Annotated in this window: 52 protein-coding genes and 1 tRNA gene (1 of these 53 running past the window's edge); 15 read left to right on the top strand and 38 right to left on the bottom strand. The window is 34.2% G+C overall.

Features of this window, described 5'->3' with window-relative positions; translation table 11 throughout:
• Nucleotides 1-201 precede the first annotated feature (201 nt).
• Complete coding sequence (locus AC000W_RS13515) at nucleotides 202-1,503, top strand: tyrosine-type recombinase/integrase (RefSeq protein ID WP_474749040.1); 1,302 nt, start codon at nucleotides 202-204, stop codon at nucleotides 1,501-1,503.
• Nucleotides 1,504-1,577: 74 nt separating this feature from the next.
• The gene (locus AC000W_RS13520; RefSeq protein WP_474749041.1) at nucleotides 1,578-2,909 is read left to right on the top strand and encodes a hypothetical protein; all 1,332 of its coding nucleotides are present in this window, start codon (nucleotides 1,578-1,580) and stop codon (nucleotides 2,907-2,909) included.
• A 1-nt stretch (nucleotide 2,910) separates the two neighbouring features.
• On the opposite strand, the gene AC000W_RS13525 is transcribed toward AC000W_RS13520, so the two are convergent.
• The 15 genes from AC000W_RS13525 to AC000W_RS13595 form a co-directional block, all read right to left on the bottom strand.
• Nucleotides 2,911-4,350, bottom strand: a complete 1,440-nt coding sequence (locus AC000W_RS13525; protein ID WP_474749042.1) for a hypothetical protein — start codon at nucleotides 4,348-4,350, stop codon at nucleotides 2,911-2,913.
• Nucleotides 4,347-4,640, bottom strand: coding sequence for a helix-turn-helix transcriptional regulator (locus tag AC000W_RS13530; protein WP_474749044.1), 294 nt, complete (start codon nucleotides 4,638-4,640; stop codon nucleotides 4,347-4,349). Before AC000W_RS13530 ends, AC000W_RS13525 begins: the two co-directional genes overlap by 4 nt.
• An 85-nt stretch (nucleotides 4,641-4,725) precedes the next feature.
• A complete protein-coding gene (locus AC000W_RS13535; RefSeq protein ID WP_474749045.1) occupies nucleotides 4,726-5,658 on the bottom strand; it encodes a hypothetical protein in 933 nt (310 codons plus the stop codon).
• 25 nt (nucleotides 5,659-5,683) lie between these two features.
• Nucleotides 5,684-6,388 (bottom strand): M48 family metallopeptidase, encoded by a 705-nt coding sequence (locus AC000W_RS13540; protein WP_474749047.1) that lies wholly within the window; start codon nucleotides 6,386-6,388, stop codon nucleotides 5,684-5,686.
• A 2-nt stretch (nucleotides 6,389-6,390) separates the two neighbouring features.
• The gene (locus AC000W_RS13545) at nucleotides 6,391-9,642 is read right to left on the bottom strand and encodes a type I restriction endonuclease subunit R (RefSeq protein WP_474749048.1); all 3,252 of its coding nucleotides are present in this window, start codon (nucleotides 9,640-9,642) and stop codon (nucleotides 6,391-6,393) included.
• The gene (locus AC000W_RS13550; RefSeq protein ID WP_474749049.1) at nucleotides 9,639-10,484 is read right to left on the bottom strand and encodes a DUF2971 domain-containing protein; all 846 of its coding nucleotides are present in this window, start codon (nucleotides 10,482-10,484) and stop codon (nucleotides 9,639-9,641) included. The genes AC000W_RS13545 and AC000W_RS13550 overlap by 4 nt, the downstream gene beginning before the upstream one ends.
• 6 nt (nucleotides 10,485-10,490) lie before the next feature.
• The gene (locus AC000W_RS13555; RefSeq protein WP_474749051.1) at nucleotides 10,491-10,784 is read right to left on the bottom strand and encodes a hypothetical protein; all 294 of its coding nucleotides are present in this window, start codon (nucleotides 10,782-10,784) and stop codon (nucleotides 10,491-10,493) included.
• Between the two features lie 4 nt (nucleotides 10,785-10,788).
• On the bottom strand, nucleotides 10,789-12,036 hold the full coding sequence (locus AC000W_RS13560) for a restriction endonuclease subunit S (RefSeq protein ID WP_474749052.1): 1,248 nt from the start codon (nucleotides 12,034-12,036) through the stop codon (nucleotides 10,789-10,791).
• A 1-nt stretch (nucleotide 12,037) separates the two neighbouring features.
• Nucleotides 12,038-13,522, bottom strand: coding sequence for a type I restriction-modification system subunit M (locus AC000W_RS13565; RefSeq protein WP_474749053.1), 1,485 nt, complete (start codon nucleotides 13,520-13,522; stop codon nucleotides 12,038-12,040).
• 62 nt (nucleotides 13,523-13,584) lie between these two features.
• Complete coding sequence (locus AC000W_RS13570; RefSeq protein WP_474749055.1) at nucleotides 13,585-13,893, bottom strand: HNH endonuclease signature motif containing protein; 309 nt, start codon at nucleotides 13,891-13,893, stop codon at nucleotides 13,585-13,587.
• Between the two features lie 211 nt (nucleotides 13,894-14,104).
• Entirely contained in the window at nucleotides 14,105-14,683 is a 579-nt protein-coding gene (locus AC000W_RS13575) for a restriction endonuclease subunit S (protein ID WP_474749056.1), read from the bottom strand.
• A gap of 112 nt (nucleotides 14,684-14,795) precedes the next feature.
• Nucleotides 14,796-15,134, bottom strand: coding sequence for a hypothetical protein (locus AC000W_RS13580; RefSeq protein ID WP_474749057.1), 339 nt, complete (start codon nucleotides 15,132-15,134; stop codon nucleotides 14,796-14,798).
• Complete coding sequence (locus AC000W_RS13585) at nucleotides 15,131-16,222, bottom strand: hypothetical protein (RefSeq protein ID WP_474749058.1); 1,092 nt, start codon at nucleotides 16,220-16,222, stop codon at nucleotides 15,131-15,133. The genes AC000W_RS13580 and AC000W_RS13585 overlap by 4 nt, the downstream gene beginning before the upstream one ends.
• Nucleotides 16,209-17,036, bottom strand: coding sequence for a hypothetical protein (locus AC000W_RS13590; RefSeq protein ID WP_474749060.1), 828 nt, complete (start codon nucleotides 17,034-17,036; stop codon nucleotides 16,209-16,211). Before AC000W_RS13590 ends, AC000W_RS13585 begins: the two co-directional genes overlap by 14 nt.
• Nucleotides 17,037-17,879: 843 nt before the next feature.
• Nucleotides 17,880-17,952: transfer RNA gene (locus tag AC000W_RS13595), tRNA-Met, on the bottom strand.
• Nucleotides 17,953-18,069: 117 nt separating this feature from the next.
• On the opposite strand from AC000W_RS13595, the gene AC000W_RS13600 reads away from it, so the two are divergent.
• Nucleotides 18,070-19,434, top strand: a complete 1,365-nt coding sequence (locus tag AC000W_RS13600; protein ID WP_474749061.1) for an alanine/glycine:cation symporter family protein — start codon at nucleotides 18,070-18,072, stop codon at nucleotides 19,432-19,434.
• A complete protein-coding gene (era, locus tag AC000W_RS13605) occupies nucleotides 19,421-20,305 on the top strand; it encodes a GTPase Era (RefSeq protein ID WP_474749062.1) in 885 nt (294 codons plus the stop codon). Before AC000W_RS13600 ends, era begins: the two co-directional genes overlap by 14 nt.
• 4 nt (nucleotides 20,306-20,309) lie before the next feature.
• On the opposite strand, the gene AC000W_RS13610 is transcribed toward era, so the two are convergent.
• Complete coding sequence (locus tag AC000W_RS13610; protein WP_474749064.1) at nucleotides 20,310-20,801, bottom strand: GTP-binding protein; 492 nt, start codon at nucleotides 20,799-20,801, stop codon at nucleotides 20,310-20,312.
• A 78-nt stretch (nucleotides 20,802-20,879) separates the two neighbouring features.
• Here AC000W_RS13610 and der point away from each other — a divergent pair, with 78 nt between their 5' ends.
• Nucleotides 20,880-22,187 (top strand): ribosome biogenesis GTPase Der, encoded by a 1,308-nt coding sequence (der, locus tag AC000W_RS13615; RefSeq protein WP_474749065.1) that lies wholly within the window; start codon nucleotides 20,880-20,882, stop codon nucleotides 22,185-22,187.
• Between the two features lie 15 nt (nucleotides 22,188-22,202).
• Here der and AC000W_RS13620 read toward each other — a convergent pair whose 3' ends face one another.
• From AC000W_RS13620 to AC000W_RS13645, 6 genes are read right to left on the bottom strand one after another with little or no spacing between them, the layout of a single operon-like run.
• Nucleotides 22,203-22,661 carry a hypothetical protein gene (locus AC000W_RS13620; RefSeq protein WP_474749067.1) on the bottom strand — a complete coding sequence of 153 codons (459 nt, stop codon included), beginning with the start codon at nucleotides 22,659-22,661 and terminating at the stop codon, nucleotides 22,203-22,205.
• Nucleotides 22,662-22,715: 54 nt separating this feature from the next.
• Nucleotides 22,716-23,501, bottom strand: coding sequence for a TPM domain-containing protein (locus AC000W_RS13625; protein ID WP_474749068.1), 786 nt, complete (start codon nucleotides 23,499-23,501; stop codon nucleotides 22,716-22,718).
• On the bottom strand, nucleotides 23,482-23,922 hold the full coding sequence (locus tag AC000W_RS13630) for a TPM domain-containing protein (RefSeq protein WP_474749070.1): 441 nt from the start codon (nucleotides 23,920-23,922) through the stop codon (nucleotides 23,482-23,484). The genes AC000W_RS13625 and AC000W_RS13630 overlap by 20 nt, the downstream gene beginning before the upstream one ends.
• Nucleotides 23,923-23,925: 3 nt before the next feature.
• Nucleotides 23,926-24,525, bottom strand: a complete 600-nt coding sequence (locus tag AC000W_RS13635) for a LemA family protein (protein WP_474749072.1) — start codon at nucleotides 24,523-24,525, stop codon at nucleotides 23,926-23,928.
• A 24-nt stretch (nucleotides 24,526-24,549) separates the two neighbouring features.
• A complete protein-coding gene (locus tag AC000W_RS13640) occupies nucleotides 24,550-24,879 on the bottom strand; it encodes a MerR family transcriptional regulator (protein WP_474749073.1) in 330 nt (109 codons plus the stop codon).
• Complete coding sequence (locus AC000W_RS13645) at nucleotides 24,880-25,857, bottom strand: M23 family metallopeptidase (protein WP_474749074.1); 978 nt, start codon at nucleotides 25,855-25,857, stop codon at nucleotides 24,880-24,882.
• A gap of 167 nt (nucleotides 25,858-26,024) precedes the next feature.
• On the opposite strand from AC000W_RS13645, the gene alaS reads away from it, so the two are divergent.
• The 3 genes from alaS to AC000W_RS13660 are packed head-to-tail and all read left to right on the top strand — an operon-like array spanning nucleotide 26,025 to nucleotide 30,235.
• The gene (gene alaS, locus AC000W_RS13650; RefSeq protein ID WP_474749076.1) at nucleotides 26,025-28,640 is read left to right on the top strand and encodes an alanine--tRNA ligase; all 2,616 of its coding nucleotides are present in this window, start codon (nucleotides 26,025-26,027) and stop codon (nucleotides 28,638-28,640) included.
• Entirely contained in the window at nucleotides 28,640-29,599 is a 960-nt protein-coding gene (locus tag AC000W_RS13655; RefSeq protein WP_474749077.1) for a GSCFA domain-containing protein, read from the top strand. The genes alaS and AC000W_RS13655 overlap by 1 nt, the downstream gene beginning before the upstream one ends.
• A 21-nt stretch (nucleotides 29,600-29,620) precedes the next feature.
• Nucleotides 29,621-30,235: a DUF4230 domain-containing protein gene (locus tag AC000W_RS13660; RefSeq protein ID WP_474749079.1), complete on the top strand. Its 615-nt coding sequence runs from the start codon at nucleotides 29,621-29,623 to the stop codon at nucleotides 30,233-30,235.
• A 36-nt stretch (nucleotides 30,236-30,271) separates the two neighbouring features.
• Here the strand turns inward: AC000W_RS13660 and AC000W_RS13665 are convergent, their stop codons facing one another.
• Together AC000W_RS13665 and AC000W_RS13670 are read right to left on the bottom strand one after the other, a co-directional pair.
• Nucleotides 30,272-30,826, bottom strand: a complete 555-nt coding sequence (locus AC000W_RS13665) for a DUF4136 domain-containing protein (RefSeq protein ID WP_474749080.1) — start codon at nucleotides 30,824-30,826, stop codon at nucleotides 30,272-30,274.
• Between the two features lie 88 nt (nucleotides 30,827-30,914).
• On the bottom strand, nucleotides 30,915-31,067 hold the full coding sequence (locus tag AC000W_RS13670; protein WP_474749082.1) for a DUF5522 domain-containing protein: 153 nt from the start codon (nucleotides 31,065-31,067) through the stop codon (nucleotides 30,915-30,917).
• 524 nt (nucleotides 31,068-31,591) lie between these two features.
• On the opposite strand from AC000W_RS13670, the gene AC000W_RS13675 reads away from it, so the two are divergent.
• The 3 genes from AC000W_RS13675 to hemL are packed head-to-tail and all read left to right on the top strand — an operon-like array spanning nucleotide 31,592 to nucleotide 34,604.
• Nucleotides 31,592-32,497: a 1-aminocyclopropane-1-carboxylate deaminase/D-cysteine desulfhydrase gene (locus AC000W_RS13675; RefSeq protein WP_474749083.1), complete on the top strand. Its 906-nt coding sequence runs from the start codon at nucleotides 31,592-31,594 to the stop codon at nucleotides 32,495-32,497.
• On the top strand, nucleotides 32,494-33,330 hold the full coding sequence (locus AC000W_RS13680; protein ID WP_474749084.1) for a glucosaminidase domain-containing protein: 837 nt from the start codon (nucleotides 32,494-32,496) through the stop codon (nucleotides 33,328-33,330). Before AC000W_RS13675 ends, AC000W_RS13680 begins: the two co-directional genes overlap by 4 nt.
• The gene (hemL, locus tag AC000W_RS13685; protein WP_474749086.1) at nucleotides 33,327-34,604 is read left to right on the top strand and encodes a glutamate-1-semialdehyde 2,1-aminomutase; all 1,278 of its coding nucleotides are present in this window, start codon (nucleotides 33,327-33,329) and stop codon (nucleotides 34,602-34,604) included. The genes AC000W_RS13680 and hemL overlap by 4 nt, the downstream gene beginning before the upstream one ends.
• Nucleotides 34,605-34,689: 85 nt before the next feature.
• Here hemL and AC000W_RS13690 read toward each other — a convergent pair whose 3' ends face one another.
• The 8 genes from AC000W_RS13690 to AC000W_RS13725 all read right to left on the bottom strand — a co-directional run bounded on the left by AC000W_RS13690 (nucleotide 34,690) and on the right by AC000W_RS13725 (nucleotide 43,413).
• Nucleotides 34,690-35,502, bottom strand: coding sequence for an SH3 domain-containing protein (locus AC000W_RS13690; protein WP_474749087.1), 813 nt, complete (start codon nucleotides 35,500-35,502; stop codon nucleotides 34,690-34,692).
• 173 nt (nucleotides 35,503-35,675) lie between these two features.
• Nucleotides 35,676-36,122, bottom strand: a complete 447-nt coding sequence (locus tag AC000W_RS13695; protein WP_474749089.1) for a hypothetical protein — start codon at nucleotides 36,120-36,122, stop codon at nucleotides 35,676-35,678.
• A gap of 151 nt (nucleotides 36,123-36,273) precedes the next feature.
• Nucleotides 36,274-36,453 carry a hypothetical protein gene (locus tag AC000W_RS13700; protein WP_474749090.1) on the bottom strand — a complete coding sequence of 60 codons (180 nt, stop codon included), beginning with the start codon at nucleotides 36,451-36,453 and terminating at the stop codon, nucleotides 36,274-36,276.
• A gap of 409 nt (nucleotides 36,454-36,862) precedes the next feature.
• Nucleotides 36,863-38,293: an SLC13 family permease gene (locus AC000W_RS13705; RefSeq protein ID WP_474749092.1), complete on the bottom strand. Its 1,431-nt coding sequence runs from the start codon at nucleotides 38,291-38,293 to the stop codon at nucleotides 36,863-36,865.
• A 96-nt stretch (nucleotides 38,294-38,389) separates the two neighbouring features.
• Entirely contained in the window at nucleotides 38,390-39,817 is a 1,428-nt protein-coding gene (locus tag AC000W_RS13710; protein ID WP_474749094.1) for a PKD domain-containing protein, read from the bottom strand.
• Nucleotides 39,818-39,942: 125 nt separating this feature from the next.
• A complete protein-coding gene (lysS, locus tag AC000W_RS13715) occupies nucleotides 39,943-41,634 on the bottom strand; it encodes a lysine--tRNA ligase (RefSeq protein ID WP_474749095.1) in 1,692 nt (563 codons plus the stop codon).
• Nucleotides 41,635-41,697: 63 nt separating this feature from the next.
• Nucleotides 41,698-42,258 carry a thioredoxin family protein gene (locus AC000W_RS13720; RefSeq protein WP_474749096.1) on the bottom strand — a complete coding sequence of 187 codons (561 nt, stop codon included), beginning with the start codon at nucleotides 42,256-42,258 and terminating at the stop codon, nucleotides 41,698-41,700.
• Between the two features lie 105 nt (nucleotides 42,259-42,363).
• Complete coding sequence (locus tag AC000W_RS13725) at nucleotides 42,364-43,413, bottom strand: helix-turn-helix domain-containing protein (RefSeq protein ID WP_474749098.1); 1,050 nt, start codon at nucleotides 43,411-43,413, stop codon at nucleotides 42,364-42,366.
• 115 nt (nucleotides 43,414-43,528) lie between these two features.
• Between AC000W_RS13725 and AC000W_RS13730 the strand changes: the two genes are divergently transcribed.
• The 3 genes from AC000W_RS13730 to lipB all read left to right on the top strand — a co-directional run bounded on the left by AC000W_RS13730 (nucleotide 43,529) and on the right by lipB (nucleotide 45,221).
• The gene (locus AC000W_RS13730; protein ID WP_167966462.1) at nucleotides 43,529-43,684 is read left to right on the top strand and encodes a YqaE/Pmp3 family membrane protein; all 156 of its coding nucleotides are present in this window, start codon (nucleotides 43,529-43,531) and stop codon (nucleotides 43,682-43,684) included.
• A gap of 7 nt (nucleotides 43,685-43,691) precedes the next feature.
• Complete coding sequence (locus AC000W_RS13735; protein ID WP_474749099.1) at nucleotides 43,692-44,435, top strand: hypothetical protein; 744 nt, start codon at nucleotides 43,692-43,694, stop codon at nucleotides 44,433-44,435.
• 69 nt (nucleotides 44,436-44,504) lie between these two features.
• A complete protein-coding gene (gene lipB / locus AC000W_RS13740; RefSeq protein ID WP_474749100.1) occupies nucleotides 44,505-45,221 on the top strand; it encodes a lipoyl(octanoyl) transferase LipB in 717 nt (238 codons plus the stop codon).
• Nucleotides 45,222-45,255: 34 nt separating this feature from the next.
• Here lipB and AC000W_RS13745 read toward each other — a convergent pair whose 3' ends face one another.
• The 6 genes from AC000W_RS13745 to AC000W_RS13770 form a co-directional block, all read right to left on the bottom strand.
• Nucleotides 45,256-45,948 (bottom strand): TapB family protein, encoded by a 693-nt coding sequence (locus AC000W_RS13745; protein WP_474749102.1) that lies wholly within the window; start codon nucleotides 45,946-45,948, stop codon nucleotides 45,256-45,258.
• Nucleotides 45,949-45,958: 10 nt separating this feature from the next.
• On the bottom strand, nucleotides 45,959-47,299 hold the full coding sequence (locus tag AC000W_RS13750; protein WP_474749103.1) for an OmpA family protein: 1,341 nt from the start codon (nucleotides 47,297-47,299) through the stop codon (nucleotides 45,959-45,961).
• Nucleotides 47,300-47,439: 140 nt separating this feature from the next.
• The gene (locus AC000W_RS13755; RefSeq protein ID WP_474749104.1) at nucleotides 47,440-49,902 is read right to left on the bottom strand and encodes a ribonuclease HII; all 2,463 of its coding nucleotides are present in this window, start codon (nucleotides 49,900-49,902) and stop codon (nucleotides 47,440-47,442) included.
• A 29-nt stretch (nucleotides 49,903-49,931) separates the two neighbouring features.
• On the bottom strand, nucleotides 49,932-50,531 hold the full coding sequence (locus AC000W_RS13760) for a ribonuclease HII (RefSeq protein WP_474749106.1): 600 nt from the start codon (nucleotides 50,529-50,531) through the stop codon (nucleotides 49,932-49,934).
• Between the two features lie 45 nt (nucleotides 50,532-50,576).
• Nucleotides 50,577-51,287 (bottom strand): hypothetical protein, encoded by a 711-nt coding sequence (locus AC000W_RS13765; RefSeq protein ID WP_474749107.1) that lies wholly within the window; start codon nucleotides 51,285-51,287, stop codon nucleotides 50,577-50,579.
• Nucleotides 51,284-55,549, bottom strand: a complete 4,266-nt coding sequence (locus AC000W_RS13770; RefSeq protein ID WP_474749108.1) for a T9SS type A sorting domain-containing protein — start codon at nucleotides 55,547-55,549, stop codon at nucleotides 51,284-51,286. The genes AC000W_RS13765 and AC000W_RS13770 overlap by 4 nt, the downstream gene beginning before the upstream one ends.
• 194 nt (nucleotides 55,550-55,743) lie before the next feature.
• Here AC000W_RS13770 and AC000W_RS13775 point away from each other — a divergent pair, with 194 nt between their 5' ends.
• A protein-coding gene (locus tag AC000W_RS13775; protein ID WP_474749110.1) for a putative porin crosses the window boundary here: on the top strand, nucleotides 55,744-57,671 show its 5' portion. The gene runs 79 nt beyond the window's last position; only the first 1,928 of its 2,007 coding nucleotides appear in the window; it begins with the start codon at nucleotides 55,744-55,746; the stop codon falls past the right edge of the window.

The raw sequence follows: 57,671 nt of genomic DNA on the forward strand, positions 1-57,671 counted from the left end.
TATAAAAAAGACTTCACATTTCCATGAAGCCTTTTTATTCTAGTAGCGGGAACTGTACCAACGCCTTGAACCTAAAGAAACTTTAAGTAACCAGTAGATATTTGTAATAATATGATATACAGCAATTAATAAATTTATTGTTTCTAATTTATTTTTTAAATTTCTAAGTATTTCATATTTTTCGGGAAAATATCGGGAAGAATGGCAAATGTAAAATGTATTGTTAAAAGCTCAAAGAATCCTGCTGAAATCTATATCCGTTTTTATAGGGGAAAACTTTTTGATATGACTTCAAAATCTGGTTTTTTAATTAACCCTAAGCATTGGGATTCAAAAAGGGAATACATAAAAAATATGATAGATAGCCAGTCTTCACGTTTTTTAAACAAAAAACTACCTGAATTAAAAGAACATGTTATAAGCTCTTTTAACATTAGTTATAATCAAGGGAAATTAATTAATAAGAAGTGGCTGGATTTAGTGATTTCAGAATTCCATTCTCAGCCTACTAAGGAAGAGGACAATGAGAAGTACTACGTAATGCCTCACTTTGAAGAATTCATAAAACATAAAGAAAGTGAAGTAAGTCTTAGGACAGGTAAACGTTTATCTAAGAAGACAATTGATAAGTATAGAGGGACTTTGAATGTGTTCAAAGGCTTTCAAACCAGTAGAGATGTTCTGGTTAGATGGCAGGAGCTAGACGAAGATTTTCATAAAGCCTTTTTAGATTATTTGACGAATAGCTTATTATATAATAAGACCAATGCAGGTAAACATTTGTCCATATTAAATCAAGTATGTTCTTCTGCTAAGTCTAAGGGTATTAATATTAATCCATATGCTGAGCATACCAAGTTCTCTCTTCCAAGAGATAAAACCTATGACCCATATTTGAACATTAAAGAGATTCGTGCGATTAGTGAACTAGATTTATCCAAAAACCCACGATTAGATAATGCTAGGGATTGGCTTCTGATTGGTGTTTGGACAGGGTTAAGAATTTCAGATATTTTGGAGTTAAATTCTCTAAAAGTACAAAGTGGGAGGTTCCAGATTTTAACCGAGAAAGTTACGGATAGGGTGGTAATACCGATTCATCCAGACGTTCAAAAAATTCTTGATAGGAGGGATGGTGAATTTCCTAAGAAAATAAGTGACCAAAAGTTTAATGAATACATTAAGGAGATTGCTGAAAAAGCAGGTTTAGGGGAATTCATTCTTGGAGGTAAAAAAGTAAAAGTCACTTTACTTGATGGCAAGAAAACTTTCAGGAAGAAGATAGGGTATTACCCAAAGCATGAACTTGTGTCTAGTCACATTTGTAGACGGTCATTCGCCACTAATCACTATGGGAAGATTCCAAATAAAACAATCCGAGCAATTACAGGTCATAGCTCTGATAGTATGCTTGAACGATATTTAAAGCAAAGCCATATAGAACATGTTATTGAACTTGAAGATTTTTGGAAGAATGAGATTTCTGGTGTTATAAACGATTAAATTTATTGCTCTTTTATTAAATAACCATTTTTAATGGTAAGGATTTTCTATTTTAGTAGCACCAACCAAATACTATGAATAGCTTTTCAGATAAGGAATATTTAAACCTCAAAAATGATACTGCTGAAATAAGAAATTGTATAACCCGCTATGTAGGTTATATAATTACTGCAACTGGTTTTTCTGGGGTCATCAAATATATAATAGAAGCGGAATCTACAATAGGTAATCTTTTTCTTTTAGTAATTACAATAGTGGTTATCACTTTTCTATTTGAAGTTATTTGGTACAAGTTTAAATCTCATAATCGTCTTGTTGGGTATATGCAATTATTGATGCAAGAAACTGATGCTATTCTTTTAAAGCAAGAAGACGATAGTGTCATAAATGAACGAAAGTATATATCACACTACAAGGATTATATAGCTACAATGGAGGAGAAAAATCTTAAGGACTTTTTTAGTTGGGAGTTTGTTATGTCTAGACTACATGGTTCTTTTTTTGGAAATAAAGACTTTAAAGAAGAGGAAGATGCATTGTTGTCATCATTAAGTAAAAGCAGATTTGTTTTTAGTGTTTCTGATAGATTATACGATAAGATTGAGCTTGACAACCATGACCAAAAGTTCTTTAAGAATATCATTTTAAAACTATACCCGATTAAGAAAAGTAGCTATGGTTTTAAGAATTTTTTACTATCGTTTAAATATTTGATTTTTGAAAACTCTAGGATAATTCTTAATCAAGTAGATATTGATGAAAAATATTACGTTAATGGATGGCGATACCCTAAAAAAATCACTCAAATTGGCTTTACATCCATTTTGATAGTATACTTATATTTTATTTATTCCTTGACTTCAAAATTTGAGATTAGTTCATGCCTTTGTCATTCTGATGTTACTTCTAAAGGTGTTTTGGCTTTTTTTTTATTTCTAACAGCGACTGGGTTTTTACTGTTTTGGATTTTTAAATATTTAAGAAGGTTGCCAGAATTGGTTTATGGAAAATTTTCAATTGACTATTTCTGCTGGATGTTTTTTCTTTATAGGGTTCAATTACTAAATTCTAAAGGGTTAATACCCATTTATTTTTCCCGTTCTTTCCTGAGATATTTTAAAGCTAAGATGTACACCAAGTTTGCAAAAAAGTTTAAACCTAACTTTATTGAGTCGTTTAAAGGAATATTTACTGAAGATGAGATTAAAAAATACATTAAAAAACTATCCTCTTTTTGTGAGTTTGAAAAGTCTTCTAAAGAAAAATTAATTCATCAACATGTTATAGATTCTTTTAAGGAATTCGAGAGCGTAAAAGATACATTAAAAACTAAGGAAGAAACAAATCAGAAAATTAACGAAATTTTAAAGGCAGTTGCTTATAGTCCAAAAAATATACGTTTATAATTTACGGACAAACTTGTTTCCAGTATTCTTCGTGAATGGTAGGGCAAATACCGAACATTCCAATTAAAGTATCTTTCATAGCCTTTTTAACCATCTGAGCATTAGATTCAGTAACAACTATGTTATCATGAATGGTTAACATAAATAATTCAGGATTCTCTTCAGCTATTGTTTTAGTAATACAGTCCAATACGCAATATGCCTCTATGTTTTGAAGTATTAAAGCAAAATCGTTTTTTGAGTATTTGTCCTTTTTACTTTCAGCTTTGAACAGGTCTATAGTCTCATTAACAATTGAAGGCATTATTCTTCTCACTTCTTTAATTCTCCTTTCGTTAGATTTTGGAGAGCAGTATAGATATTCTAATACAGTTTTTTTACAGTAGTCACGCAAACATTTGAAACGTTTTCTCTCTTTGAAACCCTTACTAATATTGAAATATTTATCGCTTATGTTACCAAAAGGTTTTTGTATTTCCAATAGAAAATCCGAACTAAACATACTGCCGATATAGTCATAAATATCCTTATCTTGAATCAATTCGATAAACTCTCTTAAGCCTTTAGAAGAGGACTCTAAGAGAGTTTTTGGAATCGTAACAGAAAGAACATCATTAAACTTATTGACTAACCTTCTATTCAACGCTGACTTAATCCATCCCTCTACAGAATTCTCCAATATAAGATTTAGCAACCCTGCTAGAAAAAATGGTTGAGAAGATTTTATATCTAATGATACAAGTACTTGTCCATTGTGAGATAGAAAAGGCCTAAGGTCTTTTGGCAAATTGGTAAGTGAGCTGTGTAATCTGCCATCCTTTCCTTCTCTCTTATAATTTATTAAACCATGTTTAAGCTGTTCACATGTGAATAGTCTTTGGCTTAATTTATTTGGATTTAATGCGTATGTTGTTTTAACAAATTCAATTGCACCATCATAATTAAAATCGATGTTTGAAGAGTCTAACCACTTAGTAAGATGACCAGTAGTTTTGTCAGCTTTATTCCTGCTAATTCTGGCCTCTTCTACTAACTTTTTTGTAAAAGTAAAATTTTTAGTTTTGTAGCAATGAATAGTATTCGCTTTTGAATTTTTTGGATGAATTATTTTATAACCTATACATAGTTTCTTTCCAATAGAATATGGTTTTGTGCTTATGAACTTATTCTTTTTGAGGAAATCAATATGCACCTTGTAATTTCCACAATACTTCTTAAAGTATTCTGCTTTTAAACGCACATGGTCATCAACCAAATAGTCTTTAAGTTCGATTGATTTTTTCTCCACTAAATCAACAATGTATACCAAAAAGTCTAGCTTTAATTTGTTCTTTCCCTTAAAGTGAATCTTGTTATGTTCTGAGACTAATTTTTCAAGTTTATCGAAAAGGTTCTGGTTTATGAGTAATGATACTCCTTTGTCTTTTAATTTCACTCTCATAGCTCCTGATTTTTAAGATAGTTCAACACATCATTTCTCAGGAATACGGTTTTTGTATTTAAGCGTTTGGGAATAAGAAGGCCCCTTTTATTGAGTCTCCATAAAGTAGTTTTGGAAATCTTCAAAAGTTTACAGACCTCTTTAGTGGTCAACACTTCGTCTTTTTCTAATTCTTGTATACTATCTGTTTTAGAGGATAGTTTTTGTAGTTCTTTGGAAACTACTTGTTCGATAATTGACTTAAATTCTTCTAAGTCTATACCAAGTGTGTAAATTGAATTTGTAATCATATTATATGGTTTTAATATTAATATGACCGCAATGTCCAACTATGTTTTCTCCGATTTAGGGCTGGTTTTTTTCCTAAAATCGGAACTATTTATAAAATGCTTGATTGTATACTTTTTCCCTTCTTGTCGATTTGCTTTTTTGTAGACTATCAAATTGATTTTTTTCTATAATCTCATTATAGACGTCAATGTTGATATAATTTTCATTTTTTAGAAAATCCGCAAAATCAATATGTTTTATTCTATGTATCATATTGTCATCCAGCATCCTTTGAAAAACATATCCATAGGATTTATAGAGGTTATCAAAGTGATGAGCAGCATATTTTTTGAATGTCAAATATGCACTTTCTGATTTAAAAAAATCAGGAAATGAAGTTGATGCCTGTAGTTCATGTTGTTTTTCCTGAGTTGAAGATAGAAAGCTACTAAAATCGGTTTTAAGTTTTTTTCTAACTCTATTTAATGCCACACCAAAACAGTATGATAATAAACGAAAGGGATATGCATCTATCTTAACAGGATTATCTAATTCATAGTCTGGATATATCATCTGACGAATTGAGAACCCTTCTGAAAGTTTAAAGAACAATTCAGGGTAATTTGGATATCCATCTTCTACAAAAGGAATTACCTCTCCAGTTGTTTTAGATATCTCTAAGATGATTTTATCAATGTTTGTTATGAATCTATTTAGTAATGCTGTCTTTACAGAATCTCCCGTCTCGTTGTTCTGGTAAAAAAAGTCTTGAAAAATAAAGTTTTCTTCATTATCGATAAAGAGTTCTTCAAAACAACCTGCATAGTGAATTGCCAAATAACTGTTCTCTTCATTTTCAAAAGCTTCTTGGATGTCCTTTGAATATTTATAGAGCGATGTACTTTCATATTTGGCATGGTGTAATGACAATTGCAAAAACCTATTCAAGTCCCCTGTCGCATAAATCAAATATTTAAGAGACTCTATAGGAATGGTTAAATCATATTCTTTATCGCTATTAAGTATTTTTATTATCATAGATAGAATTCTTAATTTAACGAGTCTACACCATCAGCCTTTCCAGTCTATCCTTGGTTACCCTCCAATCAGGATATACCTTTTCAAGTAGATTCCAAAAAGCAGTACTATGGTTAAGATACTTCAAATGACATAGCTCATGAATTATAACATATTCGATGCACTTTTTGGGAGTTTTAATCAATTCCAGATTCAAATGGATTTTACCATTCTTATCACAGCTGCCCCATCGTTTTGCCATCCATCTAAAAGTTAATTTAGGTTCTTGGTCATATATGGTTTTGGTAAATGGCAATTGTTCTTCAAATAGCTCGTGAAAATGAATTTCTGCTTTTGACCTGTACCAAGTACGAATCAATTTCTTTACTCTTTTTTTGTCTTCAATATCCTTACAGGTAACATGAATATAACCTCCAGCCAGCTTAACGGATTCAATGGTTGATTCGTGTAACTTTAATCTGTATTGTTTGCCCAAATACAAATGAGTTTCTCCGTTAATAAATCTTCTAGGAGGAGTAATAGGCTGAAAAGAGAGAAAGAAATCTTGTTGTTTTACTATCCAAGAGGCTTTGTTCTTAATTTTTTTCCGAACCTTTTCAATTGTACTATTGTTAGGGGCAGATACTCTAACTGATTTATCAGGATGTACTTTAATACCCAAAGTTTTTCGTTGGGTAAATTCTAAATCATAGTCAATTAAAGTTGACCCATACTGAATTTGGTCTCTCATTATCATTTATATTTAAGTACAGCTACTTTTAAACAATCTTCTATTAAACTATCTATTTTGGTCCAATCTGTATCCAAATCATACTTTTTAAGAAGTTCATATAATACATCTCCAATAGCTATGTTTATTTTGCCTGTAATATCATGGTTTTTATGCCACTCTATTATCTTATTACCATTAAGATAGATATGGTCCTTAACGGTGTTATCAATTCCCAAACTAGCTTCAATATGAAACTTCGTTTTTAAAAGCTCTGGGCTTTCATAGACAGATTTACTAAAATTGTAGAAGGCTAACCCTGCATCATTATTCACAAGTTCTTCAGGTGCATCGTCTGACCTTCCATGTAAAAATCGTTCTTCATGTTCTTTTGCCCTTTTTAAGAACTCTGCCTCAGATATTCTCTTTAAATAATATTCTTCAATGGTTTCCTTGATAAGGTCAGCCAGCTTTTTATAATAAACTGGGTCCTCTTTCATTTTTACATTAATGGCCTTAATAGTTCGGCTAGCAATATGGTCAGCTTGTGCAGCTGTCCCTTTAATTTTTTCAATCTCCGCTTCTCGTTCTTCTTTGTCGAAAATATTGACAAGCTCAGTAACTTTCATAATATCTCCCTGAGTGGAAATATGCTGGTTTATCAGCTTTTGGATTTTGGGTTCAAATTCTTTATAAGAAAGGTCATCATTGTATCTCCTTTTAACATCAACACGTAACTTCAGGAAGAATTTAGCGTCTTTTTTATACTGGTCTATTTTCTTTTCCTCAGTAGTGTTTACAAAATCCACAGATGATAAAGCCATATTCAACATTCTAGCGAATTGACTTAATTTATCGTAAAACCTATTTCTAACATCTTCTGGAGCAAGTAGTTCTTCATATGCAGTTGGTTCTAGATTCTTATCTTTTAATTCTTTAAAGACATCCCACAATTCAGAATGTGCTTGTGGTAATTTTTTAACCTCATCATTTAGTTTAGTCAATGTTCCCTCTAGTTCAGATTCATCAAATTCGGCCAATCCAGAATAGGTAGATAAGGCATTGTCTAAATTTTCCAAATTCCCATAATAATCAATGATATAACCATAATCTTTGCCTGGGTATACTCTATTAACTCTAGCAATTGCCTGAAGAAGAGTATGTTCCTGCAATGATTTGCATAAGTAGAGAACTGTATTGTTAGGAGCGTCAAACCCCGTAAGTAATTTTGCAACAACAATTAATATTTCAGGATGTTCACGCTTTTTAAACTGAGTAATTATGCTTTTTTCAAAACGCTTCAAATCACCGTATTTGTCAATCATAGCATTGAAATAGGTATCTTCTCTAGTTTTATCTTCATTATTGTTGTAGAAACCATCCTCCGTCCCCTCTCTTTGGTCAGATTGCGTAACAATAACTTCAGAACTAACCATTCCTATCTCGTCTAAGTACTTTTTGTAAAGTAGCGCAGTCTTAATCGTAGGTGCAACAAGTTGAGCTTTTGGCTTGTATTTGTCACCCTCTGTTTGAAAGAAACTCCTATAATGTTCTGAGATATCCCAAGCTCTTGCGTAAATAACTTTTTCTGTTTTATTAAGCTCATTTATCGTATTAACCTTCCTTTTCAGATTGGCCTTTCCGTAGTCTGTTAATGGTTCTGAAAGTTTGTCAAAATACCTATTAATAGGGTCCTCGTCTACCGTGATAAGGTTGTGCCGTCCTTCATAAAGCAATGGCACTACTGCTTTGTCCTCAACAGCATCCTTAACGGTATAAGGAAGGCCTATATAGCCTCCAAACTTATGAGCGGTACTCTTTTCTTTTTTCATCAAAGGAGTCCCTGTAAAAGCAAGGAAACAAGCATTTGGAAACACTCGTTGCATACTGACATTAAAAGTGCCATATTGGGTCCTATGCCCTTCATCAATCATCACGAAAATATCTGGTGATAAAAAAGGCTTTTTAGTCTGTTTGACTGCTGCCTCAAATTTGTTGATAATGGTCGTTATGATTGCATCACTTTTATCATTCAGCAATTCCGTCAAATGAGAGCCTGTTTTGGCCTGTTTAACCTCCTTTTGACATTTTTTGAAGGTATCCGATATCTGGTCATCTAAATCAATCCTATCCGTAACCAATAAGATTTTAGGGTTTTTGATTTTTGGACTTGAAGCTAACAACTGAGCTAGCATAACCATAGTAAGGGATTTACCGCTCCCTTGCGTATGCCAAATTACACCACCTTGTCTTTTACCTAGAGCGTTAAAATCTGTTACTCTTTCTAAAGTATCCCTTACAACAAAAAACTGCTGGTAACGGGCGATTTTTTTCACTCCTTCGTCATATATGGTAAAGTTTCTGATAATGTCCAACAGTCGTTGTGGTCTGCAAAGGCTGTAAAGAACCTCGTCTTGTTTGGTAACAATTCTTATCTCTTGTTCCAAACTTTCAAAATAGTCCTTTACATATTTAAACCTATCCGAAAACAAGGTCTGTTTTTGCTGATTGGAGAGAGCCGTATTTTTTAACTTTTTTAGAGATTCATTATATTTTTGTTCTTTAGACTTACTAGAAAATTGCTCCTTCCATTTTGACCAAAATTCTTTGCTTGTACCTGTAGTTCCATAGCTAGCATCATTAGTTGAAACGCTTAGAAGTAAATTGGAATAGTTATATAGGGAACGAATACCTGTTTTGCTAAAGTTTCTAATATGCTGTTCAATGGCAAGTTCAGTTGGAGTTTTTGTGCCAGACAAAGACGGACTTTTACATTCAATAACTACAAAAGGAATACCATTGACAAATAAGACAATATCTGGCCTATAGGTATCTGTTCTAGCGGTTCTTAAAACACTATACTCTTCAGTAACATGAAAAACATTGTTCTCTGGATACTCCCAATCAACATATTGCAGCGTATGACTTTTTTTATCCCCATCTATACTTTGCTCCATTGCCTTGCCCAAGGTAATTAGGTCATAAAAAGCAACATTAGCGTTTATAAAGCCTTCATGAATAGGTAAATCTTTTAAGGCAAGAATAGCCGAATTAATATTGGAATCTGAAAAAGGATATTCCTTGCCCTTCCTTTGAATACTATTGATTGCTTGAAGTTGATTTTTGAGTACTTCTTCAAAAAGCACCTGTGATTTTTTACCGCCACGCATTGCCAAAGCTTGGTCTGGAGTCACATAAGTATATCCCATATTTATCAGCAATTGTATTGCTGGCAATTGAGAGATGTGGTCCTCTAAAAATGATGGTGTATTCATTTCTTCAGCTCTTTAATTCTATCTGGAAGCCTATAAAATGGCTCCAGTTCAGACTTTATGACATTCACATTATCGGACAAAGACTCATATAACTCTTTTTTTTCTTTAAAAGTAGAGTCCAACATCTTCGGATGAGCAATTACAGTTATATTTAGTCTTGCAAAATCAGGAAGATTATAAAACTTGCTTTTTTCTTCAATAGCACCCCTGTTTAAGTCAATCATTACTATTCTATATTCCTTTTCATGAGAAAAGGATTCATCTTTTCTAAAACCTAAATATCTTACTTGGTTGTTTCTCTCATCTTCTACAACTCTTAAAAAGTCTTGATAATTAACTCTCCCTGCTACAACAGCCTGACTGTCGTTTGTGATATTATCCTTAACCGATTTTTTAACCGCTTCCTGAAGTTGTTTTCTCTCTAAACGTATAGCGAAGCCTTGTTCTTCTGGATTATATAATCGCCACATTCCATCGGATTCCCTGTCTGAATTAAACCAGCAACTAACAAAATGTGCTTTTTGGGCATTGGTGATTTTTTGGCTGATTTGAACTAATTCCTCAGCAGAAAAGCCTTTCATTTTTTTCCAGTCTTCTAATAGAACAGGATTCACGTCTTTTTCATCATCTACAAAGCAAAACTCATATGCAGTTCTTAATTGGGTAATGTTGTAAGTTGATATGCCTTCTAGTTTGTCATCAAACGAACTCATTTTTGAGAGATATAAAGCTTTAGTTTTTAGGAAGCTCTCTAATTTCCATTCTGCCCCATATCTAAACAAATACTTCTTTCTTATACCTTTTGTATGATAAGTGTCCCAAGCTTTTAAAGATTTGCTCATAGCTTTCTAATTAGAGTTTCTTTCGGCTAATACCGCTGCTTCGTATGCCAACTTATTGGGATACTTATGCAAAGCTGTTATTCGACCCTTACCCTTTTCTCCAATGGCTCTATCAAACTCAAAAGTGACCTTAAGAAACACTTCGTTTTCTAATCTCATATTAGCAGTTACATTTTTAAGCTTTTCAATATTTCCTTTAGTTTCTTTATAGCATGTAACATAAAGCTGCTGCATATCTTTTTCCAATTCTACTTTTTGACTTGATGTTAAACTTTCTAATATTTCTAACGCCTTTTCCATCTGTTTATACTTTAACCCTGATTTTACCAGTTAACAACTGTTGCATTAAACCTTTTTTTTGTTTTTTTAATTTTAATAGTTTCTTTTTTACAATTTCAGTTTCAACGTCTATCTTCTTTAGAAAGCAAACTATTACCTCTTGCTCTTCTTTGGATGGGAAAAGCACATTATCCGATAAAACTTTCTCATTGTTGATTTTCATGTCATTTTTCGTTCCCTTCTGAACAAGAGGCCTCAAATATGAATTAAGGTTGTCATCTAATTGAAAATAATAATCCAAGAATTCTCCAGAAACTGTTGATTTACATTTATAAACTGCATATAAGGTGGAGACAATTCCCCCCTTATGTTTATTAACTTTTATTATTCCATATGGGTTAGCTTTCAAAGGGCTTTTAGTGTAGACGATATCACCTTTTTCAACAACCCCGTAATTTGCTACTGATACACCAGCAAAAGAACGACCGTGAAACTCAATCTGATTGACTATGCCGTATTTCCCAGAGACACTTAGCACATCTGCTTTTTTAAATTTCAGATTGGTATTCTTCTCTTTTGAATGTTCTAAATAGTACCCCAGCTTTTGCAAAGTCCATTTAGAAAAAGACTCATCATTCGGACTTAATAAACGTAGCTCTCCATTAAACAATTGCTGCATAATACCCTTTTTACGTTCTTTTAGCTTATCAATAAGTTTTTGAGTTATTAATATGGCTTTATCCCAATCTGATAGAATAGAGGCTATTTTTTTTTGTTCTAAAAGGTTTGGGAGAGGAATGTTTATTCTATAAAAATCTGAATGATTTAAATCTGGAATTGCGGATGTTCCAGCATATTTGAGAATAGTAGATTGTGTTTTATGCGATATTAAATAATAGTAAAGAAAATCTTTTACCAGTTCATCTTTGTCGAACTTAATTTTAAAAAAATTATTATGAAATGCTCCCGAAACACCTGTAACAACTTGACCTGTATTGCCTGTTCTTGTCATTAAAATATCACTAGTATCACATAAAACAGATTTTGAAGGGTTAAGAATAAAATATTCCTTTTGTGAATCTGATTTTAGAAACTCGTTAGTAATATAAAAGTGGCTATTTTCTACACGTTTTAATAGTCTTTCAGAAATCGCTATTTGTAAACCCTGATTAATTATGGTAACATCTTTAAAGGACTTCATTCTCCATTCTTCAGGAATCCAACCGACTTTGGTTTTCTTATAGCCATCTCTTTTTTCTTTTATTACCTCCATATTAAATACCTAATTCTTTTAGGTGTTTTGCTAGTTCATTTTCAATTTTATCAATTTGTTGTTTTAGAACTTTAATTTCCTCCTGAGTTTTCTTAATATCTACAGGCTCTTCTTCCTCAAAAGTATCCACATAGCGAGGGATGTTTAGGTTATACTCATTTTCTACAATCTCTTCAAGTTTTGCTACATAGCTATACTTATCTGTCGTCTTCCAATCTTTATAAGTGCTTACTATTCTATTAATATTAGCATCACTTAACTTATTTTGGTTTTTAGCATTTTCAAACTCATTGCTGGCATCAATAAATAGCACATCCGTATCATCACCTTTATTCTTATCAAATACCAAGATGGTAGCAGGAATCCCTGTCCCAAAGAAAAGATTAGCTGGCAAGCCTATTACCGCTTTTAAAAGATTCTCTTTAATTAGTTGCGTTCTAATCTTACCTTCAGAACTACCTCTAAAAAGGACCCCATGAGGCAATACTACTCCAGCTCTGCCATGTTCGTTTAAAGTTTCTATCATATGGGTAATAAAGGCATAATCTCCTTTGCTCTTTGGTGGTACTCCTCTATGAAATCTGTTGTACCTGTCAGAAGTTGCGTTGTCAGCACCCCATTTATCCAATGAAAAAGGAGGGTTTGCTACAACAATGTCAAACTTCATCAAAACATCATTTTCTCGTAACAAAGGGTTGTTCAATGTATCTCCCCATTCAATGTGCGCATTATCCATCTCATGCAAGAACATATTCATACGAGCTAAAGCCCAAGTACTACCATTCAATTCTTGGCCGTTTAGAGATACATTTTTACTTCCAATTTCATCTGCTACTTTTAATAACAATGAACCAGAACCACAGGTAGGGTCACAAACTCGGTCACCAGCTTTAGGTTCTACCAGTTTTGCCAATAATGTAGAAACTTCGGAAGGAGTATAGAATTCTCCAGCTTTCTTACCAGCATCTGAAGCAAAGTTTGCAATAAGGTATTCATAGGCATCGCCAATAATATCGTCTCCAGCAAGATTGGAAGGTCTTAAATCAAGTTCAACAAAATCTGTCAATAGATTCTTAAGTCGTCTATTACGCTCTTTGGTTTGACCAAGGTTAGGTTCAGAATTATAATCGATATTCCGAAATACTTTTTCAAGTTTAGAACGGTTAGCATCTTCAATGTTCTCTAAAGCAATATTAATCAGTTCACCAAGGTTGTCAGCATTTCGTTGTTCATACAAAAAATCAAAGGAACTATCTTCTGGAACTTTAAAACGTTCATGCTTCATTGCTCTTTCTACACGCTCAGCATCATTGTTGTACTTACTCATGTAGTCAGCTCTTTTTTCTTTATTTACATCAGTGATGTATTTGATAAAGAGCATAGTGAGAATATAATCTTTGTATTGGGCCGCATCTATTGTTCCCCTAAACGTGTCACAGGCTTTCCAGACTTTGTTGTTTATTTCTTGCTTTGTTAATTTACTCATATTCTTTACTGGTGTGTTTTATAATGGAGGGCCTTAAAACCGACCCTCCATCATTTCATGGTTTATGCAGCAGCTCTTACCTTACAAACCCAATTAGGGTAATTGTCAGACTTGTGCCTGTTATTTTCCCATTGTAATGGTTGGAGATTTGCTAAATTATCTGTTCCATAAAGGGCTACAGGTTTTATATGGTCAATTTCCCAACCAAACTGGGAATTTGTATTTCCATATTCTGTCCTGTGAATCCATGCGCCACAATGGTCTTTTCTTACCAATGCGGAGTTATGGCCATTTACAACTCTGGCTTTTTGCCAAACTGCATTTACTGTAGCTTCTAAAAAGCTATTATTAAATCTATTTCTATTGAACATAAAGTCCTATTTTTAAGTGCTACCCGATATTATTACGGATTAGGGTAGCTTATTGCCGAGTCTTGACAACGAGACATTTTGTAATGTCATTAATAAGGCATACATTCGTTTTGTCACAAACATTGTTTACTTCAGTTAGGTTGACAAGCCGCTGATAGAAAACGATACCTTAATTTGAGTCTTAGAAGGCGACTAGCTTTTTAAGACTTTTTTATGTCCGTACATGATTTTGATTATTAATTAATTTGTTTATCAATCCCCTTTTAAGGGCTGTTCTTTTCTTTAGTAAATCTTGGGTCAGTCTTACGTCTTCATCTAATAATTCAATGAAATCTACCATACGCTTTTGTTCTTTCAGAGTTGGAATGTTGATGGTGACTTGCTCCAATTCCCTTTTAGGAATAGATGTTATGGTTGCTCCAGCTCCGATAAGCTTCAAATTATACTGGACCTTCTCTGTATTTAGATATTGCGCAAGATACTTCCCCAATACCTCAGAGGGATTGGTTCTAATAATATAAAACAAGGAGGATGGAATGGCTCTTCCAAAATCGGGAGTATAGGCCCATGAGAATATGCGATGCCCTTTTCCTGCAAGGATGATATCGTTAGGTTGCAGCAGGAATTTTTCATTCTTGCTGTCTACTTCAACAAAACTACTTTCGAACTTGGTCGGCTCAAAAAGTTTATCAAAATGACTGGCATGCAAATACTTAACACTCCCTTTTTCCTGGGGCTTGTCGTAAGAACCAAACTGTATATCTGCTATTTCACCAAGTCTTCGAACCATAAAACACTCTATTTTTCATATTTATCTGAAGCAAAGCTATGAAAAATATTCTTTGTAGGCACTTTCAAAACAAAAAAATTATATATTTTTTATTTTGTAGAGTGTTTCTAATTTATTTACATGATTTTAATTTTTCTTCTGGTACCACGTGGTAAATACTACCATCGTTACTTTCTATCCGATAAATATACTTCTCTGGTCCGTCTGGTGGTAATCTTGCAAACACCGAACGAACTACAACATATTCTTCATTATTATGAATAACACAGGAACCATTTTCAAATTTTGCACTAAGCGTTGCAATACCTGCAACTTCTGCAACAATTTCATAACCCATTGATTCTACTTCTCTTTCAAAAGTGCTTTGTGGATTAAATCTTAGATATGCTAAAGCGCATAGAATTACTATAAAAAGTGCAACTATTATATATTTAATTTTAGAATTCTTCATTTTGTTTTTTCAGATTCAAGTTTTGTTTTATAAGTGCTCCAAGATTTGAGAAGGTCCTCCCTTATTTTTTTGAACTCTGTCGTGTCTTTGGTAGTAAGTGCTTCGCCATTAATTATCTGACTTAAAAAAATCTTTCTAATACCTTCGAGATAGTCTTTCTTGTCTGTGATTGTAGCTTCATTACTTTCTATACTTTCAAGCTTATCAATAACCTCTTTTGGGATGGTTGGAAAATTAGTTTCTTGTTCAGAAGAAGTAAGACTTAAAGGAAGTTGTGTAGCTGCAAACAAATTAATTGATTGATTGACAGCTTTAAAACTAGCTTGTATAACGTCATCGGCATCTAAACGAACACCTTTAATAGTAAAATTGTTATTGTAATCGCCAGATTTATAGTTTTTACCATCTGGATTTTTTCGCAAAAGGATTGCTACATCAGAATTGCCCATAAAAGTGGAAACTTTTGTCTCGTTATATACACCTTTCCAAAATTTATCGCCTTTTCTTTTAGAAGAAATAAAAGAAGTTAATGGGTCCCCTAGAAGATGCTGTCTTAATCTAACTACTTGATTAATCGAATTAGACACTTTTTTACTATTTTGTTTTACCAAGGTTTCTGTCGTTTTAACAGGTTCCTCTGTTGAATACAGAGATTTAATACTCTCAATAAACACTTCTGTATTACGGTAAAGTTCTAACAGCTCCCTTTCGGTTCCGTGAATCTCATCCAATGCGCTAGGAAACTCATTTTTCTTATAAAGTGTATCGTATTTCCTAAGTGAAGTTTCAAATTCACTTACTTTTTTATTAAACTGTACTCTTACATCTTCAAGTGTAGATTTAGAGTAAACCTTATCTTTTTCAAGTATGTCGAGTACTGCAAAATATTTGTTTCTCGCAGTTTTTAAATCACTTATGCCAAACTTTAAATCGTTCGCCTTATGTGGTAACTCGTATTTAAGGTCATTTTTCACCTTGGTTATTACAGTGTCTCTATTTGCTACGCTGACTTTAACTTTTAAACGAGTCATGCATGAGCTCGACAAAACTGTAAATGATAGAACTATGAGAATTTTAAAAATTTTCATGATACCATGTTTTTAATTCGTTAAAATCCTTAAACTCTTTATTTACTCCCATGTCCTTTAATTCTATTTTGAGTAGTTGGAATAAAACGGCCTGGTTGTGCTTTAGTGCAGAAGTTTCTTTAATGTTACCAAGTTGCGCATCCATTTTTAGAAGGTATAAATCAATATCCTTATTAACTCCTGATTTCTCGGTTGCCAACATATTTGCTTTCTCAATTTTATCTTTGTGAGATAGAAGGGTTAGAGATTTTAATATGTCATTGTTTATGCTGGTATTTTTAATCTCGGTGGCTACGGCATCAGCATTTGAAGATAGAATTAAAACAAGTTCTTCTCCAGTTTCTTTATATATGCCTTCTTGATTTTCATTATTTGGCGTTGAATCTTTTTGAGGTTCTGGAGTGGAGGAAGGTACAGGTTTTGTCTCTGTTACTTCGGGATTTCCTGAATCATTAGCTTTTGGGTCTGAAGCAGTGGCATCTGACGTGTCACCTGAAGGTTTGTCCTTTGCGGGCTTGTCAGGTTGACCATTATCACTTTTATTATTTGTGAAAAACTGCCCTTTACTTGGTTGAGAAATCTCGTTAAAATATTGGTTTACCGCTTGGGTGTCAAAATAACCTGAGACATATCTAGAACTTGACAAAAATGCCCACCCCTTGATTTTAACTTTATAGTAATTGGAAATTGATTTTTCTGAGGAAAAGACCTCATCATCTTCGATTTTGTCCTTAAAATAATGTGTCTCCCTAAAAACTGAACAAGAAGAAAGCATAACTAAAGACAATACGATTAGTGCGTATTGATTCTTCATTTGACTACAGGTTGGTTTGTGTCTGTGTAGGGGGAGTTGTGTTAAAAATAATGAATTGTATCGAGATATTAGTTTCTATTTTAAAATTTTTTATTAATAGAATAAATTTTCTAGGATATTCTGATTTTAAAATTTTTAAACACAACTATCAAAATCGTATATCCCAAGGCAAAGTACAACACAAACTTAAAGTTCTCAAAAACTGCCTTTAGATAGTATTTAAACTTAAATGTCTTAAAATAGATTTGCAAGACGTTTATGAGTTGTATGAAGATTAATCGTTCACAATCTGACCTGCCCCGAAAAAACGAATGGTTATACCAAGTTGCATCCAATGACTTTTCGGGTTCTTTATAATGCGTTATAGCAAAAAGCCACCAACAATAAAATTTGAATTTATCATAAATCAATAGTTTATTTCTCTCTGTTCGATATAAAAAATTAGTTTATATAAGCTAATTCTCTTCCTCCTAATTAGACAAAAATTACACCCCTATCAATTCCTTTTTTATTTTAATTCGTATATAATACACTATTACACAATATGTACTTTTTGAAATAATTGGGATATGCCTATAAACTGGACGCCCTTATTATTTGACCCCCATGTTTTTTTATTGGAATTCCCTCCCCCCTCAACCCTTTTGTCAGAAATTTTAGGTTTTCAATTTTTTTTGACAAAATGGAACCATATATATTTTGCTTTAAACTTTTTTGCATGTATGTTATTGGTAGAATTGGCCTATTCTCACTTATTTACGGTAGTGCATTGAAAAATCGGGAAAATGTCGGGAAGAAAAAAAGCCATCTAATTGAAAATCAATCGAATGGCTTTTAATTTAGTAGCGGGAACTGGACTCGAACCAGTGACCTTCGGGTTATGAGCCCGACGAGCTACCTACTGCTCTATCCCGCGATGTGGACGGCAAAGATACAACGCTTTTTTATTGAAATCCAAACATATCGCCATAATTATTATTAATGAGAACCTAAAAAAACTCGAAAATACATACCTTAGAGCCAAGTAAATTTTATGGAAAGAATTAATGATTTTTTGGTAAAGGCAATATCGGGCACAGAGTGGCCTATGTTTATACTTCTTATAGGTGGAGGTTTACTCCTTATGTTTTATTCAAAACTTTTGCCCTATAGATATTTTGGTCACGCAATAGCAATAGCCAAAGGAAAATATGATGATAAAAATGCAAAAGGGGATGTAAGTTCACTTCAAGCTTTATCGGCAGCGGTGGCTGCTACTGTTGGCTTGGGAAATATTTCTGGGGTGGCAATAGCTATTCATGATGGTGGTCCAGGGGTGGTTTTTTGGATTTGGATGACAGCCCTTATAGGTATGTGTATTAAATTTTATTCCTGTAGCCTATCCATAATGTTCAGAGGAACAGACTCTGATGGAAAACTGCAAGGTGGTCCCATGTACTACATTACTCAGGGATTGGGTAAAAAGTGGAAGCCTTTGGCCATTTTCTTTTGTATTGCAGGTCTTTTTGGGTTTTTAGGTGTTTTTACAGCCAATCAGTTTACGGAAACTTTTATGAGTGTTGTGAAACCTTCGGATTCAATTTTTAATATGAGTCAATTCAATTGGAAGCTAACAATAGGGATTGTTCTTGCTATAGTTACCTCTTTTGTAATTTTTGGTGGCCTTACAAAAATTGCTAAAGTCGCATCCGCCATTGTGCCATTTATGGTTATGGTATACTTAATTGCCGTACTCTTGGTTATGGCCTTAAATGCCTCACTGATATTACCTTCCTTAAAATTGATATTTTCCGAGGCATGGAATTTTAACACTATCGTTACAGGTGGTTTCTGGGGCTTGGTTATTATCGGAGTCCGTAGAGCCATGTTCTCTAATGAAGCTGGTTTGGGAAGCGCACCTATGTACCATGGGCAATCCAAGACAGATGAGCCAATACGTGAAGGTTTGGTGGCCATGTTAGGACCATTTATAGATACTATTTTGGTGTGCAGCTTTACTGCTGTAGTTATTATTTTAAGTGGAGCTTATTTAGAAGAAGGTAGCGGTATTGTTATGACGCTAAATGCATTCAATGCTACATTAGGTAATTGGGGCGGTATATTATTAATGATCATAGTTTCAGCATTTGCGCTCTCTACTTTATTTACATATTCCTATTATGGTGTAAAGAGTTTATCTTTTTTAACGAATGCAAAAATTGGGAAATACTATAATTGGTATTTTGTGATAATGATTGTGTTTGCCGCGGTTGCTTCCTTAGAACTAGTCAAAAATTTAATTGATTTATCCTATGCCTTAATGGTAATTCCAAATATGATAGCTGTACTTTTGTTGGCGCCAAAAGTTAATGTAGCGGCTAAGGAATATTTTTTAAAGTTAAAGAATGGCACAGCATAAAGCAGGATTTGTAAATATTATAGGCAACCCCAATGTGGGTAAATCTACTTTGATGAATGCTTTTGTGGGTGAAAAATTGTCCATTATTACATCAAAAGCTCAGACAACCAGGCATCGTATTTTAGGGATTGTTAACGGGGAGGATTTTCAAGTAATTTTATCTGACACCCCTGGAATTATTAAACCCGCTTATGAGCTTCAAAATTCCATGATGGATTTTGTAAAGTCAGCTTTCGAGGATGCAGATGTACTGGTTTACATGGTAGAAATTGGAGAAAAGGCTCTTAAAGATGAATCATTCTTCAGAAAAATAGAAAATAGTAAAATTCCAGTGCTGTTGTTGTTAAACAAAATTGATATCACTGAACAAGAAATCCTAGAGGAACAAGTACAATATTGGCAAGCTCAATTGCCAAAGGCTGAAATTCACCCTATTTCTGCGCTACAAAATTTTAATGTTAAAGAGGTTTTTGAAAGAATAGTTGAGTTACTTCCAGAAGCACCACCCTATTACCCTAAAGACCAATTGACAGACAAACCTGAACGCTTTTTTGTAAATGAGACCATCCGCGAGAAAATTTTAATTCATTATAAAAAAGAAATTCCTTATTCGGTAGAAATAGAAACGGAAGAATTTTTTGAGGATGATAAAATTATCCGAATCCGTTCTGTAGTGATGGTTGAACGTGATTCTCAAAAAGGAATCATTATTGGGCATAAAGGGAGTGCATTAAAAAGAGTTGGTATAGAGGCCAGAAAGGATTTAGAAAAATTCTTTGACAAACAAGTCTATATAGAACTTTATGTAAAAGTGAATAAAAACTGGCGAAGTAATGAACGGCAACTAAAGAGGTTTGGATACAATAAATAAATCTTTAAAGCCCCAAGGTCTCTTTCATAAAACAGTATAAATCATTCATTTGTGGTTTTCCTTTTGCTTTGCCAATTCTTCCAAATGCGTATAAAGAGAACCATATTAATATCATAAATATTAAAATTCCCAATTGTAATCCATAGGATTTTCCTAGGGACCAATTGGAGTATCCCCATATAAAACAAACAATAAAAAGAGTTGCTATTCCAAAATGTAGGAACATAAAGAATGTCCATAAAGTTGGGTTAGGGCCAAACCGACCAAAAATTTCACTGGAATCTTTATCTTTTTCGGTGATTTCCAAGTGAAGTTGGGGAGACCAAAAATGAGTATGCTCTTTTTTAAACTTTATGAAAACATGCTCATCTATACATTTAACTAAAAAATCTTTTTTTTCAGTATTTTCAAAAAATTGAATCACATTATTTTTTGCCGATTTTAATTCAAACTCAAATCGGGGTCTTAAGACAATGTCATTTGGGATAGGTTTCATTGAACAGGTTGATTCAAACCAATAAGATACAATTTTTCCTCAAATATAAATAGTACTTTTGCAGCAAAATAAGGAAGCATGAGTGCAATTGTTGCCATTGTAGGAAGACCTAATGTAGGGAAATCCACTTTTTTTAATAGATTGATACAGCGTAGAGAAGCCATTGTGGATGCGGTGAGTGGTGTTACGCGGGACCGTCACTATGGAAGAAGTGATTGGAACGGAAGGGAGTTCTCAATTATTGATACAGGTGGCTATGTTGTTGGGAGCGATGATGTTTTTGAGAAAGAAATAGACAAACAAGTTGAACTGGCCATTGATGAAGCGGATGTCATTATTTTTATGGTTGATGTGGAAACGGGTGTTACTGGAATGGATGAGGACGTAGCCAAGTTACTGCGTCGTGTTAATAAACCAGTATTGTTGGCAATTAATAAAGTAGATAATGCCAAAAGAGCTGAAGATGCTGTTGAGTTTTATTCTTTGGGATTGGGAGATTATTATACCATTGCCAGTATTAATGGTAGTGGAACAGGAGAGTTGTTAGATGCTTTAGTAAAAGTATTGCCAGAAAAAGAGGAGGTTAAGGAAAGCGAATTGCCCCGTTTTGCAGTTGTTGGTAGACCCAATGCAGGGAAATCTTCTTTTATAAATGCTTTAATTGGTGAGGAAAGGTATATAGTTACTGATGTTGCTGGGACTACCAGAGATAGTATTGACACAAAATATAATCGTTTTGGTTTTGAGTTTAATTTGGTTGACACAGCGGGTATAAGAAGAAAGGCCAAAGTAAAAGAAGATTTAGAGTTTTACTCTGTAATGAGATCTGTTAGGGCTATAGAGCACTGCGATGTTTGTTTGTTGGTATTGGATGCCACTCGTGGTTTTGATGGACAGGTACAGAATATTTTTTGGTTGGCTCAAAGGAACAATAAAGGCATAGTTATTCTTGTCAACAAATGGGATTTGGTGGAGAATAAAGAAACCAATAGTATAAAACAGTATACCCAAAAGATAAAAGAAGCTATGGAGCCATTTATAGATGTTCCAATTATTTTTATCTCGGTATTGACAAAGCAGCGTATTTTTAAGGCAATAGAAACTGCAGTAGATGTGTATAAAAATCGTTCAAAGAAAGTACAGACACGAAAATTGAACGATATAATGCTTCCTATTATTGAGAACTATCCACCACCTGCCTATAAAGGAAAATATGTAAAGGTTAAATTTTGCACCCAGTTGCCCACTCCATACCCGCAATTTGCATTTTTCTGTAACCTGCCACAATATGTACGCGACCCATATAAACGTTTTTTAGAAAACAAGCTTAGGGAAAATTTCGATTTTAGTGGAGTGCCCGTTTCTATTTTTATGAGGAAGAAGTAAGAAGTTCTCCTTTTCTTATTCTACAAGGATTGTAGGGATTTGATTGGAATAATCAAAGTTGTGTATTATTCCTTCTACATCAATGGTTTTAATTGTTAATGTGTTGCCACAACAACCCCCTGGTAGGCTTCTTTCAGTTTCAAAACTTAGACTAAAATTGTTCACATTACCAATGGAAATAGAGTAATTATATGTGCCTACATCAAAATTGTCTGAGAATTGTAAAAAGATGGTTTCAGAATTGTCAAAGAGTTCTAAAGTTATATCATTCTTTCCTCCTGTAATGGTTACATCTTCTATTGAATATGTTTCCGAAGAGAATACATTTTCATTTGTATCGGCATTGATAATTATAAGAGATACTGTTTGAAGGTTTGCTATGCAAAGTACCGTTGAGCAATCATTTTCATTGGATTCTTTACAGCAAAAACCTGCACATAAAACGTATAAAAGTACTATTGCTTTTTTTATCATATTAATAAGACTCCAAAAGAAAAAAAGGTTGCTTACGAAGATTACAATTAAAGCCTACCACCCTCCAGATGCACCACCACCACCAAAGCCACCTCCGCCGAAGCCACCACCAAAACCACCGCCACTTCCAAATCCACCTCCAGATGAACCAGAACGATAGCCTCCACGACCCATATTGCTCAGGATAATAATGTCCAATAAATCCATTCCTGTGGAACGTTTGCCGCCATTTTTACCTCCACCATTTCGTTTGTTTCTACGAGATAGTATAATAAAAATCACAAAGAATATAATAATAGGTAAAAGTGATTCCAGTGGAAAACTGGTGTCATTTCCAAAGACACGTTCCTCTTCAAATTCACCATTAAGGGTTTGGAAAATCGCATCCGAACCTTTGCTAAGACCATTGTAATAGTCACCTTTTTTAAATTCTGGAATAATTACACCTTCTATAATCCTCTTGGACATGGCATCGGTTAAAGAACCTTCCACTCCATAGCCTGTATTTATGGCAATTCTTCTGTCGCCTTTGGCTAAGAGGACTAGTATTCCATTGTCTTTATCAGCTTGCCCAATACCCCATTTTTCTCCCCATTGGGCACCTAGGTAATTAATGTTCTCTCCTTCAGTAGAATTTATTACAGCAACAACAATTTGGGTTGAGGTGCTATCAGAATAGCGAATCAATTTTTGCTCTAAAGAGCTTTTTTGGGAAGCAGATAAAAGGTTGACATAATCGTAAACACTGGTCTGCAGTGTTGGTTTTTCAGGAATCTTAAATTGTGCCTGAAGAGAAACACAACATAGAAAAAGAAGAAGATTAACCTTTAGATACTTCATTACTTAGTTCGTTTGTATCATTGTGTTTCCATGGAAAATGAGCTTGTAATTCCTTGCCAGTGGCCAAAACTCCCTCTACAATTCCTTGTTTAAAATTTCCTTTTACAAATTGAGATTGAATAAGGTCCTTGGTAGTATCCCAAAAATTTTCTGGAACAACCTTGTCAATACCTTTATCTCCATAAATAACAAACTTTTTGTCTTCCACAGCAACATAAAGCAAAACCCCATTATCTTCTTTGGTGTTATCCATTTTTAGGTAGTGAAACACTTCTTGGGCTCTTTTGTAAGGGCCTATTTTAGAGGTAGATTCTATATGTACCCGTATTTCCCCAGAAGTATTTCTTTCTGCTTCAAGAATGGCGCTAACAATCTCTTGCTCTTCTTCAGCAGTTAAAAAATCTTCTACCTTGTTAGACATGTCCTAGTTGAAATCAAAATTCACATCTGGTGCATTCTCAGAGCCTGGAGCAGCTTCGTAACGTGCCATTTCTTCAAAACCGAACCAACCTGCCAATAATTTTCCAGGGAATTTGGTGGTATGTATATCGTAGATGTTTACTTTTTCATTAAAACGGTCTCTTGCGACATTGATTCTATTTTCTGTTCCTTCCAATTGCGATTGCAATTCCAAGAAATTTTGATTGGCTTTTAAATCGGGATAACGTTCCACTACCACCATTAATTTGCTCAATGCTCCAGTTAGTCCACTTTGCGCTTGTTGAAAAGCGGCCATATTTTCTGGGGTTAAATTGTTTGCGTCAATATTTGTGGAAGTAGCTTTTGCTCTTGCCTCAATAACATCGGTCAATGTACCACGCTCAAAATCTGCTGCACCTTGCACAGTTTTTACCAAATTGCCAATAAGGTCGTTTCTACGTTGGTAAGAACTTTCTACATTGGACCATGCGGTTTTTGCATCTGCCTCATATTCAACAGCGGTATTATTGAACCCTACTGCCCATTGATAAATTCCAAATACAATGACAGCGATAATAATTAATGGAATTAGCCATTTTTTCATAGTTAGTGTTTTAATGGTTATTGTTTATAATTGATTTTTTATTTTTATAAGCTCTGTTTTTACCATTTCTAGCTTTCGGATTACCTCAAAATTGGATAATGTTTTCTTTTTTTCCTCTTTTAAGTGCGTTTTGGCTCCCTCCAACGTAAACCCACGTTCTTTTACAAGATGATAGATGAGTTGAAGATTTTTTATATCCTGAGGAGTAAATTTTCTATTTCCCTTGGCATTTTTTTTTGGTTGAAGCACATCAAACTCTTTTTCCCAAAAACGTATCAAAGAAGTATTTACGCCAAAAGCTTTGGCGACTTCGCCAATACCATAATATCTTTTTTCAGGAAGTTCTATGTACATCTAATCCAGTGATTGATTTTCTTGTGAAGCGTATTTCAGCAAGTTTTCAAATTCTTGCGGGGATAAACTTCCATAATAAAAATTAATGGGGTTAATACGTTCACCATCTTTAAAGATTTCGTAGTGAACATGTGGGGCTTCAGAACGCCCTGTGCTGCCTACAAAACCAATAAGATCACCACGTTTTACTTTTTGCCCTTTTCTAACATTGTATTTGCTCATATGGGCATAAAGACTAATATAGCCGTATCCATGGTCTATTCTAATATGTTTTCCATAACCAGAAGAATTATTGTCTGCACGGGTTACTTTTCCATCACCGGTTGCATAAATTGGGACACCTCTTGGGGCAGTAAAATCCATTCCCCAGTGCATCTTCCTTGCCTTTGTAAAAGGATCGGAACGCCATCCATATCCAGATGCCATTCTTTTTAGGTCTTCATTTCTAACGGGTTGTATAGCAGGAATAGCTGCTAAAAGCTTTTCTTTCTCTTCAGCAAGAACTGTAATTTCATCTAAGGACTTGGATTGTATTACCAATTGTTTTTGGATAATGTCTAATCGCTGAGTTGTAGAAATAATCATATCAGAATTATTAAACCCTTCCAAAGATTTATATCGATTTATACCACCAAAACCTGCGCGCCTTTGTTCCTCTGGTATAGGATTGGCTTCAAAATATAGTCTATAAATATTGTTGTCTCTTTCTTCAACATTTGCCAATACCTGCTCCATTTGTTGCATCTTTTTGTTGAGCAACTCAAATTGAAGTTCATAATTTTTGGCCTCTCTTTGCAGAGAAAGTTCTCTTGGTGTATTAACAAGATTAGTATTTAATAACAATGTAAGCCCTATAAGCCCAAAAAAGAAAGAACCTATTAGAAATAGAAAAATATTTCTATATTTTTTGGTTTTTTTAGGCACAATCTTTCGGTAAGAGAGAGTATCTGGATCGTAATAATATTTTACTTTAGACATAAATGTATTTTGTTCTATTTTTGTGCTTGCATTTTATCGAGAGAAACAAATATAAAAATTGTTTTGCATTGAACGTTAAATTTAGGAAAACCTTGTCTTTTTTCACTAAAAATGACTGTAATACTTAAACGTTTGATTCCAGAGAATTATTTTAAAAACCAATAGGTGTGAAATCCCAAGAAGTAAGATTAAAATTTTTAGAATTTTTTAAAAGCAAGAACCACAAGATTGTAGCTTCTGCGCCTATGGTCATTAAGGATGACCCAACCTTAATGTTTACCAATGCGGGAATGAACCAATTTAAAGAGTTTTTCTTAGGAAATACGGTCCCCAATAATAAAAGAGTGACTGACTCTCAAAAATGCCTTAGAGTAAGTGGGAAGCATAATGACTTGGAAGAAGTTGGTAGAGACACATACCACCATACCATGTTCGAAATGTTGGGGAATTGGAGTTTTGGAGATTATTTTAAGAAAGAAGCCATCCAATGGGCTTGGGAGCTATTGACTGAAGTTTACAAAATAGACAAGGACGCTTTGTATGTATCCGTTTTTGAAGGCAGTAATGATGCTGATAAGTTGAAAATGGATAAGGAGGCGCATGATTTGTGGAAAGCTATTGTCCCAGAGGATAGAATTATCATGGGGAACAAGAAGGACAATTTTTGGGAAATGGGAGATCAAGGTCCTTGCGGCCCTTGTTCAGAAATTCATGTGGATATTCGTTCTGATGAAGAAAAAGCCAAAGTATCTGGTGCTTCTTTGGTAAACCAAGACCATCCACAAGTGGTAGAAATATGGAACTTGGTCTTTATGCAATACAATAGAAAGGCCAATGGAAAATTGGAAAACCTACCTGATAAACATGTGGACACAGGCATGGGATTTGAGCGTTTGTGTATGGCGTTGCAAGGAGTAAAATCTAATTATGACACAGATGTTTTTACACCCTTGATTAGGGAAATAGAGACCATTACAAATCATAGATATGGTAAAAATGAGGAAGCGGATATTGCTATTAGAGTCATAGCAGATCATGTGCGTGCCGTTGCTTTTTCCATTGCTGATGGACAGTTGCCCAGCAATACAGGGGCTGGTTATGTCATTAGACGGATCTTAAGACGTGCTGTTCGTTATGGGTTTACTTTTTTAGATGCTAAAAAACCATTTATCTACCGTTTGGTAAAAGTTCTGAGCGGAACTATGGGAAAAGCTTTCCCAGAGATAAAGGAGCAATTTCAATTAATAGAGAACGTAATTAAGGAGGAAGAGCATTCTTTTTTAAATACCTTGGAGCAAGGCTTGGTACTTTTGGATAGCGTAATAAAATCTACAAATGGAAAAGTAGTAGATGGTAAAAAAGCCTTTGAACTTTATGATACTTATGGATTCCCTATAGATTTAACTGCTTTAATTCTTGATGAAAAAGGGTATAAGCTAGATGAAGATGGTTTTAAAAAGGCATTAGAGGAACAAAAGAATAGATCTAGAACAGCTTCGGAGGTTTCCAAAGATGATTGGACTATCTTAATGAAAGACCCTGTGCAAGAATTCATTGGGTATGATACGCTTGAGGCTAGTGTAAAATTGGTAAAATATAGAAAGGTAACCAGTAAAAAGGATGGAGAGCAATATCAAATGGTATTCAACATCACTCCTTTTTATCCTGAAGGAGGGGGACAAGTAGGAGATAAAGGATATTTAGAGGCTCCAAATGGAGATGTGGTCTATGTTGTTGATACAAAAAGAGAGAATAACGAAATTATACATTTTGCACAAAATCTACCCAAGGACTTAACTCTAGTTTTAAAAGCTGTGGTTGATAAAATGCAAAGGCAACGAACAGAAAGCAACCATACTGCCACGCATTTATTGCATCAAGCTTTGCGAGAAATTTTGGGAACACATGTGGAACAAAAAGGTTCTGCTGTACACTCAAAATATTTGCGTTTTGATTTTTCGCATTTTTCTAAATTGACCACTGAGGAGTTAAGGGATGTGGAAAGTTTTGTAAATGCCCGTATAGAAGGTCAGTTGCCTCTAGAAGAAAATAGAAATATACCAATCAAAGAAGCAATGGCGCAAGGCGCAATGGCCCTGTTTGGAGAAAAATACGGAGATGCCGTGCGTACCATTCGGTTTGGGCAATCTATTGAGCTTTGTGGTGGAACTCATGTAAAAAATACAGGAGATATTTGGCACTTTAAAATTACGTCCGAAGGAGCTGTTGCGTCTGGGATTCGTAGGATAGAAGCTATAACCTCTGATGCTGTAAAGGAATTCTATTTTAAGAGTAATAGAGCCTTGTTTGAAATTAAGGATTTACTCAATAATGCACAAGACCCTGTAAAGGCTGTTGAATCTTTACAGGATGAAAATGTAAAACTCAAAAAACAAGTAGAAACACTTTTAAAGGATAAGGCCAAAAATTTAAAAGGTGATTTGTTGAATGAACTGACAGACGTAAATGGAGTCCAATTTTTGGCAAAAAAATTAGATTTGGATTCAGCGGGGATTAAGGACCTTTCTTTTGAAATGGGCAATAACAAAGACAATCTCTTTTTGTTATTTGCAACCGACCAAGGGGGTAAAGCATTATTATCATGTTATATTTCCAAAGAACTGGTTGCTTCTAAAGATTTGAATGCTGGCACTATAGTTCGTGAACTTGGAAAATTCATTCAAGGAGGTGGAGGGGGACAACCCTTCTTTGCAACTGCGGGAGGTAAAAATCCTGCAGGAATTCCAGAAGCATTGGAAAAAGTGATGGAATACATTTCCTAATGAAACTACAAACTAAAATTCCTTTAAAAAAAGCGAGTAATCAAATAGATTATGATAGTAAGATGTTGCTTTTGGGTTCTTGCTTTGTAGAGAATATAGGAAGAAAACTAGACTATTTTAAGTTTCAAATCTTTCAAAATCCTTTTGGAATCTTGTTTCATCCTTTGGCTGTTGAAAACCTTATCAAAAGGGCTGTCGAAGACCAAAAATATTCTGAAGAAGAAGTTTTTGAAAACAATGGAAAATGGTTGTGTTTTGACGCACATTCAGATTTATCGGCAAGGTCCAAGAATGAATTGATTCAAGACTTGAATGGTGCCCTAACACAAACAAAAGAACAAATAAATAAGTCTACGCATATTACCATTACGTTGGGTACGGCTTGGATTTATCGCCGACTAGAAACAGATAAAATTGTTGCTAATTGCCATAAATTTCCTCAAAAGGAGTTTAAAAAAGAGTTATTATCAATTGAGGAAATTAAGAGAAGCTTGGTGAATATAGTTTCACTCACTAAATCAGCAAACCCCCAAGCGCAAATCATTTTCACTATTTCTCCTGTACGTCATTTAAAGGATGGTTTTGTAGAGAATCAGCGAAGCAAAGCACATTTAATTGCTGCGATCTATCAGGTCTTAAACAATGTGGCTGATACCAAGAATGAAGTCGAAGGGTTTCCTTCTTATGAAATTATGATGGACGAACTTAGAGACTATCGTTTTTATGCCAAAGATATGGTGCACCCCAATGAACTGGCTATAGATTATATCTGGGAAAAATTCAAAGAAGTATGGATTTCAGAGAAAAATTATGCTATTATGGATGAGGTGGAAACCATTCAAAAAGGATTAGCCCACAGGCCTTTTAATTCTGATTCGGAAGAGCATCAAAAATTTAAAGAATCGCTACAAAAGAAAATTACGTATCTTAAAGAAAGGTGTCCAAATATTCAGTTTTAAATAGGCAATAATTTGCGATAAATGAAAAGAGTATTAATAGGGATAATTATCGCATTGGTGTCGGTCTTGATTTACAGGTCATGTGCCAATTATAAAAGCGAGAAAGCAATTCTTGAAGAGAACTCAATGCTTATTCAGCAACAGATAGAAAATGTTTCCAAATTAATTGTGACCGAAGGTCATTTTGCTGAAGTTTATAATTACAAAGATTCCAAAGAACTGTTTGGGGCTCTGCTCAAGGCGGATAAAAGGGCATTGGTAGTTGTAAATGCAGATGTAACTATTGCATATGATTTAGGCAAGATTGAATATGAAGTAAATGAAACTGACAAGACACTCTTTATAAAAAGTATTCCAGAGCCCGAAATAAAAATTAATCCAGATTTTGAATATTATGATGTTTCGGCAGATTATTTAAATCCTTTTGAAGCTGCAGATTATAATAAGATAAAGAACAATGTAAATGCCTCTTTACTTAAAAATGTGGAAGCCTCTACCTTAAAATCTAATGCTAAAAACAGGTTGTTGAGTGAGCTTTCTAAATTGTATGTACTCACCAATTCTATGGGATGGACCTTGGTTTATAATGAAAATCCAGTTCTAGAAACGTCAGATATTTTTAAAAGTAAAAACTAGAGTATAAAAAACCGCCCATTGGGCGGTTTGTATTTTTTAGTTTGAAGCCAATCCAGGAGGATAATTTTGCAATATTTGAGAAACAAACTCTCTTATGCGTTCTTCTTTCTTTTCAATGTTTTGGGAATTGCTCAGAGTACCAACCCCTTTTCCCTGCCATACCAATTCTTTATTTTTGGTATCTATCAAATCAATATACAAAGAACCTTCTGTTCTGGTATGGACATTGTTCCCGTACATGCCTGGCCCCCAATAATAAGGATTCCAGCCCCAACCAAAACGACCACCCCAATAGTTGTTGTAGATATCCACACGTTCTTTTTCTTTGGTAAAAATACTTACCAATAAATCGGGATTTCCAGATTTCACAAAACCTCTTGAACTCATTTCAGCATCAATGGACTTCAAAATTCTTTTTTTGTCCAAATCAGATATTTGTGCTTTGTCTATTCCAGTTTTGTAAAAGGCGTAGGTTTTGTACGAGTTAAAATCTGCTTCTTTATCATAGTCAGATGCCACACGTACACTAACACAAGAGCCTAAAAGGAACAATGCCAACATGGGCAAAAAGAGTGCTTTCATTTTTTTCATAACAATTTTATTTTTAGTTAACAAGGATGTATTTTACTCCATAATAAATCTCAAAAACCATGCCGAACAAATGGCAAGTATCTTATCTTTAGTTGGCTTTAACATTATACCCATAGGGACAATGGCGACAATTGCTTTCACAGCAATATCCTCTTTTTAAATGATATTTTTCAGTAAATACTCTATATCCTTCTGGAGACAAATAAAAATCACCCTCCTCTATGGGTAGAATTTCTTTCATACATATAAAATTAAGGTATTATTGGTTAATAACTTAGAAGTCAATTCGTTTATACCCTTTACTGGCAATACTTTTTCCATGAGAGTGTGCTTTACCCGATTTGTTGGTAAGAAAACTAATTTGGCACACTTTTGGTATTTTTCAGTAGTATCTTTATAGTATAAAGTTCTGTAAGCGTTCTATGATTTTAGTTTTTAGACATTTTTTTTACAAAAATTACGTTGGCCTATCGCTTTGGCCTTTTATCTTTCTTAAGAATCCATCTCTAAAAGAAGATACGGTTCTAATAAACCATGAAAGGATTCACCTAGCTCAACAACGAGAACTTCTTATTTTGCCTTTTTATGTTTTATATATTGTGGAGTGGTTTATAAAATGTTTAATATATTTTGATAGTTATAAGGCATACCAAAATATAAGCTTTGAGCGAGAAGCATATCTGAACGAAAGAAATTTGAACTATTTAAGTGATCGCAGTCCCTTAAGCTTTATTAAATATCTTTGGCGTTCTTATTGAACCTAATGTGACAGTTATAAATCAGCAAGTTTTTCTTCCAATTTTAGAGCAAAAACAAATTTCTCTTATTATTAAAAGAGAGGATACATTGCACCCAATAATTTCTGGCAATAAATACCGTAAGCTTAAATACAATCTTATTGAGGCAAAAGCTAAAGGTTTTAAAGATATTTTGACATTTGGAGGGGCTTATTCCAACCACATTGCTGCCACTGCTTGTGCAGGAAAGGAACATGGATTTAAAACTATTGGGGTAATTAGGGGCGATGAATTGACAAATACATGGCAACAAAACCCAACTTTGGCTTTGGCATATAAGCATGGAATGGAATTTGTTTTTGTAACTAGAGAAAAATATAGGGAAAAAGATGCACCAACATTTTTAAAGAATTTGCTTAAGGATTTTGAAACATTTTATGTGTTACCTGAAGGAGGGACAAATGATTTTGCTATAAAAGGTTGCGAGGAGATTTTGACTGATACCGATAAAAACTTTGATATTGTTTGTTGCAGTGTGGGAACAGGCGGCACCTTAACTGGAATAATCAATTCATCGGATAGTAGTCAAGAGGTTTTAGGGTTTCCTGCTTTAAAGGGAAATTTTATAAAAGAAGATATTCGTAAATTTGCCGGCAAAGAAAATTGGAAGCTAATAACGGATTATCATTTTGGAGGTTATGCCAAGGTCAACAAAGAATTGGTCACCTTTATAAATTGGTTTAAGGAAAAAACAGAAATTCCATTAGACCCTGTCTATACAGGAAAAATGATTTTTGGTATTTTAGATATGGTAAGAAAAGACCATTTTAAACCAAACACCCAAATTCTTGCCATACATAGTGGTGGTTTGCAGGGAATAGCTGGAATGAATTTAACTTTAGGAAGTAAAAACCTTCCATTATTGGAAATATGATTAAAAAAATAAGTATCCTTTTCATTATTGGTCTTGTTCTAACAAGCTGTGGCGCAAAAAAGAAATCTGTTTATGGGGATGACCTCAAAACAAAACACAAAACCCATGGAAATACCGTTACTGTAGAAAAAAATGGCGAACATCCTTTACCCGATTTTGGAGACAAGTTTGTTGAATTCAATATTTCTTCTGTAGATGAATACATTAATACATTTGCAGACTTGGCGCAATCTGAGATGCGCGCATATGGCATTCCTGCAAGTATTACACTTGCCCAAGGAATATTGGAAAGTGGTGCAGGTAGGGGAGAGCTAGCACGTAAAACAAACAATCATTTTGGAATAAAGTGCCATAGAGGGTGGTACGGGGAATATGAGTTGCATGATGATGATGAAAAAGGAGAGTGTTTTAGAAAGTATGTACATCCCATGTTATCTTTTAGGGATCATTCAGAATTCTTGTCATCTAGGGCACGTTATGCTTTTCTGTTTGATTACAAAAGTGATGACTATAAAAAATGGGCCAAGGGATTAAGAGAGGCAGGATATGCCACCGATAAAAAGTATCCCCAAAAGTTGATTGCTTTAATAGAGAAATACCAGTTATATAAATATGACAATGAAATTATGAAGAGTAATGACATTGTGCAGATTGCACCAAAGACCTATGATTATATAACGCACATAGTAAAAAAAGGAGATACACTTTACTCCATTTCCAGAAAATATTTTATTTCTGTTCCAGAGCTTATGAAATTAAACAAAATGACAAGTAGTTTAATTTCCGTTGGGCAAGAGCTTACCGTAAAAACAGAGAGAGTTAATAAACTATGATATACCAAAGAAGCAGTGCCCTATTTGCTGAGGCCAAAAAGTACATTCCTGGAGGGGTAAATTCTCCTGTTAGAGCCTTTAAAGCGGTTGGTGGCGACCCCATTTTTGTAAAAGAGGCTAAAGGAGCTTATTTCTATGATGAGGACGGAAATAAATTTATAGACTATATCGCATCTTGGGGGCCACTTATTTTGGGGCATGCCTATGAGCCAGTTATAAATGCGGTCATAGAAAAGGCACAAAAGGGAACCTCCTTTGGGATGCCAACTGAAATAGAAACAGAGTTGGCACAATTGGCCGTTTCCATGGTGCCTAATATTGATAAAATTCGTTTTGTAAATAGTGGAACAGAAGCCTGTATGAGTGCTGTACGCTTGGCACGTGGATATACAGGAAAAGATAAAATCATAAAATTTGCAGGCTGCTATCATGGTCATTCAGATTCTTTTTTGATTCAGGCTGGGAGTGGCGCAGTAACTTTTGGAAGTCCAAATAGCCCAGGAGTGACCCAAGGAACTGCTAAGGATACATTGTTAGCCAATTATAATGATTTGGAGAGTGTCATAGAACTAACAAACGCCAATAAAAATGAAATTGCTGCAGTGATTATAGAACCTGTTGCGGGGAATATGGGGTGTGTTATCCCAACCGATGAGTTTATCAATGGATTAAAGGATTTATGTACTGCAGAGGGAATTCTATTGATTTTTGATGAGGTAATGACCGGCTTTAGGCTAGGTAAAGGAGGAGCGCAAGAAGCTTTGGGCATAGATGCGGATATTATGTGTTTTGGAAAAGTCATTGGAGGTGGGTTGCCAGTTGGCGCATTTGCTGCCAGAGATGAAATCATGAATTATTTGGCACCAGAAGGACCTGTGTACCAAGCTGGAACTTTAAGTGGAAACCCATTGGCCATGAGTGCCGGGTTGGCCATGTTGACCGAATTGAATAATGCTCCTGAAATTTTTGAAAGTTTGGCGAAGAAAACAGAATATTTACATAAAGGTATTTCCAAAGTGTTGGTAGAAAAGGAAGTGCCTCACCAAATAAATCGTTATGGTAGTATGATTTCAGTACATTTTACTGATGAGCCTGTTATTGATTTTGCCTCTTCTGCCAAAGGGAATAATGAAGTTTTTAAAAGATATTTCCATGGAATGTTAGACCAAGGAATTTATTTGCCACCAAGTGCATTTGAAAGTTATTTTCTAAATGATGCCATTAGTTATGAAGATTTGGATGCGACCATTGAAGCCGTAAAAAAAGTTTTTTAATGGCTATATCTTTTATTTAAAAATAAAAAGTACCTCTTATATTAGAGGCACTTTGAGTAGTTTTAATTTTAATGAGGAATAATTTTTAGTTTTTAATTTCCTTATAGTTAGGGATTAACTTACCATCTTCCCACGCAAGTTCACGCATTTCTGTAGTGGTTTTGGACCAATTGGTAGCTTCATCATAATATTCACCAACTTCCTTTTTATAAAGTATTTTACCAGGAACTCCTTTTTTATTGGATGGGAAAATAAATTCTTCCCAATGGTAGAAGACACCAGCATCAGAAACTTGTGAGAGTTCAGCAACTTTCACCAATCGACCTTCATGTTCAAAAAAGTAAATACCACCACCTTGTACGCCACAGGCTTCGGCGTAATAATCAATAAATAAAACCCCATTGATTCCAGAAATACCCATATTGTTCATTGTAGTGATACCAAACTCAGTGTGTGTTAACCGAACTTTCGTTTCTATATAGCTGCCATCCAATAATATTTTACGAATCTTTAGAAAGGTATTGTCATCATGTTGCATAAAACTAAAAAGATAGTCTGTACCATTTAGAGTTTTCTTTTCCAAGGATATTAATGCACCCAAAATATAGCCAGTTTTGTTTTGGTACCTTACTTTATAAAAAGGAGAGTCAAATCCATGATAAGGCCAGGAAAATTGTGTTTTCTCCAAGATTTCCAATTCTGAACCTATGTTTAATAATTTTATGACTTTAGATTCGGTATCTGGTAAGGCACGTAACTTTACATCATCTCCAAAAAGGAATACCGTATCCCCTGATTTAAAATCACATTCTTCTGATGTACAATGGTATTTATCTTGTGCGGTGGTTGAAAAAATGGTAAGTAGAATGACCCATACTGTAATAACTGACTTTTTCATAATAATATAAATTAAAGGTGAAACAATAAAAAGGCCAGTAGTTATTTTATATACGAATAAAAATGAGAGTTTGGTTTTCAAAATGGTAAGAAGAAGAAAATAGACTTAAGAGTTTAATACAAAAAAGGGCCACATACTCATGTGACCCTAATTTTACTAAAACTAACTTAAACTTATTTACTTTTTCTTTTATCGTGCATTTTCTTTTTGGCATACATACCCTTTTTATGCTTTATGGTTTTCCATTTGGCGTATTGCTCTTCATTTAAAATTTGTTTCAATTTTTCTTGATGTGCAATTTGATGGTCCAATTTGGCATTTTGCATGGTATAGCGCTCTTCAGAAGAAGGCTTTTTTAGTTCACCAGTTTCTTTTTTCGCTTTCCATTCTTCCATTTTAGTTTTTAACAACTGGGCATTTTCTAAATTAAGAACATAGATTTCTTTTTGTTGCTCTTTAGTAAGCTCTAAGTCCAATGTCATTCTTTTTGTCTGTAAAGTGGCAACTTGTTCTGGGTTCATGTCATGCATGGCTATTCTTTTTTCAATTGAATGCCCTCCGTGTTGCGCCATTGATGCATAGCCAACTAATGCTAATAGTGTAACCAATATTTTTTTCATCTCCATTATTTTTTTATGTTATATCTATGACTTTGCTTTTTTACTTTGGTTTAATCTAAGTCTATTCTTTGTGAGGATTTTAACAGATATAAAAAAAGGGTGCAGATTTGTCTGCACCCTTTCTTATAGGTATAAGTTCTAGTTGAATATTTTAATTGAAATGGTCAAAACTTGCCATTTCTACTTCAGAAACATTTTCTGTTTCTATATCATTTAATTCTTTCTGCACCATTTGCTTTGGAACTTCAGTTTCTAGCTCCATTTGATAATAAATAAAGCAACTTGCTACTAAGCAGGTAAAATAAAGTAGGCTTTTTATTTTGTTAGACATAATTTTTGGGGGTTTTGATATTAATAAATTTACTTCATAAATAGTTGTCAAAAAACTTTAAGATGTATAAGGAATATTTCCTGTTGCAAAACCATAAAAAAATGTGGTTTGTAATGTATTCCTTACGCAACGAGCACAAAGTAATCATTTCATCCTATTTTTTAAACTTTTCATCGATAAATTCGATGAATTGTAGTTTGAGAATCACATTATTATGTTAAACAATTCAAAAATCTGTAACATTTTAATTTTTATATAGTCTTATAAGTATACAAAGGGATTGTATAAAAATATTGGTTCCACTCAAGGACCAAGTTATAAGATGTATTTTTCATTTTATGAATTTTTGAGTTAGTTAGCTTTAAAACCCCCATACCAATGGGGGTTTTATAATTTATAAAATGAAGTCTTAAAAAAGAATGGGAATTACAAATTGAAACATCAAGATTAATAAGGCAACGGCTATCATATTTAAAATAATCCCAACCCTGGCCATTTGGTGTACTTTTATATAACCACTTGCAAAAACAATGGCATTAGGTGGTGTTGCCATGGGGAGCATAAAGGCACAACTACTTGCCATTGTAACAGGAATCAATAAATATAGAATAGGAATTTCCAAACCAATAGCGATACCAGCAACAACTGGAGCTAAAACAGCGATAAGGGCAACATTGCTCATGAGTTCCGTCATAAATAACATTAAGAGTATTAGTAAGGAAGCGGTAATTAAAATACTGATTTCACTTGTGGCAATGGCATTAGCGACCATATCAACAATACCACTAACAGACATTCCCTTGGCTAGTGCCAAGCCACCTCCAAAAAGGATTAAAATACCCCAAGCGAGTTTTTCTGTATCCTTCCAATGGATAAGAAAATCTCCCTTTTTTATATTATAGGGAATTGCAAATAAGGCAACTGCCGCAATAATACTTATGATGGTATCTGTTAATCCTAATGATGGAAATAAATTATTGATAAGCGTTCTAAAAATCCAAAGAAATACTGTGATACCAAAAATAAGTAACACCATTTTTTCTTTTCCTGATGTAGGACCTAGTTTTTTTAGTTCATCATTTATAACTTCTTTTGATGCAGTAAATTTTAATTGCTTGTTGGGAAACATCCATCTTGTCAAAACTAAATAACTGATCCCTATCATAACTATTGAAAATGGTAACCCCATGACCATCCATTTTAAAAAGGAAATCTCAATGTTGTATTCATTCTCAAGGAGCCCAATCAGGACAGAATTTGGTGGTGTGCCAATAACTGTGGCTATACCACCAGCATTGGCTGAAAACGCAATGCCCAGCATAACACTAAGGGCAAAATTTTTATCGCTTTTTGTAAATCCATCTTCGTCATTTATCAAAAGCCCAATAACCGACATGGCAATTGGTAACATTACAACCGTACTGGCCGTATTACTAATCCACATGCTTAGGGCACCCGTGGCTATCATGAAACCTAAAACCACCTTATTTGGAGTTGTACCAGTGAGTTTAATAATATTTAAGGCAATGCGTTTATGAAGATTCACTTTTTCCAAGGCCAAGGCCATTACAAAACCTCCAAAAAATAGGAATACTATTGGACTTCCATAATTGGCACCCACATCGGCTATGGGCATTATTTTTAGCAAGGGAAATAAAATTAGTGGTAACAATGCAGCAACAGATATAGAAACCGCCTCTGTAATCCACCATATAACCATCCAAGCGGCTACTGCAACAACGGCATCTCCTTTTTCTGAAATTAAATAAAACGGAAGATTAATTAAAATAAAGAATACCAAGGGTCCCAAGAATAGACCAATTTTTTTGCTGAAATCCATAGTGTGTTAAAGTTGCCCCTAAACTATACTATTTACCTAAGTTCTGAAAATAAAAAAAGGGGAGCTATTGCTCCCCTTTTTTTACAAGATATTTTTTTATTCATTTAAATTGATAAGATTTAAATTGTTGTCTATAGAAGCATAGAACAATTTCACCAAATCAATATTGTTTTCAACAGTATCATAACCGGCCACAAAGAAAAGTTGCCCATCTTTTTGAATAATTTCTGGCATATAATTTCCATTATATTTTAATTCCTTGGTCTGACTACCATTGGCATCAAACTTTCTTAAATAACCATCTGTGGAAATAATAAATGAATTTCCCAAAGAAATTAAAGCCTGGTTGTTTGCAGTTTCTTCAAAATATGTTGTACTTATTTCAGTTCCTGAAGAATTTGCCAATATAAGCTCTCCGTTTCCGTACATTACTAAGTTTCCATTACTGAGTTCTGCTAAATGGTAAGTTCCATTTAAATCATTAATGGAAGTAATTTTTGTGTCTAACACAGAGTTTTCAAAAATCACATGAGTTGTTACATTCAATGCTGTATCATAAAACACTAATAAAGGTTTGTAACCTGTTACTTGTGGTGCAGTACTATTTTTAGTGAACACACCTCCAAATGCTACAAAGCCAGAACTTGTTTTGACCATGTCGCCTATCATGGCATCTGCACTGCCAAAATTGTTTAAATGAATTTCATAGGCATCACCATTGGCATTTCTCTTTTCTACGGAAGTTTTATGAATATCATCTTCAACCTCAGTCCCAAAATAAAGGAAATCTACGCCATCTGATATATATCCATAGCTATGTTTAGAAGATGAATTAAATCCGTTGATAAAGTTCCAAGCACTATTAAAGGTAATCTCGTGGGTGCCATAAAAGTCTGGTAAAGTTCTAGAAAAATGAAGGTTTACATTGCCATTTGCCAGGAAATTTATAAACGCACTTTGGGTATTAAATTGCTTGTCCAAAAGATATTGGGATAATGTTATGTCATAGTTGGCATCTAATTCCTTGTAATATAATTTAGCACCACCAACACCAATAAGGTCTTCCGTAAGTTCCAAATAATAGATACTATTATCTGGAGTTAGTCCAGTTTCTAAAGGAAATCCTTTAAACCCTAAGGCAATATTTGGAAAAATATAATTGGCTTCAATTGGTTGTGTTACAGAAATAGATTTTGAAGATGTGGAGGTTTTGTCCTTAGTATCCGTAATGGTGAGAAGAATATCAAAATCTCCTTCTTCTTCCAAAACAAATTCCGGATTTTCTTTTAAACTAACAATACCATTGCCCAAATCATAGTGATAACTTTTAATATCGCCTTTGGAACAATTGGTTATCATAAGAGATTCACCAACCTCAAAATCAGTTTGGTTAACTGTAAAACATGCTTTTAAAGCTGTTGGAGAATCTGGGTCTGGATCTGTTCCATCTTCTGGAATAGCTTCGCTTTTGGAACAGGAATAGAATAAAAAAATGCCGAAGCATATAGCGTAGATTTTTTTCATACAAAGCAGATTTGGGGTTCCACTATATATAAAACGTTTTTATTGACTGCTTTATTGTATAAAATAACTATGAAAAATACACAGAATCAGCTACTTGCAATATATTTTACATGCGAATATATATGCTACTCCTGGAGCACACAGATTAAGGAATTTTCTTCTTTAATGACTTTGGCAAGACCTAGTTTTGTTAGCCCTTTTATTCCTTTGTCCCATCCTTTATTACTAAGTCCAGCAACTTCTTTTAATTCTCCTAAAGGCATATTTTTTTGCTTTTTAAGGATGTCAAAAATTGTCTTTTCGTTTTCACTAAGGTCCACAACTTTTTTCTCTGGTCTCATTTGCGGAAAGAAAAGCACTTCTTGGATAGATGCATTGTTGGTCATAAGCATAACCAAACGGTCTATGCCAATACCAATACCGCTAGTTGGAGGCATACCATATTCTAGGGCTCTTATAAAGTCTTGATCTATAAACATGGCCTCATCATCCCCTTTTTCTGAAAGTTTTAATTGATCCTCAAAACGTTCTCGTTGATCAATGGGGTCGTTTAACTCTGAATAGGCATTTGCTAGCTCTTTGCCGTTTACCATCAGTTCAAAACGTTCTGTTAGCGCAGGATTGCTCCTGTGTTCTTTGCACAATGGACTCATTTCTTTTGGATAATCGGTAATGAAGGTGGGTTGTATATAAAAATGCTCACATTTTTCACCAAAGATTTCATCAATCAATTTACCAACACCCATGGTATCATCAACTTCCAAACCTAGTTTTTTGGCAACATTTCGTAATTCTACTTCACCCATTCCAGCAACATCATGGCCTGTATGAATTTTTATAGCTTCCAAAATTGGGACTCTTGGATATGGTGCCTTAAATTCAATTTCATTTTCACCTACTGTTACTTTGGAGGTTCCATTAGCATCTATGGCCACTTTTTCCAATAATTGTTCTGTGGTATCCATCATCCAATTATAATCCTTGTAAGCAACATAAAGTTCCATTACTGTGAATTCTGGATTATGTGTACGGTCCATGCCCTCGTTCCTAAAATCCTTGGCAAATTCATATACCCCGTCAAAACCACCAACAATAAGACGTTTTAGATATAATTCATTGGCAATACGCAAATAAAGAGGAATATTCAGCGCATTATGATGTGTCATAAAAGGTCTTGCGGCAGCACCACCAGGAATTGGTTGTAGAATAGGTGTTTCTACCTCCAAATAATCCTTATCATTAAAAAATTGACGAATACTATTAGTGATTTTTGTACGCTTGATAAAGGTTTCCTTTACAGATGGGTTAACAACCAAATCTACATAACGCTGCCTGTAGCGTTGCTCTGGGTCATTAAATTCATCAAAAACATTACCATCTGCATCAACTTTAGGTAGAGGTAAAGGTCGTAGAGCTTTGCTCAATAAAGTAAATTGCTTTACCATAACGGTTTTCTCTCCAACTTTGGTGGTAAAAAGTTCCCCTTCAATTCCTATAATATCACCAATGTCAAGTAATTTCTTGTAGACATCGTTATAGTGAGTTTTATCCTCACCGGGACAAATTTCATCCCTATTAAAATAGACTTGAATGCGCCCATCACTGTCCTGCAACTCGGCAAAAGAGGCACTTCCTTGAATTCTTCTGGACATCAATCGACCAGAAATAACAACCTTCTTTCCCTCTACATACTGCTCCTTAATGTTTTTGGATGTTGTATTTAATGGGAATAATGCTGCTGGGTATGGGTTAATTCCCAATTCCCTTAGCTTATCCAGCTTTTCTCTTCTTACGATTTCTTGTTCCGACAATTGCATACCTAAAAAATTAAAGCGCAAAATTACACTTTTGCGCTTTAATTAAGTCAAGAGCCTTTAAAATTATTCGGACTTCATTGAATCTGAATAGTTTGGAGTATAAGCATTTTGATTGATGATTGTTAACATGTCCTTTTCTAAAGATTCTATGGGACTTTCAACAATTCTTCCTACTTCTTTTCCGTCTTTTAGAAAAATGAACGTGGGAACTCTTTTAACTTGTAGTCCCCATTCTTCACCTGTAGGGCTTGTTTTGTATAACCCTTTTCTTCTATCTAAAGCTACCATTTTAAAGTTGTCCATGGAAAAGTTTGCCTTGTTTAAAATTTTAAGAAATCTTGGCACTTCTCTTTTACTGTCTCCGCACCAGGTGCCCATAAAAAGTAAAATTTTATAAGAAGCTAATTTGTTTTTAAGCTTCTCAGTTGTAACCATATCCACATTGTATGCTTCATAATTGTTGTTGTACCAAGTTTTATAGGAGTCAGATTTTAAACCATCAACATCAATTTTTCCAATTAAAAATTGCCTGCCATCATCCATAAGGATTTCTTGATTTGTTTTCTGTGATAATAAGGGGTTACAACTAAGGATAAATGATGTAACTAATAATAGGATTTTCATAGAATATTTTTAAGGTTATGCTACCAAAATTCTATAAAAAGAAGTATTGAGATAAATAGTTTAGGGTTGAATTAAGGACTAGACCTAGGTTGAAATTGATTATAATTAAGAAAAAATACGCTTAATATCCTCTCTGGTAGTTGCATTCAGTTTTTTATAAAGGTTGTTGATATGTGACTTTACCGTACTTAGACTTATAAACATATCTGCAGCAATTTCTTTATTTGTTTTATTGTCTAATATTTGAGCCACTATTTTTTGTTCTTGCTGCGTTAATTTCTCAAGAGAATAATCTTTTTTTCTTTTGCCATATTTTCTTTGTTTTACAAAAAGTACAATATTTAGTATTAGAGAAAGACCCAAAAGCAATCCTAGAACCCATTTCCAATTTATGAATGAAGGGTTTTTAAAAGATACTAATTGTTTGTCAGCTGTAAGCTCTGTTTCATAAAGATGGGTAAAAAAAGTATTGGAATGTGTTGCATTTAATCTTTCTAAAAGTTCATCGTAATATAAATTGTTGGAAAGGTCATGCAGGTAATAATCATATGTTTCATTTCTTCTGTCAGATAAAAAATCATAGATATATAATTCAACCAGTGGTTCTTCTATTGTTTTTCCATATTCTTGAAATGTAGAAAACCATTTTTTTGAATTTAGTTTCCTATTGGCCTCACTTCTATAATCTGCAAAATCATATGCCATTTCTTCTTTCATGGCATCAATTTGTAGAAGGGCGTCAGATTTTGGGTTGGTTGAAGTGATATCACAAAGAACCTCTTGGCCAGATGTTTCTGGAAAGACAATGGTATCTAGGTTATTGGCTATGAACAAAATACTTTTGGTATTGCTGCATTGGCCAAAAAAGTGATTGGAATCCTTTTCCATATCAGGGCATTCATCTACATGAATCCTATATATTCTATTTTCTGATAAAAGATTTTTTCCTTCAAATTTGAAAAATCCCAAAGAGTCTGCCGTCGTCTTTTTAATAATCTGCTCTAAATAGGTTCTAGATAGTTTTCTATAATCTTCAATTATGGAAAGGTAAACTGTTTTGTTCTTCGTACTGGTTTCAACTTTACCTTCAAATGAGAATTGTCCATGAAGATTGCAAACTGTTATTAGAAAGATAAGTTGAACTAGATGTTTCATTTCTTTGATTGTGTGAAGCTAAATTTAAAGGTTTTTGTAACAAGTCTTGTAAATTTGCGTCAAATAAGTACATCAACCCGCCTGAACTATCGGGCAGGTCAAAAATCAAAAAAAAATGAGTTTCTGGAGAGTATTATTGGCAATTTTGTTTCCTCCCTTGTCGGTTATCGGAAAAGGTTGTGGTTCTTTTTTTATTGTACTACTTTTAACCTTTTGTGGATGGGTGCCCGGAATTATAGGAGCGCTTGTAATCCTAAATAACCCGAACTAAAATAATTATGAAAAAAGTATATGTATTGGTCGTGATGGTATTCGCGAGCCTTTTTATTGCCTGTAATTTTACCGAAGAGATTTTTTTTGAAGAAGATGGTTCTGGAAAAATATCCATAAATTTTGATGGTTCCGAACTTATGGAAATGGCGGGTGATGAAATTTCTAATAGCAATGAAAAAGCTATAGATTCAATAATTTCTTTTAAGGATTTTTTAGAAGAAAAGAAAGATAGTATAGCCACCTTGCCATTGGAAGATCAAGAAAAATTGAAAAAACTGGAACCATTTAATATGCACATGGTTATGAATCCAGAAACTAAGGAAATGAAGTTTGAGATGTACTCCCAGTTTAAAAAGATTAATGAAGTTGGTGATATGTTCAATACATTTCAGAATGCAAGTGCCTTAAACCCCGCTGCTGGTGACTCCAATGCCCAAAGTCCTTTTGGAAATGAAAAGCAGAGTACAGAAGTGAGTTATTCTTTTATAAAGAATACTTTTTCTAGAAAGGCCAAAATAGTTGATGAAGAACTGCATAAGCAAAGCTTGGATAGTTTAGCTGGCTCAGAAATGTTTCTGTCGGGCTCTTCTTATACTTTAAAATATCATTTTCCCAGACGAGTAAAATCATCCTCCATTGAGGAAGCTACTTATAGTGCCGATGGTAAAACTCTTATTTATGAGTTAGAGTTTTTGGAGTATATGAAAAATCCAGAGGCTTTGAACATAGAGGTAGAATTGGAAGATTAGATATGATTTTTTTATCAAAGACGACCACCTAGGAGCTAATCTTAGGTGGTCTTTGTATCTTTGTATTCTATGAACAAAAAGCTTGTTTTACAGGATTTAGGTCATAAAGACTATAAAGAAACTTGGGACTATCAAGAAAAACTCTTCCAAGAGACTTTGAACATAAAAATTAAGAATAGAAGGGAAGATGACCAAGTGCCAACTCCCAACCATTTTTTGTTTGTAGAACACCCCCATGTGTACACTTTAGGAAAGAGTGGAGATATTTCTAATTTGTTAGCAAATGAGGAACAGCTAGCCAAAAAAGGTGCTACTTTTTATAAAATAAATAGAGGCGGAGATATTACCTATCATGGCCCTGGTCAAATTGTTGGTTATCCCATTCTGGATTTAGACAATTTCTTTACAGATATTCATAAATACCTGCGGTATTTAGAGGAAATGGTAATATTGACCCTAGCGGAGTATGGCCTTAAAGCGGACCGTTCCAAAGGGGAAACAGGAGTTTGGTTAGATGTTGGAACCCCTTTTGCTCGTAAAATATGCGCTATGGGCGTACGAGCCAGCAGATGGGTTACCATGCATGGTTTTGCACTCAATGTAAATACCGATTTAGGTTATTTTGATATGATGATTCCCTGTGGAATTAAAAACAAGGCTGTTACCTCTCTAAATGTGGAACTAAATAAGCAAGAAATCTCCGAAGCTGAGGTTAAAGAAAAACTATTGAAGCATTTCTGTAATTTATTTGAAGCAGAAATTATAAAACAAAAAACCGAAGCCTAGACTTCGGTTTTTTGTTTTATAGAATAATGAGCTATTATTTACTAAATTCAGTTAATACGCTACTGGACATTAATTTCCCGTTTTGATTATAACTTTCTTGTTTTACCATGCCTATACCTTCAGCCAACCATAATCTATTGGGAAAGGTTTTGTTCATCATAGTCATTTTTGTTATGTTTTCACTGTATATAACATAACAGTCAAAAGTACCAGCCGGAGTAGTAACAGATTCTTTTTTCTCAACCTTTCTATTAACGGTATCTACATTCATTTTCATATTCATACCTCCCATATCTATTTTTAAGGCTACATTGGCATCTTCTAATTCTTGACCAACACCTAGGCTATTTGGTAATTCTATATTAGTGCCAGTAACTTCCATTTCCATGTCTTTGAATTGGGAAAGCATTTGGTCGGAAATCAGGGATTGATAATCAATCTTAACTATATTGTCAGAACAGCTGAACCCATAATCAGTAGCATAGATTTCTTTACCCTTTTGATCTAAAAGATTCATGCTCATTGTAGCACTGGTTCCAGAACCGCTAGAAGAAACATTTGTAATTGAATAATTGATTTTACCCTCTTCTTTCCCCTTTTTTCCATAATTGGTGTATTGAAAAGTTGCCCCTTCTACCATTGGATAATACGTGCTACAACTATCTTGTGCTTTGGTTCCAAGAACAAAAAGAAATACAGATGCTAAGAATATTATTTTATTTTTCATACTGTGCTATTTAGATTTTTATAAATTCTACTCTTCTATTTTGTGCTTTACCATCTGGCGTGTCATTTTCTGCAACAGGCTCAGATTCGCCTTTACCTTCTGCTTGTAAGCGATTAGCAGATACGGCATAAACTTGTATGAGTGCATTTTTAACGGCCTCTGCACGACTTTTGGAAAGCTTCATGTTTACATCATCTCCTCCATCAGAATCTGTATGCCCAACAATTTTTAGATTGATGCTGTTATCTTGTTCCAACACTTGATATATTTGACGGATGATTCCCATGGATTCTGGTTTTATGTTTGCAGAGCCAGAATCAAACAAAATTCCGTTTGTGGATATTTTACCTTCGGCAATCAACTTTCGTCTAAGATCTACTCCACCTTCAGCAATTTTTAAATTGGTAATGAAGATACGTTCCACACCATCCTTAAAGTTGTTCATATGGAATTTAAGAGTGTGCAAAATTCCTCCAGAAGGAACCATTTTAGGAACATCTGCATACTTTACTTCATTTACCCATATTCTATATCTTTCTTTATTTACGGCAATGGAAATATGCGGTCTGTTCAAAACTTCATTCCTAATATCCGCCTTGATAGTACTGTATATTTCTCTTTTGTTGTTTTTTCTGTTTTCAACTGTAATACCTATTGGAGAATATTGACAAAAAGGAATATGTGCTTGTGCAAAATTTGCTCCCTCACTAAATTTGTAGTTATCACTTAAATCAACTCGTAGATGGGCGGTAGAAGATGTTTGTCTACTAAGACCTACCGCTTCAACATCAAACTCAATAGTATAATCTTCTGGAAGTTGCGGTACATTGGGAATAAAAAAAAGATTGTACCCAGATTTCAATTCAAACCATTTTTCAGAAGATTCACCTAGTGTTACTACTTCTCCCCCGGCATTGGTGTTCCATTTAGACGGAAAGTCTCCTATAAAGTCGGCTGAAAAATCATCAAAAAATAAGGGTTTGTCACCAGGGACAAAATCAAATTTGCTGTATACCGTAAGGGATTTAGGTTCATTTGATGTGTTGGTGTTTGATTCACCACTATTTCCATTTCCAGATTGTGAAGTTGGTGTGGGAGTGTTGGATTCGCCAGAAGTTGGACTTGGGGCTTGTGGTTGTTTCTGTTTGGAACCTGGTTCTAAAATACTGTCCAATGCCTTGTCCGTTTTTTTGGAAGACTCTTCTTCTACTCTTCTTTCAATAGTTCTTTCCGCAGCTTCTTGTGCTTTTTTACCTAATTTTTTTAAAAACTGGGCGTTGGCACTTCCGCAAAAAAGAAGTATAAAAAAAAGGCCCATAAAAAATTTCAAGGGCATGTTTAAAGTTTTCATAATCATGTAATTATAGTGTTTTATAAGATTTTGAATGTACAAAAAATTGTTCTATTTAAAAGTACGAAAATGGCTATGCTATAATGAAGAAATTTGTATATGTTGTAGAGATTAATGTGTTGTTGGATAAAACGCCTATGTCAATTCATTTTATAGACTATGATGGAGTTTTCCAAGTCTTTGGCTACCAATTCTAACTTTTGGTCATTATCCATGTCTGTTAAATCTATTATGGAGTTACCATACACAGGGAAATTTGGAATGGCTTTAGCCTGGCTATCAAAAAGATATATTTTTTGATTTTGAATATCAGTTACAGAAACATATATTTTGTCATAAATGTAGAAGATTTTGGGAATGGTATATACGCCAAGTTCCAATTCTACTTTCTTGCCTTTTATACTCAAAACATTATCGTTCATAACAACCAAAGTATTGCTGGTAGCATCAATTCCATGGTCTTGATTTAAGTTAAAATTAACTCTGGAAATTTTACCCTTTTCATCTATTTGCGTCAGAATCCCTTTTTTGTCTGTTAAGGTGAACTTATTTTTGTAGAGATAAATATCGTTATTGGAAAAATCAATTTTATCAGTCACTTTAACTCTGTCCTTGCCCACTCTGTTAAGAATTTTTAATGTATTGTCATTAAGCATAAAAGCCAAATAATCCTTTTTTCCTATTACAAAATGTTTTGGGGTATTCATTATTTGCGAACTGGCATCAGTATAGGTAAAACCATCAACAATATTTCCTTTTCCATTATACATAAAAACTTTGGCTCCTTGGGTAACCACAAAACGGTAATTCTTTTTTTTCTCATAGTCAAAAACCGCCAAAGAATTTAAGTTACCCCCTTCATAAGTTTTATTAAAAGGCTCAACTTCTTTTCCATTTCTATCCAAAATTAAAAATTGGGTGTTGGTAGTAAATGCCAATTGTTGTCTACCATTTTTATAAATATCTACTTGCTCAATTTTGCCCACTATTTTTGAATTCAACTGTTTTTTCCATAGAACTTTCCCTTCGGTAGATATTAAGTACAGATTATTATCTACATCTTGTACCACTACTTCTTTTTTATTTGTCCTGTGGTTGGTAACGAACTGGGGATTAGTTGCTAAATCTGCATCTAGTTGTACAGTAAAAAGAGGAGAGGTTGAGTTGGATGTGACTTGTTTTTCAATTTTTTGAGCAATTACAGAAGTATGATAAAAATTGTTATCCGTTACCAATTGACCTGCGAAAACATATTTAGATAAACCAGACTTTTTAATATTTGCAACCAATGTGCTAGAAAAGTCACTTTCAAGAAAATTCTCTACTCCTTTAGAATTGGAAATAAACTGGATAGTAGATTCCTCGGCCAATTCATTTTGGGAAGCAATGTAAACAGCGCTTTTGTCAAAAGTTGCCCCATTTTTATAATTGCTAATGATAATTTGCAAGGCTTCTCTATCTTCAGCAAACAAAAATGAATTGTCTATAATAGAGAAGTATTTAGAGGAAAAGTCTTGAATAATGGGATTGAAATAGTCGCTCAAAAATGTTGAGGAGCTTAATTCTGATATTTCATTTCCTTGATAATCAATACTTTCTTTTTTGTTCTGGTTCAAAAATTGATTTAAATTCTCCGAACCATAAGTTTTTAAAACAATAGCTTTTTTAGAGTTTATAAAAAGAAAACCAATTTCCTCAACAGTATTGAAAATTGTATCTACGGGAGTGGAACGGTCTAGGTACTTTTGTTGATTTTTAGCAAATTGACTGTAATCATCAAAAGTATAAGAAAGAATGGCGTTAGAATTCAATGGAGCTAATTGAGGGGTTGTTGGAGCTAAGGGATTGGTGTTCTTAAAAAGGTTGATAAAATGATTTAAAGAATCATTGGCAACACTAATACCATTAAAACCAATTTGATTTTGACCTGTTTTAAGGTCCATGGAAATCCAATCAGAAAACTTCGATATTTTTAATTTAGAATTTCCCGATAATTTTGAAGCAATAACGGCATCGCTATATTTTGTGTTGATGAATATGGTTGCAGATTTATTTTTAGCGGATATTTTATATAATTTTTGTAATGTTTTGGGAGTTTTAATTTCTTTTAAAGAACGCATTAAATTTTCTAGAACCAGTTGAGATGAACATAGAATAATTTTATCATCTTGCTTAAAACTAAAAAAAGTATTTCCATCTAACACATATTTATCATAACTCTTATTTTCATAACTAAAGGTTTCAGAAGTTAAGTTTTGAGTATTGTCCAATTTAAAAAAGTCGGGGTTGGTATTTGATACATAGACAAATTCAAAATTCTCTTTTCCTATTTCAACAAAACCCAATAGACCTTCCGAACTTGGAGAAATATTATCTAAACCTTTGATTTTATTGTGAACGGATTTAAAAACTTGCGTTTGTTCCAGTTCTTTTAAAAAGGAGTTGTTTTTCAACTCACTTTTAAAAGCTTGGTGGTCATTTATTTTAATAAGAATGGCTGTTTCTTTTGGAATGAAATTAAGTAAAGATGTAACATTGTTTTTTTGCTCTTTACAGCTAAGAACTAATACAAAAACAAAAATGAAGGGTATTCTAAATTTCATTCTGATGGGTTTCCTACAAATTTATGATTTTAAATGTCCAATTTTAATTGTTCTGGTAATTGTCTAAAACTTTTTCGGTGGTATTTGGTTATTCCGTATTCCCTAATTGCCTGGCGGTGTTCCTTTGTTGGGTATCCTTTATTTTTTTTCCAATTGTACATAGGAAATTCCAAATGTATTTTCTCCATATACTCATCCCTATATGTTTTTGCAAGAACCGATGCGGCGGCAATGCTCATAAATTTGCTATCTCCTTTCACAATGCACTCATAAGGCACGTTGTTATAAGGTTTAAACCTATTGCCATCAACAATAATAAATTTAGGTTCCATGTTTATTTGTGAAATAGCCTTTTGCATGGCTAAAATGGAGGCATTAAGAATATTGATTTTGTCAATTTCTTCTGGATATATATGGGCTACACCAAAGCTTTGAGATTCAGTTTCAATAAAAGGGCGAAGTAAATCTCTTTTTTTCTCTGATAACTGTTTAGAATCGTTAAGCAAAACATTCTTAAAATTCTCGGGCAAAATAACTGCTGCTGCAGTAACAGGTCCAGCTAAGCAACCTCGTCCAGCTTCATCTGTTCCTACTTCATCAAAAAAATGCAAATAATTCTTTAAACCCATTATATGCCTAATTATAGAATAAGCAAGATGGTAATTTTTAGAGAATTAATTAACTCTGAACTCAAAAATTTCAGATTGGCTCGTATTTCCTTGACTATCCGTAGTAATCACTCTCCAATAATAGATTTCACCAGAAACAACAGTTGCATCCAAGGTCGTAGTTGTTACTGATCCCAAGGAGGTTATTGGCGTTTCATCTGTTCCAAAAAACACTTCGTATTCCTCAATATCATCATCAACATCACTTCCAGTCCATTCTAATGTAACAGTCGTTGTAGTTGCTATAGTTTCTCCTCTCTTAGGATTTACAACATCAGCTGGGAAAGGAGCATAATTTTCTATACCAGGCCCCTGATTGTAAAACTTTGCTTTTGTACTTGATGCTGTAACGTTTGTCCCGTCTGCTTTGGAAACAACAAACCATTCATAAGGAGTTCCTCTTGAGATAACTACTAAAGCCTCAGTTCCAGTTTCTGTAACCCTTTGTGTACTATTCGTATTGAGATTAGTGATATTTACCTCATAACTGTCCGTGTTTTGAGATGCATTCCATTCAAAAGTAACTTCGCTTTGCGTATCACTTACAACAGTTCCTTCATTACATTCAGTATTGTCTTGGGGAAATACCAAAGTTGTAGCTGTAGGGTCGGCAACTGGTGGAGGGGGTGGGGGCGTATCATCGCCTTCGGAACCACCTCCGCCACAGGATAACAAGAAAAATACTGCTAAAAATGCTACTTTATGTATATGTTTCATTTTCTTATTATTTTATAGTTTGTTAAAGTATTATCAGTTTTTACATTGAGTAAATAAACACCGTGTGGCAAAGAATCCACATTGAATTTAATTTTATTATCAATAACGTTTTGTGGTTTACTAAAAATAGTAGTACCATTTATAGAATAGAGAGAAAGCTCTACCTTATTCTGATTTCTATCACCTAAATAAATGGTCATTTCACCACTCTCAATTGGATTTGGATATATGAGCATATCCGAATTTAAAACAATGGTTTCCTTATAAACTCCTTGACAATCTTTATCTGTTCTTACAGAAAGTATATTTTCTACTTTGGAAAGAGGTAGGGTTATCTCGTTTTCTGAGGTTCTATACGTTTCATTGTTCAGATTGATGATATAATTTTTACCGCCTTCTAGATTTATAATCACTTCATTTTTTAATGAACTTACTTTGGATGAGACAGAAAGAGCTTCAGGTTGACCAATAACAATATCCCTGCAACTTTCATATGCTGTTTGCCCTTCAACAGTAAAACATAGTGTATATGTTCCAGCTGACAAATTCTCAAACACCGTAGTATCTGTAAAAGTATTTGCAACATCTGTAACACCATCTGATAATGTAGCCGTATAATTTAAAGCTTCAATTGCTTCAATCTGAATGCTGCCATTATTACTACTAAAGCATGACTCTCCAATAGTAAGAATCGTAAAATTAGTTACAGGAAGAGAAAATATTATACACCCATCTACATCCACAACAGAATCTAGAGGTGTGTCCGCACATAAATCCAAATCATTGGGAACACCATCATTATCTATGTCATCATCACAAATATCTCCTATGCCATCTCCATCAAAATCTTCTTGCCCAGGATTGGCCACTAAAGGACAATTATCATTAATGCCCAAGATACCATCCCCATCATCGTCATCATCGCAGGCATCTCCTTCTCCGTCACCATCTGTATCCAGTTGATTGGCATTAGCACTTAAAGGGCAATTATCATCTATATCTAACACACCATCATTGTCATCGTCATCATCGTCTTGGAATCCTTCCACTACAAAATCATCAATAACAACCCCTTCTTGGTTGACAAAGGGATCGGAATGAAATACGATTCTAAATATTACATTGGGTTCATTGGTCAAGTCAACTTCACCATTGTTTGCATTGGCCGTGAAATCATAGGCGTATTCGGTAAGGGTTTCATTGGTGCCCGTCCATTGAGCGCCAGGGCAGTTTTGGCAATCATCATCATCACCAGAACTGATGTTGGTTCTATCACTGGTGTACCAATTGGGTTGACTATTTATATTGCCCAAAACATTCCATGTACCACCATTATCAATAGAATATTGCACATATACTATATCCCAATTTTCTTCTAGGTCATAAGCCATATTAAATTTAAGTACTGGGGCCAGAATATTGGACATTTCATAACAATTGCTCATCAAAATCCCTTTGGTTCCATCTGGATGGTTACCATTCAAGATAGTGGCATAGACGTTAGTTCCAGAGCCAGCCTCATTAAGAAGCGTTCCTGTTGGCACGCCTTTTTCCCAAACGCTGTTGTCCTCATCTCCTTCATTATAAGCGATAAGGGTTTCATCGACAGTTTCAAAGGTGTTTATTGTGCCACCCAAACCAAATTCATTATGGAAAAAAAAGGTGCTCAATGAATTATTGTCTGAAAATGCATCGTTAGCGGTACTTATAGCCACATCCAACACTATTTTTCCAAATTCTGTAATGTCTAGAATGCCCAAGTCAACTTGCGTTGTCCCTCCAGAGTCCAATGTACCTGTCCAATTTACTAGCTGATCAGGACCTCCATTTAGGGTGTATGTCACTGTAATCTCTGTGACTGGATTAAGACCTGTGTTTTCTACCACAATTTCGGAACCCATCTGTCCACAAAATACAGAACTCCCTTCAGGAGTCAATGAAATCAATCTAATATCTGTATCGGGTACTTGAACAGGTATGGGAGATTGCCACACACCCCTTCCATAAGTCGAGGCGGTTATGATTTCATCATCCAGATTAATTTCCAAATCACCTACAGCCGTGCTTGGCAAACCTGTAAAATAGTCTTCCCATTCTGTTAGGGTATCATCCAGCCTATACACACCCAAACTGGTGGCCACAAATATGGGGTTGTTCGTATGCCTTCCCTGATGTACTATAGCAAAATACGCCTGGTCAGTTGGAAGGTTGTAAGTGATATCTTCTACAGTTGTATTGGTTCCATCCGTAGTGACCTTAAAAACACCTCTTTGACTTGGTTGGGAATAATTGGCGGAACCTATTCTGTTGGAAGTAACAACGTAAATAATGTCACTGTCATTATTGTTGATTGCAATGTCCGCAATTTCCGAATCAAACTCTGGAAGAAAAGAAAAAGATGTACCCCCATTATCACTTCTAAACACATAACTGTTATCTGCTGCATATACAATCATAGGATTGTTTGGATCTATTTCCAAGTCTTCTATGTTTCCATTGCTAAATCCATTGGACCATCTTTCCCATCCGTTACCTACTAGTTTATACACGTAGTCATACCCTGCAAAAACTTCACCATTACTGTTAATTGCCAATGGTGTAATCCAATTTCCTTGACTGGCATCAGGAGGAGCACCTACTGAGGTTAAAGATTCTCCTGAGTTTAATGAAACAAACAAGTATTGCCCAAACTGTATAAAGCCATATAAAAGATTATCGTTTACAGGGTCTATAACATTATCCATTCCATCTCCACCGTGATAGGCATTCCAAGAACTATTGTTATATACAAAACCTCCATTGTCCTGCAACCCACCAATTATTTTATTTGAGTTTTGCTGAGAAACTGATATTCTATAAAATTGACTAATATTCATACCGCCGGTATAATCGGTAAAAGAGGTCCCACCATCTTCAGATACATAAATGCCTCCATCACTCCCACAGAAAAGCTTATTCCCAAAAATCTTAAGCGTATGTATGTCAGCATGGGAATATGCTTGGTCATTTATAAACCATTCATTCAATTTGGTAAATGAATCCCCGCCAGTACTACTTTTCCAAATATTTAAGCATCCAACATACAGTTCATTTTCGTCTGTTGGGGAGACTTCTATGGCTAAATCAAACCAAGCTTGGTTTGATTCCATAATATTTGTTGTGTTTGGGCTTTCTATAAAAGTTGTTCCGCCGTCTACAGACTTGTACAAGCCTTGGTATGTATATTGATTCAATGGAGTATCAGCACTTAAAATATATAGTATTTCTGAATTAGCAGGAGTAACGCCTAAAACCAATCTTCCAGAAGAACCAGGAAGAATATCTGTAATTTCGGTGAAATCGTCACCGTTGTTTAAGGACCTATAATATTTGCTATCAGTGACCGCATAAATAACGGAGCTGTTTCCTGGTTTAAGTTTAAAATCCTTAATACCACCGCCTAACATAATTTCCCAATCAACACCACCATTAATGGATTTATATAGTCCAACAGAAGTTCCTACCCAAATTATATTGGAATTTAAGGGGTCTATAACAATTTCGTTCATTAAGGTATTAACTATTGTATTGCCTGGATTTAGCCCTGTTTCGTCCCAACTTAAACCACCATTTGTTGATTTAAAAACTCCAACACTATAAGAATCGGCAGCATCATCATCTCCTGTAGCTATATATATGGTATTGGAATCATTTGAATCAATGGCAATCCCGGATACTCCAATTTGAGGAAAATTATCAAACAAATTATTCCATGTTGCCCCCGCATCTATAGATTTCCATAAGCCTCCTGCTGGAGCACCTACGTACCATATATTTTCATCGTTTGGGTCAACGGCAACGGCATTTATTCTCCCCTGTCCTGGTAGTTGTTGTGGATGGGTTCCAGCAGTTACGGGGCCTACTTCTATCCAAGAACTAATAGGGTTTACCTCCATGTTAAAAACATTATTTTCCTTATTTTTCCATGCGTTCCATAATTCTTTGGATGAAGGAATATAACCGTCTTTGTTTGCAAAATTCATCCAATAATTTTCCCATCTCATATAGGGTTTATATCCACTTCCTTTTTTAGAGGAATCCTTTCCAGACCAATAGTTGTGAAAGGCTTCTGATATTTCGTAAATGGAATAGATGTCACTTGTGGATTTGGAAGTTGTGGATTTATTTTTTTCAAGATCTTTCATCCATGGAGCATCTTTATTGTATTGAGCAAAAGAGAAAGAACTTATAAAAAAGAAACTTAAAAGTAGTTTTCTTAACATTTCTGTATTTTTTGTAAATATGCTGAATATTATAACAATATTCAATTTTTTTTGTTCAACAGATGTCCGCTCATATAATTATGTTGAGATAAAATAAGATTGTTTTCAATGATTTTTCTAGACTAATTTTCTATGAAAACTTTCACATTTAGTTAAGGTCAAAAAAAGTAACTTTGCCTTCGTAATTATATAGAATGAAATATTTCCTTTTAGTATTCATAGCATTTTTTAGCTCTACCTTGCTTGCTCAAAAAGATTCCATCCCACCAACAAGAGAATTAGATTCTGTTATTGTTGGGCAAAAAGAAGAAGAAAGATTAAAGAAAAAAATTGACACGGCCCAAGATACGGTAGCAATTACAGTCAAAGACTATAAGATAATTTCGTTTGCAAGAGATACCACATTTTTAGATACAACCCTTACTATATATAAAGAATACAAATATAACTACTTAAGAAGGGACGATTTTGAATTGATGCCATTTGCCAATGTAGGGCAGCCATATAATAAGCTTGGTGTAGATTTTGAACAGGGAATGTTTTACCCAACCATAGGAGCAAGGGCTAAAAATTTAAATTATAGAGAAGTAGAGGATATTAAATATTATAATGTCCCTACGCCTATGACGGATATCTTTTTCAAAACCACTTTTGAACAAGGGCAAATATTAGATGCTTTGCTTACCTTCAATACTTCGAGAAGACTCAATTTCTCAATGGGTTATAAAGGGTTTAGGTCTTTGGGGAAATATTTAAGGAACCAAACTGAATCTGGTAATTTTATATTTACAAGTAGTTATATTACCCAGAATGGAAAATATCAACTTAGAGCACATATAGCCGCTCAGGACATTATAGGTCAAGAAAATGGAGGGTTGTCTAATAAAGAAGAACAGTTTGAGTCTGGTGATGAACAATTTAAAGATAGATCACGAGTAGATGTTGTTTTCTCTAATGGGCAGAACAAGATTTTAGGAAAAAGATATTTCTTAGACCATCAATACAATTTTACAAAAAGAAAAAAAGACTCCTTGTCTGTTGGTTCAACCTCTCTAGCTGTTGGTCATCAGTTTAATTATGAAACCAAATATTACCAATATCAGTACCAAGTACAATCATCATTGCTTCATATTTACGGAGAATCTTTTTTAAATCCAATTAATGACAAGGCAACCTTAAAATCGATGCACAATCAATTTAATATGTCTTTTTTTAATAAGACTTTAGGTAGTCTAAAGGCTCGGTTAGATAATTATAGTTATAACTATTTTTTTAACAGTATTTTGGTGACGAATGAAGGGGAAATTCAAAACAAACTGAAAGGAGATGAGGTTCTAATTGGTGGAGACTATTCCAAGAAGATAGGTAAATTTAATGTAAAAGGTAGTCTAACACAAAATGTATCAGGTAGTCTTACAGGGAATTTACTAGACGCCTCAATGTCTTACACAATTAAAGATAAACACACTGTTAAAGTGGCAATTCACTCATCTTCTAGAATGCCTAATTATAATTTTCTTTTATATCAGAGTGATTATTTAAACTATAACTGGCAGAATACATCAAATTTCGAAAAGCAAAAAATAAATAGCCTGCAGTTTAATTTTGAGTCTCCTTTGTGGGGTAATTTAAAGGCTAAGTATAGCACAATTGATAATTATACGTATTTCTCTTCATTGGCAACAGATGAGGAAATTGAAGCTGGTGAGGAAAAAGCGTTTATAAAGCCTTTTCAGGAGAATAATGCGATTGATTATATCAAAATAAAATACAATAAGGAGTTTAGGCTTGGTAGGTTTGCATTAAATAATACAATAATGTATCAAAATGTATCCCAAACTAACAATGTTCTCAATGTGCCTGAATTGGTAACGCGAAATACATTGTACTATTCTAATGATGTATTTAAAAAGGCCATGTATTTACAGACTGGAGTTACTTTTAAGTACTTTACACCTTATAATATGGATGCATATAATCCGGTTTTGGGAGAATTCTATATTCAAAATAAGGAAGACTTGGGAGGTTATCCTTTACTAGACTTCTTTATCAATGCTAAAATAAGACAGACCAGAGTATACCTAAAAGCAGAGCACATTAATACTATATTCTCTAAAGAGTA

This window comes from Saonia sp. (assembly GCF_056326165.1).

What these genes read in the sequence shown, in the direction of transcription:
- AC000W_RS13515 (WP_474749040.1), top strand. Translation starts at nt 202, where the DNA reads ATGGCAAATGTAAAATGTATTGTTAAAAGCTCAAAGAATCCTGCTGAA.
- AC000W_RS13520 (WP_474749041.1), top strand. Translation starts at nt 1,578, where the DNA reads ATGAATAGCTTTTCAGATAAGGAATATTTAAACCTCAAAAATGATACT.
- AC000W_RS13525 (WP_474749042.1), bottom strand. Translation starts at nt 4,350, where the DNA reads ATGAGAGTGAAATTAAAAGACAAAGGAGTATCATTACTCATAAACCAG.
- AC000W_RS13530 (WP_474749044.1), bottom strand. Translation starts at nt 4,640, where the DNA reads ATGATTACAAATTCAATTTACACACTTGGTATAGACTTAGAAGAATTT.
- AC000W_RS13535 (WP_474749045.1), bottom strand. Translation starts at nt 5,658, where the DNA reads ATGATAATAAAAATACTTAATAGCGATAAAGAATATGATTTAACCATT.
- AC000W_RS13540 (WP_474749047.1), bottom strand. Translation starts at nt 6,388, where the DNA reads ATGAGAGACCAAATTCAGTATGGGTCAACTTTAATTGACTATGATTTA.
- AC000W_RS13545 (WP_474749048.1), bottom strand. Translation starts at nt 9,642, where the DNA reads ATGAATACACCATCATTTTTAGAGGACCACATCTCTCAATTGCCAGCA.
- AC000W_RS13550 (WP_474749049.1), bottom strand. Translation starts at nt 10,484, where the DNA reads ATGAGCAAATCTTTAAAAGCTTGGGACACTTATCATACAAAAGGTATA.
- AC000W_RS13555 (WP_474749051.1), bottom strand. Translation starts at nt 10,784, where the DNA reads ATGGAAAAGGCGTTAGAAATATTAGAAAGTTTAACATCAAGTCAAAAA.
- AC000W_RS13560 (WP_474749052.1), bottom strand. Translation starts at nt 12,036, where the DNA reads ATGGAGGTAATAAAAGAAAAAAGAGATGGCTATAAGAAAACCAAAGTC.
- AC000W_RS13565 (WP_474749053.1), bottom strand. Translation starts at nt 13,522, where the DNA reads ATGAGTAAATTAACAAAGCAAGAAATAAACAACAAAGTCTGGAAAGCC.
- AC000W_RS13570 (WP_474749055.1), bottom strand. Translation starts at nt 13,893, where the DNA reads ATGTTCAATAGAAATAGATTTAATAATAGCTTTTTAGAAGCTACAGTA.
- AC000W_RS13575 (WP_474749056.1), bottom strand. Translation starts at nt 14,683, where the DNA reads ATGGTTCGAAGACTTGGTGAAATAGCAGATATACAGTTTGGTTCTTAC.
- AC000W_RS13580 (WP_474749057.1), bottom strand. Translation starts at nt 15,134, where the DNA reads ATGAAGAATTCTAAAATTAAATATATAATAGTTGCACTTTTTATAGTA.
- AC000W_RS13585 (WP_474749058.1), bottom strand. Translation starts at nt 16,222, where the DNA reads ATGAAAATTTTTAAAATTCTCATAGTTCTATCATTTACAGTTTTGTCG.
- AC000W_RS13590 (WP_474749060.1), bottom strand. Translation starts at nt 17,036, where the DNA reads ATGAAGAATCAATACGCACTAATCGTATTGTCTTTAGTTATGCTTTCT.
- AC000W_RS13600 (WP_474749061.1), top strand. Translation starts at nt 18,070, where the DNA reads ATGGAAAGAATTAATGATTTTTTGGTAAAGGCAATATCGGGCACAGAG.
- era (WP_474749062.1), top strand. Translation starts at nt 19,421, where the DNA reads ATGGCACAGCATAAAGCAGGATTTGTAAATATTATAGGCAACCCCAAT.
- AC000W_RS13610 (WP_474749064.1), bottom strand. Translation starts at nt 20,801, where the DNA reads ATGAAACCTATCCCAAATGACATTGTCTTAAGACCCCGATTTGAGTTT.
- der (WP_474749065.1), top strand. Translation starts at nt 20,880, where the DNA reads ATGAGTGCAATTGTTGCCATTGTAGGAAGACCTAATGTAGGGAAATCC.
- AC000W_RS13620 (WP_474749067.1), bottom strand. Translation starts at nt 22,661, where the DNA reads ATGATAAAAAAAGCAATAGTACTTTTATACGTTTTATGTGCAGGTTTT.
- AC000W_RS13625 (WP_474749068.1), bottom strand. Translation starts at nt 23,501, where the DNA reads ATGAAGTATCTAAAGGTTAATCTTCTTCTTTTTCTATGTTGTGTTTCT.
- AC000W_RS13630 (WP_474749070.1), bottom strand. Translation starts at nt 23,922, where the DNA reads ATGTCTAACAAGGTAGAAGATTTTTTAACTGCTGAAGAAGAGCAAGAG.
- AC000W_RS13635 (WP_474749072.1), bottom strand. Translation starts at nt 24,525, where the DNA reads ATGAAAAAATGGCTAATTCCATTAATTATTATCGCTGTCATTGTATTT.
- AC000W_RS13640 (WP_474749073.1), bottom strand. Translation starts at nt 24,879, where the DNA reads ATGTACATAGAACTTCCTGAAAAAAGATATTATGGTATTGGCGAAGTC.
- AC000W_RS13645 (WP_474749074.1), bottom strand. Translation starts at nt 25,857, where the DNA reads ATGTCTAAAGTAAAATATTATTACGATCCAGATACTCTCTCTTACCGA.
- AC000W_RS13655 (WP_474749077.1), top strand. Translation starts at nt 28,640, where the DNA reads ATGAAACTACAAACTAAAATTCCTTTAAAAAAAGCGAGTAATCAAATA.
- AC000W_RS13660 (WP_474749079.1), top strand. Translation starts at nt 29,621, where the DNA reads ATGAAAAGAGTATTAATAGGGATAATTATCGCATTGGTGTCGGTCTTG.
- AC000W_RS13665 (WP_474749080.1), bottom strand. Translation starts at nt 30,826, where the DNA reads ATGAAAAAAATGAAAGCACTCTTTTTGCCCATGTTGGCATTGTTCCTT.
- AC000W_RS13670 (WP_474749082.1), bottom strand. Translation starts at nt 31,067, where the DNA reads ATGAAAGAAATTCTACCCATAGAGGAGGGTGATTTTTATTTGTCTCCA.
- AC000W_RS13680 (WP_474749084.1), top strand. Translation starts at nt 32,494, where the DNA reads ATGATTAAAAAAATAAGTATCCTTTTCATTATTGGTCTTGTTCTAACA.
- hemL (WP_474749086.1), top strand. Translation starts at nt 33,327, where the DNA reads ATGATATACCAAAGAAGCAGTGCCCTATTTGCTGAGGCCAAAAAGTAC.
- AC000W_RS13690 (WP_474749087.1), bottom strand. Translation starts at nt 35,502, where the DNA reads ATGAAAAAGTCAGTTATTACAGTATGGGTCATTCTACTTACCATTTTT.
- AC000W_RS13695 (WP_474749089.1), bottom strand. Translation starts at nt 36,122, where the DNA reads ATGAAAAAAATATTGGTTACACTATTAGCATTAGTTGGCTATGCATCA.
- AC000W_RS13700 (WP_474749090.1), bottom strand. Translation starts at nt 36,453, where the DNA reads ATGTCTAACAAAATAAAAAGCCTACTTTATTTTACCTGCTTAGTAGCA.
- AC000W_RS13705 (WP_474749092.1), bottom strand. Translation starts at nt 38,293, where the DNA reads ATGGATTTCAGCAAAAAAATTGGTCTATTCTTGGGACCCTTGGTATTC.
- AC000W_RS13710 (WP_474749094.1), bottom strand. Translation starts at nt 39,817, where the DNA reads ATGAAAAAAATCTACGCTATATGCTTCGGCATTTTTTTATTCTATTCC.
- lysS (WP_474749095.1), bottom strand. Translation starts at nt 41,634, where the DNA reads ATGCAATTGTCGGAACAAGAAATCGTAAGAAGAGAAAAGCTGGATAAG.
- AC000W_RS13720 (WP_474749096.1), bottom strand. Translation starts at nt 42,258, where the DNA reads ATGAAAATCCTATTATTAGTTACATCATTTATCCTTAGTTGTAACCCC.
- AC000W_RS13725 (WP_474749098.1), bottom strand. Translation starts at nt 43,413, where the DNA reads ATGAAACATCTAGTTCAACTTATCTTTCTAATAACAGTTTGCAATCTT.
- AC000W_RS13730 (WP_167966462.1), top strand. Translation starts at nt 43,529, where the DNA reads ATGAGTTTCTGGAGAGTATTATTGGCAATTTTGTTTCCTCCCTTGTCG.
- AC000W_RS13735 (WP_474749099.1), top strand. Translation starts at nt 43,692, where the DNA reads ATGAAAAAAGTATATGTATTGGTCGTGATGGTATTCGCGAGCCTTTTT.
- lipB (WP_474749100.1), top strand. Translation starts at nt 44,505, where the DNA reads ATGAACAAAAAGCTTGTTTTACAGGATTTAGGTCATAAAGACTATAAA.
- AC000W_RS13745 (WP_474749102.1), bottom strand. Translation starts at nt 45,948, where the DNA reads ATGAAAAATAAAATAATATTCTTAGCATCTGTATTTCTTTTTGTTCTT.
- AC000W_RS13750 (WP_474749103.1), bottom strand. Translation starts at nt 47,299, where the DNA reads ATGAAAACTTTAAACATGCCCTTGAAATTTTTTATGGGCCTTTTTTTT.
- AC000W_RS13755 (WP_474749104.1), bottom strand. Translation starts at nt 49,902, where the DNA reads ATGAAATTTAGAATACCCTTCATTTTTGTTTTTGTATTAGTTCTTAGC.
- AC000W_RS13760 (WP_474749106.1), bottom strand. Translation starts at nt 50,531, where the DNA reads ATGGGTTTAAAGAATTATTTGCATTTTTTTGATGAAGTAGGAACAGAT.
- AC000W_RS13765 (WP_474749107.1), bottom strand. Translation starts at nt 51,287, where the DNA reads ATGAAACATATACATAAAGTAGCATTTTTAGCAGTATTTTTCTTGTTA.
- AC000W_RS13770 (WP_474749108.1), bottom strand. Translation starts at nt 55,549, where the DNA reads ATGTTAAGAAAACTACTTTTAAGTTTCTTTTTTATAAGTTCTTTCTCT.